Origin of the sequence: Acinetobacter lwoffii, assembly GCF_024129735.1 — a bacterium.
Taxonomy (GTDB): Bacteria; Pseudomonadota; Gammaproteobacteria; order Pseudomonadales; family Moraxellaceae; genus Acinetobacter; species Acinetobacter lwoffii_H.
The window spans coordinates 1-57,671 of sequence record NZ_JAMXXK010000008.1 but is presented as its reverse complement, the minus strand read 5'-3'; the positions used below and the strand labels follow the sequence as shown (position 1 = coordinate 57,671).

The following is a 57,671-nucleotide window of genomic DNA, read 5'->3' as shown; positions in this document are numbered from 1 at the left end:
GCTCTCCAATCCCACCTTTTAACAATTATTTAAACGGCCTGTTTTGGGATGAAGACCAAGAATTTGATTTAGATCATCATTTTCGTCATATTGCCCTGCCAAAACCGGGCCGTATCCGTGAATTGCTAACCTATATTTCTCAAGAACATAGTGCCCTGATTGATCGTGCCAAACCTTTATGGACCTGTCATATTATTGAAGGCATTGAAGGAAACCGTTTTGCCATGTATTTCAAAATTCACCATGCTATGGTGGATGGAATCGCTGGCATGCGTCTGGTAGAAAAGTCGCTTTCACATGATCCAAATGCCAAGAGTATTGTACCGCCATGGTGTGTGGAAGGCCCACGTGCCAAACGCCTTAAAGCACCTAAAGTGAACAGGTTTAAAAATGTCCTGCAGACCATTAAGGGGCAACTGGAATGTGCGCCACGAGTTGCTTATGAACTGTCGCAAACCGTCATGAAAGATATGGGACGCAATCCGGATTATGTATCCAGCTTTCAGGCGCCAAGCAGTATTCTGAATCAACGCGTCAGTGCTTCACGTCGCTTTGCAGCCCAGTCTTTCGAATTTTCACGTTTACGTCATATTTCTAAGGCATTGGGCGTGACCATTAATGATATCGTACTGGCCATTTGTTCAGGTGCATTACGTGAATATTTATTATCGCAAAATGCCTTACCGAAAAAACCGTTAATTGCCATGGTTCCAGCTTCGGTTCGCAGTGATGACTCGGATGTATCCAACCGTATTACCATGATTCTGGCCAATTTGGGCACACATGAAGAAGATCCGCTGGAACGTCTCAAGATCGTACGCCGCAGTGTACTGAGTGCCAAAGAACGCTTCAAACGTATGAATGCCAATCAAATCTTGAACTATAGTGCTTTTGTCTATGGTGCAGCGGGTCTGAACATTGCCTCCGGTTTAATGCCGACACGTCAGGCGTTTAACGTGATTATTTCCAATGTACCTGGACCACAAGAGCCCCTTTACTGGAATGGTGCACGTCTTGAAGCACTTTATCCGGCTTCTATCGTACTGGATGGTCAGGCTCTAAATATCACCATGACCAGCTATCTAGACAAACTGGAAGTCGGCTTGACCGCATGTCGTAATGCCCTGCCGAAAATGCAGAACTTGCTAACACATCTGGAAGAAGAAATTCAACGTTTTGAACTTATTGTAGATGGCGAACCTGTCCCAAAGTTACGGGCGGTAAGCTAGCCGCGGATAAGTAAATAAGATAGATGGACTGCCAAAGGTGCTGATCATTTTTGCCAGTCCTTGAACACAGAATAAAGGGACCGATCCGGTCCCTTTGCTTTATTTTTTGAAATCTTTTTAAATTATTTTAGAACTTTTGGAAGACTTCTCGATTTAAACATCTATCCAAATCATTTTTTGATAAGTTAGAAACAATACACAAATACAATCAGCTTTTAATGGTACGGCACTGTTGTAATAATTGATGACAGACGTTACGGATCATGGTTGCGGTAATCTGAACTTCATTACCGCGCTCATCGACGATATATCCCGCATGTACAGTCTTTGGTTCTAATACGTGTTTTAGGCCTTTATGGATTACTGCTTTACTCATACTCATCACACACTCCTTTTGCTAAGCCTGAAACTGGGAGAAACGGCTTTGGCTAATTCATGCATCTAGTATTGTAAATAAAGGCCCGATTGTAAAATTTCAGATGTAACAAGTGTTTAACGATATTCTGTTACAATTTCAGCTGAGAATGATATCGTATTGCTCTTGCGTATACAGATTTTCCACCTGGAACTTAATCACGCGATTAATGAAATGTTCTAGATCAGCGACTGCAGGCGCTTCTGCTGTTAATAAACGATCAATAACAGCCGGATGCGCAACGACAGTAAAGCCACTCTGTGACTCATAAGCACGAGCATAACGCAGAATCTCCCTGAATATTTCGTAACATACTGACTCGGCTGTTTTGACATAACCGCGTCCTTGACAGGTCGGACAAGACTCGCACAGCAGATGTTCCAGCGACTCACGGGTGCGTTTCCGGGTCATTTCCACCAAGCCCAGTTCTGATACCTGAGTAATCTTGGTCTTGGCGTGGTCACGTTCTAACATGCGCTCAAACTGTTTCATCACTTCTTCACGATGCTGCGCTTCCTGCATATCAATGAAGTCGATGATAATAATGCCGCCGAGATTACGCAGCCGTAACTGACGCGCGATAACATCCGTCGCTTCCATATTGGTTTTAAAAACCGTATCTTCCAGCGAACGTCCACCAACATAAGAACCGGTATTGACATCAATTGTGGCCATGGCTTCCGTCTGGTCAATCATCAGATAACCGCCAGACTTCAATGCGACTCGAGTTTGCAATGCCTTTTGCAGGTCTTCTTCGACATTATACAAGTCAAAAATTGGCCGCTCGCCCGGATAATGCAGCAAACGGTCTTTCATATTCGGGACAAATTCTTCGACAAATTCCTGCAGCTTGGCATGAATTTCACGTGAATCCACGTAAATTTTAGCAGTTTCTTCATTGGCCAGATCACGAATCACCCGTTGCGGCAAAGGCAATTCTTCAAAGATCAAAGACGGTACTGCAATAATCTTTTGCTTGCGCTGGATATATTCCCAAAGCTTGGCCAGATAAGCCATATCCTGTGCAATGGCTTCTTCTTCAATCCCTTCTGCCGCAGTACGTACAATCACTGAACCTGGCAGCTTATGTTCTGCCTGAATCCGCTCAATGATCGAACGCAAGCGATTGCGCTCTTCCTCGGATTCAATCCGTTGCGATACACCGATATGATTGCCATATGGCATCAGCACCAAATAACGCGAAGGAATAGAGAGATCGGTAGACAGGCGTGCGCCTTTGGTACCGAGCATATCCTTCATCACCTGAACCGTGAGGACTTGTCCCGGTTGAAGTAGCTCAAAGACATTCGGCGTCGGTTGATTGCGGGGCCAGACCATATCATTGATATGCAAAAATGCCGTTCTGGACAGGCCAATATCCACAAACGCAGCCTGCATACCCGGCAAGACCCGTACCACTTTGCCTTTATAGACATTACCGACCAAGCCACGCTTGGCCGTACGCTCAACAAACAGTTCATTGACCGTGCCGTTTTCAATCAACGCGACCCGACATTCCATCGGCGTGACGTTAATCAATAACTCGTCAGACATAATTACACTCAAAACATTATAAAAATTCTTTTTATCAGCAGTTAATTTAGTGCCTTAACTGTCTGTAATAACTGTACGGTTTCATAGAGCGGCAAGCCGACCACATTGGAATAGCTGCCTTGTATTTTTGGAATATAACGTGCTGCAATTCCTTGAATCGCATAAGCCCCGGCTTTCCCCAGCGGCTCACCTGTGGCCCAGTAACTTTCCATGTCTGCGGCACTCAGGATTTGAAATTCGACCTGCGTACGTACCACTATACTGTATTTTTCATCTTTTGTACGAACACAGACACCGCTATAGACATCATGCCACCGACCGGAGATTTTTGTCCACATTTCAATGGCATGTTGCTTGGATTCTGGTTTACCCAAAATCTCACTATCGACCCCCAGACTGGTATCCGCAGCAATGATGATCGCATCTGGATAACGCTCGGCCACTGCATCAGCCTTGGCTCGTGCCAGACGTTCAACATAAGCCGCGACGGATTCACCTTCACGCACAGATTCATCGATATCCGGACTGTAGATATCAAAGCTCAGTCCGAGCTGCTGTAATAACTCACAACGCCGAGGTGAGCTGGAAGCGAGAACTATATGCGCCATTTTTTCAACATATAATAGAGAACAGGCCAAACCAGAATACTGGTCAGCATTGGAATCCAGTGCCGGGCAAAAGAAAATTGCACGCCTGCCACAATCTGGGCAAAAAAGATCATCAACAAATGCGCAACAATTGCCAGCCCCGTAATCACCCAGAGATTATTAAAGGTCAGGATACGGCGTTCACGAGTCAGGAATCGGGCTAAAAAGGCAATAATAATAAAGCTGAGGGCATTCAGACCTAAAGGTGCGTCCAGCAGCAAATCAATAAAAATACCGGTACCAAAGGCAAACCATATCCCGCACCAGGTCGGCTGACACAACACCCAGAATAGCATCACCATCAGCATAAACAGCGGGCGCCAGCCCGAGAGGGTATAAGAAAGTGGATAGACCATCAAAATCGAAGCCACGATCACCGAAATGACGATGGCAAATAAGGGATCACGATGCTTTCTGGATTTCATCTTAGCGATTGACATGCGGTTGCTCCATCGCTAATGAATCGGAAAATAACACCACCACATGATGTCCACCGGCGAGTTGGGCTGCAGGCGTCACATCAATCTGGGCAAATTCACCGGAATTATGCCGTTGTACTTTGGACACCTGCCCTACCAGATAACCTGCCGGAAAATGTTGGCCCAAGCCCGAACTATAGACTTTTTCACCGACCTTGATATTGGCGCTGGTCGGTACATATTCCATTTTTAAACGTCCCAGATCACCCGTACCCGAGACAATGGCACGCATACCTGTATGTTCCAGACGTACTGACAATGAATGTTCTTTATCAGACAACAGCATGACCCGGCTACTATGCGGATAGACATTAATAATCTGTCCCATAATCCCCTTGTCATCCAGTACGGTTTGCCCGACTTTCAGCTCGTTATTTGAACCCCGGTTGATCACAATGATATGTCTTAAAGGATCGGCATCGGTGCCAATCACTTCGGCAATTTCAATACGCCCATCAATGATCAGCGGCGTGTCCAATAGACCGCGCAAACGGGTATTTTCAGCAGAAAGTTCAGAGATTTTTTGTAAGCGTACCTGTGCCTGTAACAGCTCGGCCTGCATCGCGGTATTTTCCCGACGCAATTGAGCTTCAGACTTGGTTTGTTGATTCAACCACTCTCGCGACAATACCGGATAGCTGGCCACCGCATAAATAGGATTATAAGCAGCGTACAGGACATCCCTTGCAGGTTGAACAACATGCGGCATGCGCCAATCAAAGAAAAGCACCACCAAGCATGTTACCAATGCAATGATAAAAGAGCGAAAAGATGGCGGTTGTCGAGAAAACAGATGTGCTTGCACCCGCCGGATCCTTTTCTTAGCCTACGAATAACATGTCATGATTTGGGTTGTCGAAAAATTCGAGTACCTTGCCGCCACCACGTGTCACGCATGATAGTGGATCTTCTGCCACCACCACCGGCAGGCCAGTTTCTTTGGCAAGCAGCTTGTCCAGGTTACGCAGTAATGCACCACCACCAGTTAACACGATACCACGTTCAGCGATGTCCGAAGAAAGCTCAGGAGGGGTATGTTCTAAAGCAGATTTCACCGCAGACACGATGTTTTGTAATGGATCAGAAATCGCTTGGGTGACTTCGTCAGAATTAACCACGATTGCGCGAGGCACACCTTCTGCGAGGTTACGGCCACGAACTTCAATTTCAAGCGGTTTAGCACCTTCATCTGGCAACGCCATACCCACTTCTTTTTTGATTACTTCAGCCGTGGTTTCGCCGATCACACAGCCATGCGCTTTACGCACATAGTTAATGATCTGCTCATCAAAGACATCACCGCCAATACGTAAAGAATCGGCATAAACACAACCCTGCAGCGAGATAATCGCAATTTCAGTAGTACCACCGCCCACATCGACCACCATCGAACCACAAGCCTGCTCAACTGGCATACCTGCACCAATCGCTGCTGCCATCGGCTCTTCGATTAAACGTACATCACGTGCGCCCGCATTAAACACGGCTTCACGAATGGCACGGCGCTCAACAAGGGTTGATTTACATGGTACACAGACAACGACACGCGGTGCCGGAGTAAATAAACGGTTTTCATGTACTTTGCGAATAAACTGATTCAGCATGGTCTCAGTGACTTCAAAATCCGCAATCACACCGTCTTTCATAGGACGGATCGCTGAGATATTGGCTGGGGTACGACCTAGCATTTGCTTCGCTTCAAGACCGACTGCCGCAACAATTTTATGTGAACCACTATGACGGATGGCTACAACCGTCGGTTCATTTAATATAATGCCTCGTCCTGGCGCATAAATAAGTGTATTTGCTGTACCTAAATCAATGGCAAGATCGGGCGAAAACAAGCCTATTAGTCGTTTTAGAATCACGGGGACGTTCTCAGTTAAACTTTATATGGACGCAAGGTGGCCACTTTAACTAAATGTGATGATTTGGACAAGTCAATCGCTTATCATAACGCATGATAATTTGAATTTTTTTAATACTGATTAGGTAATATTATGTCTACATCGGATGCACAGCATTCTGCAGATTTAAGTGCAGAAACAGTTTCAGCCATTGCCAACCTTGCAAGGTTATCTCTCAATGATACGCAATCTGCTGAATATGCTCAAAGTTTAAATAAAATTTTAGGCATGATGGAAACCCTGAAAGGCATCAATACCGACGGTATTGAACCCCTGAAAAGCCCTTTCGACCACCCTCAGCCGCTACGTGATGATGTGGTTACCGAAACCAATCATCGTGAGCAATACCAAGCAGTTGCACCAGCTGTTCAGGATGGCTTGTACCTCGTACCGCGCGTGATTGAGTAATTACTACCCAGTTCATTCTTTTTATTAAATTAAACGTAAAGAATTATTTCTCATGACAGATTTACATCGCTTATCCATTCGTGAACTTAGTGAAGGTCTGGCAAATGCCCAGTTTTCATCTCGCGAATTGACTGAACACTACTTAAAGCGCATCGCAAAAATTGATGTACAGGTGAAGGCTTATGTGACGGTAACTGCTGAACAGGCATTAGCTGAAGCTGATGCTGCCGATGCTGCAATCAAAGCTGGCAATGCCTCTGCCCTGACTGGTGTGCCAGTTGCCCACAAAGACATTTTCTGTACCCAAGGCATCAAGACCACTGCCGGTTCAAAAATGCTGGACAATTTTATCTCTCCTTACGATGCAACCGTAGTAGCGAAAGGCAAAGCTGCGGGCCTGGTCACTTTAGGTAAAGTGAACATGGACGAATTCGCGATGGGTTCAACCTCTGAGAACTCATATTACGGCGCAACGGCTAACCCTTGGAACCTGGGTCATGTCCCTGGCGGCTCTTCTGGTGGCTCTGCAGCAGCTGTGGCAGCGGATTTAGCACCATTTGCAACTGGTACTGATACCGGTGGTTCTATTCGCCAACCTGCGTCATTCTGTGGCCTCACCGGCCTTAAACCAACCTATGGCCGTGTATCGCGTTTCGGTATGATTGCTTATGCATCATCACTGGATCAAGGCGGTCCGATGGCGCGTTCGGCTGAAGACTGCGCTTACCTGATGAATGTGATGGCCGGCCATGATGCCAAAGATTCAACCTCAATGGACAAAGACGTTGATGACTATGTGGCAAATCTGAACGCTACATCGGTAAAAGGCTTGCGTATTGGTATTCCAAAGCAATACTTCAATGTGGAAGGTCTGGATGCAGACGTAAAAGCACGTGTTGAAGAATCCTTAAAAAAACTGGAGGACATGGGCGCAATTCTGGTTGAGGTTGATCTCGACATGACTGAAAGCTATGTGCCGACTTATTATCTGATCGCGCCTGCTGAAGCCTCTTCAAATCTGTCACGTTATGACGGCGTGCGTTATGGCTATCGCGCAGAAAACCCGGTGGACCTGATGGACCTGTACAAACGCTCACGTTCAGAAGGTTTTGGTGCAGAAGTGCAACGCCGTATCCTGATTGGTACGTATGCCCTGTCTGCAGGTTATTACGATGCTTACTATGTAAAAGCACAGAAAGTACGTCGTTTAATTCAGCAGGATTTCCTCAAAGCATTTGAATCGGTCGATGTCATCGCAGCACCTTCTGCGCCAACGACTGCCTATAAAATTGGTGCGGATTTAACCCCGGTTGAAATGTACCTGGGCGATATTTATACGCTTGCGGTAAACCTGGCAGGGCTTCCTGCGATTAACGCGCCTGTCGGTTTTGACCAGAACAACTTGCCAGTTGGCTTACAGCTGATTGGTAATTACTGGTCAGAATCTCAATTGTTGTCTGTGGTACACCAGTATCAACAAGCAACAGATTGGCACACCAAACGCGCTGCAATTGCTGAGGAGAACGCATAATGGCTCAAGCTCAAAAATCGGCTAAACCGAAGTCCAACCTGATTGATGGTTGGGAAGTCGTTATTGGTATCGAGATTCACACTCAGCTTGCCACCAATACCAAAATTTTCTCAGGTTCATCGACTGTTTTTGGTAATGATCCAAACACCCAAGCCAGCCTGGTTGATTTAGCTATGCCGGGCGTATTGCCGGTTTTGAACAAAGAAGTGGTTGATCTTGCGATTCGCTTTGGTTTAGGTATCGATGCGTATATCGATCAGGCTTCTGTATTTGCACGTAAGAACTACTTCTACCCCGATTCTCCAAAAGGCTATCAGATCAGCCAGATGGACAACCCGATTGTGGGCTTAGGTCATATCGATATCCAGCTTGAAGATGGCACGGTTAAACGCATTGGCGTAACGCGTGCGCACCTTGAGGAAGATGCAGGTAAATCGATTCATGACCAGTTCGAAGGTATGTCAGGTATCGACTTAAACCGTGCAGGTACACCGTTGCTTGAAATCGTATCTGAACCAGATATGCGTTCGGTTGAAGAAGCCGTTGCCTATATTAAAGCGATCCACACCCTTGTTCGCTGGTTAGGCATTTCTGACGGCAACATGGCGGAAGGTTCATTCCGCTGTGACTGTAACGTGTCTTTACGTCGTCCGGGTCAACCGTTCGGTACACGTTGTGAATTGAAAAACCTGAACTCATTCCGTTTCATTGAACAGGCGATCAATGTTGAAATTGAACGTCAAATGGAAATTCTAGACTGGGATGGCACCATCGATCAGGAAACGCGTCTGTTCGACCCTGTGAAGATGGAAACCCGTTCAATGCGTTCGAAAGAAGAAGCCAACGATTACCGCTATTTCCCTGACCCAGACTTGTTGCCTGTAGTGATTGCTGATGAGCAAATCGAAGCAATTAAAGCAACCATGCCTGAGCTTCCTGCGGCACGTCGTGCGCGTTTTGTAGCTGACTTTGGTGTGACTGAGTACGATGCACACGTGCTTACGCTTACACGTGAAATGTCAGAGTTTTATGAAGAAGTGGTTAAGGCTGCTGGCGGTGCTGCGCAAGGTAAGATTGCTGCAAACTGGGTGATGGGCGAATTCTCAGGGGCGCTCAACAAAGCAGGCTTAGATTTGGCGGACTCTCCTGTATCGGCTGAAAAACTTGGCGGCATGATCGCGCGTATTGTGGACAACACGATTAACGGTAAGATCGCGAAGCAAGTATTCGGCTTTATGTGGGACGAAGGCAAATCTGCGGACGAGATTATTGCGGAAAAAGGCTTGAAACAGGAAACTGATACAGGCGCGATTGAAGCAATTATTAAAGACGTGCTTGCTGCGAACGAGAAGATGGTTGAAGAGTATAAATCTGGTAAAGAGAAAGCTTTCAACGGTCTTGTGGGTCAAGTGATGAAAGCTGCAAAAGGGAAAGCCAACCCTGCGCAAGTGAATGAATTAATGAAGAAATTGATTGGTTAATCTGATTTTTTCTTAAAAGAAAACCCGCTTTAGAGCGGGTTTTCTTCTAGTAATCTAATGTTTTTTCGAATTTTTCAAAATGTAATCTTATCTGCTCAAAATCATGTTTATCCACTTCCTTAGCGTGAGCATCTACACGTAAGCCATTAATATCATTCATCATAATCGTAAATCTGTTTTTATCAAGATTTTCAAATATGTTAGAAAAACTCGCCCACTCTCTAGATATCAAATTCATTAACTCAAGAAAGAAAAGAGGTGACTTTGTAGGATGTAAAATAGATTCTAAAGTATGACTTTTTAGTACTTCTCTTCTTTTTTCAGGCAAAGCAGAGAAAATTTTCTCTAAACCTTTTTTACCATGTATGATTTTTAAAACATTACATGATATTTCTCGTAACTTTTTCTCCAACCGATTGCGACGCAAAGATATCTCTTGTTGTTTATCTTCATCAGATAACACAAGCTTTTTAAACTTATTTTTTTCTTTTAGATATTCATCTAAAGATTCTAGATTAAGAGAATACTCACCAAATTGACTTCTTTCAATCAAACCAAACTTAATTAAATGATCTACATATGATGGAATCTCTTGTGCATAAAAATCAAATGTATCTTTATCACCTAAAGCTAAAGAAATCAGCAACTCATATTCATCAGGATACCAAGTCCCTAAAACATTAAGCATCATATCAAAATATTCATACAAGGTACTTTTATAATCTGCAATAGCTTGATTATATGAAACTTTGTCTATGACAATCGGTCTTTTACCATTTAGTTTTTTGTGAATAAAACTACATATCTGTCGTATTAAGAATGGGTGTCCACCGCAATCATTTTTTAACTTTACACATATTTCTGCATCAAAATATAATCCCATTAAATTACCTAAAGTATTCACCATTTCCTTTACTTGCTCGAATGTAAAACTTGGTAAGTAATGAATCGAAATAGATGCATATATAGGGTTATCATGTTCAAAAAAATGCGATTTTTCTACACTATTTGGATTTGTACCAACAAGCATATATGTATACAAATAATTATGCTCTTGATAGACAGATCTTAGTGTTTGCCAAAATAATATGAAATCATTCCCATTTTTCCAATGTTCAGATGAAGCTGTATAAGGAGTAATACGCTCAATTTCATCAAAAACAATTAAGACTTTTTCGAGTTTTGTAGAGTTATAAATTTTCAAAAAGTCTTCTTTGAACTGTGTAGCGCACTCTAATCCATTATATTTTTCTTGATCAATTCTAAGGTTTGAATTTTTCAATTTTTTATATGCTGATATAATTTTTAATAATAAATGATTCCACCTCAAACCATGAATAGAAGGGCTTTCACAGTCTAGCGAAATATATTTTTTATTTTCTAAATCTAATTTCCGTTGAACTGCATAAACAACCGATGTTTTTCCACTTTTTCGTAATCCAAAAATACTGGTGTGTTCAGAAGCATTATGTTTTTGGATTAATTCAGTAACCAATTGAGAACGGCCAAAAAATTGTAAATCTTTCTTTAAAGGAGAGTTAAAAGCAAATAAATCTTTTGAATAGAATAATCTTCTTAATTTATCTTGGTATAAATCGTTACCCTCAGATTTATAAATTTCACTATATGAGAATGGTATAATTATTTTTTTATCAGGATCATTTCCATAAAATTTTTTCACCTTTTCTTCAATTTCATCATCTTTGCTGATTAGGATCAAACATATACTTTCTAAGCGTGATTTATTCCCTAAAGTGTCGGCTATATGATTAACTGCATCTAATGTTCTAGGTTCAAATTTTTCATAAGGACTGAATACGCAAACGATTTCTCTATCTAAATTAAATTGTTCAGTAAAAAAACTCGTAGGCTTTACCAAGAAATAATCATATACCGAAGCAGAAATTTTCGATCTATCTCCACTAGAAGTAAGATACCAATGATCTTTCATTCTATTTAAAATGGATTTTTCAGCAGCTTTAAATCTACTCAAATTAAATTTCGAATGCATCCCAGGTGTAATTTGATCTTTCACACGAACCCTCATTATAAATATTATTTAAATTTAAATACTTAAACTAAATATTGTATCAAAAAATTTATTTAATTTCTCAATTTTGACTAACTTCACAATCTAATCTAGTAAGTTAATTATGCCTTTCTATAATTAAAGAAAGCATAAAGTTCCTAACAACAACGTTCTTCTTAGATTCCTAAAAACCTAAACCACAGCCATTTACAGTTTTTCTCAAAACTCTGTGCATTTAACATTGGTTGGCATGAACAGCCTGCACGGGAAATTTATAGTTATATACAACCGAAAGGCTATTTACTGCGAGATGAAGCGGTGAATGAAGAGTTTGAGAAGTTTTATCCTGCTTTGTTGTAGTTTGCCCTCCCCCCAGCCCTCTCCCATAGGGAGAAGGAGCAATCATTACTGATCATATAACAGCAACAATTTAATATTGGAAATTCCCTCTCCTGAAAGGAGAGGGCTAGGGAGAGGTGATTAAAAAAACCAGTTCACAATCCCAACTTATTCATCAAATCTGGCGTTAAAAATGTTGTGACCAACCGATTTAGATCAATATAACGCAACACACCTTTGAGCTGATTATTGATTTCAGGATTCTTTAAAATTTCCTCGCCTGTGGTTTTACCCAAAGCCTGAAAACTATCGCCCACAGCCTGTAAACCTTCAGCTTGAATCACCGCCTTGGTCTGTGCTGAACATTGCTCCACTAAAATGCGCTGCAACACCGTCGCCAGATTCTTGTCTAATGCTTCCTTTTGAGTCGCAGTCACATTGCTAAAAGCCTTTAAGTCCGGATGATTGCCCAATGCCACAAATGTCCATTGCAACACTGTGGTTTTATCGGTCGCTGTCGTCGATTTCATTAAACAGTCACTCAGCTGATCGACCGTTGGGCCCGCCATCGTAACCTGTGCTGCTCCCAACAATGCTGCACCTAGAAAAAATGAACGAATACGAGAAGAACTTTTTAAACCCATCACCACTTCCTTTTAATATGACATCAGCATTTTGGCGCTGAAAATAGCTTCTTTGTATCATGTAAAAAGGAAATATACTGATAGAACTCTGTAAAACATGAACTGGATTTAAAATTAATTCAGATGAAAAATTTCATCCCATCATGCTATTCATTAGATGGTGATATTGATCGAGTAAACTTAGCGTTATTATTCAAATTCAAACAAAAAAATAATCATGATGACTGCAAACACCTTCAACAGCATCCTTCCTTGGAGACTGGTTGTGTTCTTTAGCTTGACCGTATTGTTATTGATCCATCCTGTTTTTCGAAGATGGATGTTCGAATCGCGCGACTTGCCCAGCAAACGCAGTCGGATCTCATCCTCTATATCCGACCTGATTGAACTGATTTTTTATCCCATCTTCTGGTGAATCAAAATCATCATACGGATTCTGGATTAAATGCGTTTAATGCAGTGCTTATTTGATCTGTCTCAACATATTCTTCGCACCACTATGATTATAGTTGTTAGACAGATTCTGTAGCACACGCTTGGCCTGAGCTTTAGCATTCGGGAAACGGTTGGCATAGGCCGGAATACTATTCAGACAGCGCGCGACCAGCATCCCTGATTCAGTATAAACACGTGTTCCCTCAGTCCCCTGCAATTTGCCATAATTATAGGCGCGCTGGGCATTATTACAGGCATTATTCAGGTTTTTCCCACTATTAATATCACGGCGTGCTGCCACATAGAGCTTCATCTGCTGCTGTTGGGGTGTTTCTACCACTGAAGCTCTCACGGGGACTACCGTCGTCGCGATCTGTTTTTTATCTAGCTCTTTTCTTTCTAATTCCTTTCTCTCTAATTCTTTCCTTTCCTGCTCTTTACGCGCTGATTCTTTAAGTTCATTCGTGCTCTTCGTTACAGGCGTTTTTATCGATGCAGCGGTCTTTTTCTGGGTAGCAACAGTGTTCTTATTTGCAGCAAGGTAAAAGTTTCTTGCCTCAGTCGCACCCATCAACTTGGTCAGCAATCGAACGCTACGGTTCTGGCTGGTTTTATCGACCTGTCGTTCAGAAACCGGCTCGATCGAGACGATCCAGCTTTCAGCCAGGCCATCCATACGACACTGATAGGCGCCGCTGCCCTGTATCACACCTCGGTTTGTACTCAGGCGTTTACGTTGGGCAAGATCTGCCACGGCATTAAAATTACTTCTATACAATAGGGAAAATTTACCGCCTTGTTCATGACAATATTGCGTTAGTATCGAACGCGGATACATGGCCTGAGTCGTATTATTTTTCTGGGCTTGTCCCCAAAGATAAATATAATCTTTTGCACTACCATCACGTTGATTCAAAGCCCGTTTGGCAATTAGTTCTTCCGGACTGGCAAAAGGATGTAACACCTCTGATTTCAACCGGTTCACGCTATTACATCCAGCTAAAGCTGCTGCCCCTATTATTAGAATTATTACTTTTAGCTTCACAGCAAATATCTCAACCCCAAAATCCCGTATAACATAGCTTAAATAGCACAAAACAACAAACACAAGATATTGATAACTATAATATTTAAATGGTAAAAAGGCACATATCAGCCTCAACTTTGCTGATTATGCCAAGCTTCATGTGATAAAAATTGACACAAGTATCATTTTTAAATCAGTTCAAATAATAAACAATTCCATTCAGGACTCAAGAAAAAGATAGAAAAAACACATAAAAAACCGAAGAAAGCGGTGAGTCCTTCTCCGGCGGCTTATTCAGGGAACGCTACAGGCCTTTATTATAATGGGTAATAAATTTACCTTTTATCCGCTGTAACATTGCCTGAACAAGATCAGCATAAGAATAATTTCCTCAACGTACACTTGTTATTTTTATACGTCAAACCACCGGAAATTAAACGCCATCTTGGCTGGCCCTTAGGATTCTAGACAAGAAAAAAATATCTGAATACCCCAATATTGGGAGGTTCTGACACGATTTACCCAAGTCATCTGACCAACGGTCAGATCGATATTTTCCATTGGATTTTGTAAACTAACTCGCCATAAAAAAAGCCAAACCTAAAACTGTTTGGCTAATAAAGCAGGATAATAATATGAGAAAAAATTAATCAATATGTGATTCAAATGCTTTCAACCGTTTATAGATCGACATCAGTTCAATAATCGTCGGCCAAGACAAAATCAGGTACTGGAAAGATTCTCGCACTTTGCCAAACACATTTAGGATTTGCATCATTAAACCGAGGGTAATTGCCCCTGCTGCAATACTTGGAAACAGAATAAATAATCCGTAAATATTGTCCAACTGCAAGTACCAGATCCGAACCATGTTGAAATAAGCATAGTGAAAATACAACCGGAAATAATTCCAGCGTACTCGGCTAAACAGTTCTTGTAATGTCAGCGGATGTGCGCGATCAGCATAGTCTTCGCCATAGACCAGCTCTTTACGATAGGCTGCCTCAACTTTCTGGTTATTAAACTCCAGTCCGGGCAGCTTCATTCCCACGACCATCAAAATGACCGTACCCAATACCGCCCAACCAATCGAGGCCCACATTAAAGCATGCGGTATTTCCCCTACAATTGGTAAAACTTTCACATGACTAGAGAGCTGATATAAGATCGGCAGGAATGCCATCAGCAACATCAGCGCTTCAATCAAGGAAACACTTAACTGCTCCGTGGTTTTGGCAAAGCGCATGGTATCTTCCTGGATACGTTGTGATGCACCTTCAATATGACGTAACTGCTCCCAATGTGCGGTGTAATAATCATTCATCGCGGTACGCCAGCGGAAGACATAATGACTGACAAAAAACAGGTTAAATACCGCTAAAGTGACATAAACCATCGCAATATAAATAAAGGTTAATGCGCCTTGATACAGCAATGAAACATCCCCACCACCCTTAGTGAGCATTTGTTGAATCTGATCATAAAACGGGCTATACCATTCATTTAATACGACATTGACCTGTACCCCGAACCAGATATTAAACAGAATAAATGCCGAGCCCCAGACCGACCAGCGCTGCCATCGGTGTCCGGCTTTCCATTGCCAGAACAGCGCAAATATCGTAGTTGCAATGAAATACCAGAGATAGAACCAGATGAATTGAGCTGACCAGAAACGCCCGATACCGATTGTAAGCTTTTCATCAAAATAACCTTCAGGAAAACCCAGATAGGTTCCCCATCCTGATCCACCACTATGCCAAAGTACAAGATTAATGATAAACCACAAAATCAGGCTGCTAAAAAACCAGACGGGTTGCGGGAAAAATGACTTAAACATGCCGACCCAGTTCTCCTTATGTCTCTTGGTCATCCAAATGACGCATAGTTTATTCTTATTTTAGATTTTTACTGTTATAAAGCATTAATTTTCAATTTAGTGTAAAAAAGGATAGAAAGATATCGAGTCTCTAGAAAATTATTTTTATCATTCAGCTCTGCGTTATGATTTTCCTTATATTCTCGATTTTTATCATTTAGCCGAGCGATATCAAAAAACAGAAAAATCATAATATTTTTGACCTTTCGTTATTTTGATAGACTTTTTTATGCCTGTTATCTGTCGGGTTTATGTAAAAGAACTTCATGCTTCTGAGCACTGCGAGAATAGGATGAAAATCAGACATACTGCATGTCTTCTAGGTATCTTTAATCTAAATAGAGCACTACTCCCTATTTGAATAAGTCATTGATCAAGTTCTCAGTTTTTGAAGAAACAGTTAAATTTTCAAAAATCATGCTATGATTTAATTATCGAAAAGTAATCTTATTTTGGAAAAAACTATGGAAAGTTCAGTAATTGAATTACTTAAACCGGTGACTCTACAAAAAGAAAACTGCGACCCTATTATTTTTGAAGCCGGTACTGTTTTGAAAGTGGTCATGCAGACTCCAACCAGTCTTCTGGTCAGTAATGATGATGACTTTAACTTTACCATTCCTTTAAAAGACGAAAATGAAGTGTGGCGAGAAATCTGAGTATTTTTCTCTCATGCAAATAGACGGGTTGTATCTGAGTTTGGTTTTTTAACTTACTTATATGATACGGCCCTTAGCTTCTCTTTACTTTAATTGTTCTTTTATTATTTTTCAAAAAATTATTTCTTTCCTCTTCTCTCATCATTTACTGCTTCTAAATTGATTCATCCATTTGAGTAAAAAAATTTCTTTTAATTGAAACATCACTTAGTTTTTTGATCTATATGAGATCACTGATGATCTGTTTTTTCGTGTTTTGTATCTGCTCTTTCATTACAACCATAGCTTTACATATCTTCTCTCTGTTTAGCTCAACTTCATCTAACACCTACCTTTCGATTCAAAAAAAGAATATTCAAGTTATTCTCAGAGTTTAGTAATAGAACTGGCGTTCGTCTTTCTTCGATTTTTTATCCTCCGATAAAATTTGCCAATAAGAATTAAAAAATTAATCTGAGATACTAAATTAAGAGGCTGTTTAAATTGTATAGCTCTCCAATTGGTCCCAAGAAAATTTGATGATACGAAATTTCCCTCTAGACAATTTTAGTACTTTTCCTTTTAAGCCAGCTTAGCCGATTATAAAAATTATTAATTTTCATAAACTTAAGCTAAATATTTTAATTACATATGCCTAATTTATAATTTTTTTTAGATTTTTATATTTAAAAGGATCTCAAAATTAAATCTCCCTATATATTTAAAAAATAAAATATAAATTAATAATAAATACTATATTCTGAAAAATTAATTACAAAATACATATTCAAAAATAACGATTAAATAATAAATCTTATTATCTAAAATCCTGAAAAACAATCAATCCAAGAAAACCTTAAAATATAAAATCCTCATAATTTATTTTAAAATTTATTAACAATACTGGATTTCTACCAAAATATTTCTAAATTTTACAAAGTAACTGTACTTGTTAAAAGTGTTTCGTTTCTGCACTTAAAGCCAGTCTGTTAAATGAAATATGTTATAAATTTAATCAGATCAATGACCATTCAGGTAGTTTTAACTTTTAAATCAATTTAATTTCAGAGGCTTAGGTAGTATTTATGTCGACTCTCAAAGAAGATCAAGACCTAGAAGATTCACTTGCTACATCTTCTTATATATTACCTCAAGTGATTTTAAATCAGCTCAAACCTATTATTTATTCTCACAAAATTGTTTTATTTCTTGATATTGATGGAACCATTTCTGAATTCCACCCAGATCCAGCAAAAAGTATAATTAAGAGCGAAACCTTAAATACCTTAAAAGAGTTACAACAATATATTCAGCTAGTATTAGTGACCGGCCGCTCAATTGCACAAGCCAAAAATCTTATTTATCCATTTGAATGGAATATTGCCGGTTCTCACGGTCTGGAATTAAGCTATCAATCGCGTTTAAGCAAGTTAATTGAGTTAAATCCTGAACCGTTTGAATTATTAAAAAATTATATTACAGATCATAGTAATAATATTCCTCAGACTCGAATAGAAATTAAAGACTATTCAGTCGCCCTGCATTTTCGCGAATATCCCCATTTAGAGCATCAAGTGCATGCATTTGCCTTAGATTGTCTCGCTCATTTTCAGGATTTTGAACTTAAGGCTGGAAAGTTTGTATTTGAACTGGTGCCCAAAGGTGCAAATAAAGGTTCAGCCATCCAACAAATCATTCAGCAATATCACTTAAGTGATCATTATCCCATTTTTATCGGAGATGACCTGACCGACGAAGCCGGTTTTCAAGTCATCAACACATTCAAAGGCTGCTCTATCAAAGTCGGTACAGGCAATACCGTGGCACAACATCGCCTCGAAAACGTGACTCAAGTACAGGCTTTTCTAGCGGAATTTTTAGAAATACTGAAAGCACAACAACAATTATTATTGGAGAAATTACATGTCAAAACTCATAGTGTTATCAAATCGTGTAAATCTACCTAAGTCAGACAATACCCAGGCAGGTGGATTAGCGGTGGCATTGCAGGATGCTTTGCAGGATATAGGCGGTATCTGGGTTGGCTGGAATGGATCCCGAGTTGAACAGACGAAAGAGCAGAAGTTTCAAATCCTGAAGCATCAAAATGTTGAATATCACACGAGTCCATTGACTGAATCCCAATATCAAGGTTTCTATTGTGGTTTTGCCAACAATGCATTATGGCCGCTGATGCACGACCAGCATCAGCTTGTAGACTATCAGCCGCAGGATTTCAAAATCTATCAGGATGTCAATTTGCGTTTTGCCAAGCACCTGAAACAAGTGGCATCTCCACATGACATTATCTGGATCCATGATTATCATTTTTTAAGCGTGGCGCATTATTGCCGTAAACTGGGCATGCGTAACCGTATTGGATTTTTCCTGCATATTCCCTTTCCTGAACTCAGGCTCTGGCAGACTTTACCCGCCCATCGTGATCTGGCACATCATTTGGCCAACTACGATGTACTGGGTTTACAGACCTCTCGCGATCAGGAAAACTGTTTAAATTTCCTTGAACAGACCTTAAAAGTGCAGCATCGTCACAATGAAATCCTGAATTATCAATCTCGAAAGATTCATGTGAAATGCTATCCGATTGGTGTGCATCCCGTGCAACTACAGAATCAGGCCTCAGATACTCATCTGGAAAAGCTTCCCTTTGACCTGGAGACCGTGCAGCCTTATAAAACCATCATTTCAGTTGACCGGATTGATTATAGTAAAGGTTTATTGGAGAAAATCGGATCTTTACAGAGCTTGCTGGAAGATCAGCCGGAGTTTAAAAATCAATTCCAGCAATTACAAATTGCCTGCCCATGCCGGCTGGATGTAAAGACCTATAAGAACCTGTATACGCAATTTAAATCTGCCGTGCATGAACTTAATAGCCAGCATGGCACAGCGGACTGGTTACCTTTCGATTGTAGCTATGACACCTTAGGTCATGAGGCCTTGATGCAACTGTATCGGAAGGCAGATATTTGCTGGGTAAATTCGATCCGGGATGGTATGAATCTGGTCGCCAAGGAATATATTGCAGCACAAGACCCTTTAGATCCGGGTGTCTTAATTCTATCTAAATATGCCGGTGCTGCTGAACAAATGAAAGAAGCCTTACTGGTCGATCCTTATGAACATGACAGTATGGCCAAAGCCTTGAAGAAAGCGCTACGCATGTCTAAATCAGAACGTTTAGAGCGCTATCGTTATTTAAGCCAAGGCTTGAAAAATTTCGATATTATTCGCTGGCGTGATCAGTTTATCACTGACCTGAAAAACTCACAAAGCCTGCGGATCTATCGTCCGGTGGCTGCAGGAGCTCCAAACCAGTTCAGTGTGCATGCCTAACTTTTTAAGTAAAAAAAACACCAGCATTAAGCTGGTGTTTCGTTTTGAAGAGGAGCCACAATCTCTTCGCTTTGTTGTACTTCGCTTGGGTCTGCAGTGAGATGATTTAAAATCACAATACTCAATAGACCAATCGCAATGACGCTAAATACTAGACTCAATCCGATGATTTCACTGCCGAAGCCGACCAATGCTGGCCCAATCAACGAACCTGTATAAGCAAATACCGATACATAAGACAATGCCACATGTGAAGCCAAAGTTTTTTGGCGTCCTGCACGGGAAAACATTAACGGTACAATATTGGCGCTACCTAAACCTAAAATCGCATAGCCGACCAACACCACTTGCCAGACTGGGGCAAATACTACGGTTAATAAACCGGTTGCAGCCAAGAGTGCGCTTAACAGAATCGTATTTTTTTCACCAAACTGCTGAATAATCAAGTGACCGCTAAAACGTCCCAATACCATCAAACCAGCAAAGAAACTATAAGCCAAACCGGTTTGCGCCGCAGGCAGGCTGAACTCAGTAGCAAGATAAATACCACTCCAGTCCATAGCTGCACCTTCTGACAGAAAAGCCACAAAACAGATCAGACCAATGCCTAAAATCGCCCAGGTCGGTGCTGCTTTTTTCACTGGCTGTTCTGATGATGTGTCTTCTACCGCTGTTTTTGGCTCAGCACCCAAACTTAAAGGAACAGCAAATAAGGCAATAAGCAGCAAAATCACACTGACAATCACCGCACCAGTTAAAGGCGCCAAGCCAAAACCCATTAACATGGTCATGCCCAGTACGCCTGCCAGACCACCTAAACTACACACCCCATGAAAACCCGACATTAAACTTTTACCGAGTTTTTTCTCAATCTGTGCAGCCTGAATATTGACAGTCACGCCCAAAGCACCGGCACTGGCACCAAAGAAAAACAGGCTGATTGCCATCATTAAATGATTCGGACTATAAGCCAGAGCAGGCAAAATAAATAAAAATGCACTGAGAATTACGGCCAAAACAGCACGGCAACCCAAGGCATTGGCCAGTCGACCGGCCAGCGGCATCGCCAGCATTGAACCGATTCCGGCACACAGCAATAACAGGCCAAAATCAGCATGATTTAATAACAGGCGCTGCTGTGCATATGGAATTAAGGGTGCCCAAGCCGCAGTACTAAAGCCCAAGCTAAAGAAGCATAACGCAGTCGCTATTTTCTGCCATAGATATGGTGATGGAGACTGAATTCGAGAAAGCAGTGTTTGATTGAACATTGTATTACCAAAAAAGAAGGCTCAGGCATCCATTACCGTTCATCCATAGAAAAACCCCACAGACTTATAGCTAGAATGTATAAGTTTGCGGGGCTGAATTTGCGTGAATTATAAACAGAATAAATTTAAATGGAATAGTTTTTAGACACGAATTTTAAGATTTTTTACAAGTATCTGATTGTATAAAATTTATAGTTTTATGCTTTTATTTGCACAGGCTGATCGGTTTTTTCGCGGCCTGCTTAAGCTCAAGTTTTTGCAGAAAATGGGCAAAACCTGCAGCAATTTTTGAGCTAAGACGACTGCTGGTAGTGACTCTCAGCTGATTCGACCAGACAATCTGCGCGTCAGCTTTTTCTAAACGACGGATGAAATCGACATCTTCATGACAGTCCAGTTGCTGAAACCCATTGACCTGTATATAAGCCGAAGCTTTAAAACACAGGTTTGCGCCATGAACATGCCGATGTCCCATGCTGTCCTGATAATGTCGGAGATAAGCCTGACGGGTTTTCCGGCTTAAATGATCCCATTGATCCAGCTCGACTACACCACAAATCGCATCGGTGGGTTGATGCTGTAACATGACCTGAAACCAGTCGCACTGTACAAAAGAATCCGCATCGGTGCAGCAAATCCAATCACAACCTTGCTCGATCATCTGCTGAATCCCCAAATGGCGTGCCTTACCGACATTTCGGAAGTTGCAACTGATAGCTGGAATGTTCATTTGCTGAACTTTAGCAGCGGTACTATCAGTACAATGGTCCAAGACCACGAGAATCTGGATTTCAGGAAGATTTTTTATTGTTTTAAAGTATTGAAAAAAATAAGTTTGTGCTGATTTTAACGCTAATAGGCAGCGTTCAATATAGGCTTCTTCATTACAGGCCGGAATCACCACACCGATTTTCTTCATCTCAAACCCTCCTGCTCTGCCACAGATTGCGCTGAATTCAGCCAGAGATCTACCAAAAAATCGGAGTCCTGCAAGCTTAAACAATGTTCATAGTTTAAATGCGCTTTGAGATACTGATGGACATCTTCACCATTTAGGCTAAATCCCGAGATTGGCGCGCGCCAATGACAACTCAAGATACATCCGCCCGGTTCCAGTGCAGTATGCAGCCATGTCAGCACCTGTTGCAGAGCAATCGGGTTCAAATAATATAAAATCTCACTGACGACAATGAGCTGAAATTTCTGTTCGGGCAAATCATCTGGCACGATCCGCTGTAACACCTGTACATGCGGATAAGCTTGTAAACGCTGCTGCGCCAAATGGATCGCAGTATTATTGGCATCCAGACACATTAAGCTATTTGTCCGCCGCGCCAGTTCCTGACTAAAGATGCCATTACTGCAACCAATCTCAATCGCGGAGTCAAACTGCAAGTGCGGCAAGATCGCCAGACAAATCTGCCGTTTGCGCTGTTCATACCAACGCTGTTCATATTGCCAGGGATCTCCCTGATTCAGTGCATATAAGGCATCGAAATATTCCTGATCATAGGCTGCTTTACTGTTCATACAGATACACCTCCCAGGGCTGTAAAATACGTTGTAATGCCTGCTCTGACAGAATCGGTGATTGATCTATCGTCGGATCAAGCTCGATCTGGCTCTTAAAACACCGCGCAGCTCGAGACTTATATTGTAATTCTTCCTCAGTTAATTTGAGTTGATGAGCGACGGTCCAGGGAATTCTGGTATCTCCAGGTGTTGCCCAATGCCATGCCCAAATCAAGACCTGAATACAGGGCAAATGAAGTTCAGTGGCCAGCTGCTGTGTGACCTGCCCCGTGATTTCATGATCTGGATGTCCATCATGAACAAATGTGCTAATTAACACATCATTCGGTTGCAGATAAGATTGCAGATGCTGTTGCAACACATCCCGCTGTTCGGCCACCTTGCCATCTTGAATATCTAAAGCGATCCGCAAGATATTCTGTTTTAAAGGTAACGCTTCTAAAGCTGCTCGCGTTTCAGCAGGACGAATCTGGTTCAACTCTTCGGGAGTATATAGACTAGAGCCGGGATGACTGGCTGTCCCATTGGTAACGGCAAAAAGTATGATCTGATAGCCAAGTTTGTCCAGACGCTGAATCAGGCCTCCACAGCCCAAAATTTCATCATCAGGATGAGGGGCAATGATGCAGACTCTGGCATCTAGAGGAATAATCTTAGGAATATCAAATTCCGGCATCTGTTGCAGGATCTGACAGGAACGCCATTCTTCAAGTCTTGTGCCTTCACCATGGATGACACGATCCCCTACAATCTCATGTCTTATAACGTCCATAATTGTTCCTCCTGTGCAGTCAGCTCGCCAATCCGCTCCAAGTCAAATGCAGCATGACTTTGACGAATAAATACCGGAAGATCTGCTGCAAGCCGAGCGAAATGCGGATGCTCACAATACGGCCCAGCACCAAGTGCCTTACCTACATGAGTTAGTACATTTAAGGCAGTCGCTTCCACCTGAGCACGTAGGCTACGAATCTTTAACTCATGTGCGTGTTGCGGTTGCTGATCAATCAATGCAGCAACTTGATAAAATAAGGACTGTGTCGCTAAAAGCTCCCGACTAATTTCACCGAGATACATGGCCTTATAGGCATGCGGTTTTAACAATACTGCCTGTCTTAAATATTCAGCCAAACGCACGGTTGCGCCATACCAGCACGCGGCCACACCTGCGGCGCCATGCCAGAATCCGGGCCGATCCAGATAGGCATTTGGAGCTGCGACTTTTTCCGCCTTAACCTGATCCAGTTCAAGCCGGGCAGTCAAGGTATGCTGCATGCCCACTGCCTGCCAGGCATCCTGATGATGCTGAATGCCTTCTTGTGACAAATCTAGAATCAGTAATTGGGATTGTTGCTGCTCATCACGGTAAGTCAGCAGACCGTGTTGCACCCAGACCGATGCAGAACACCAGGGCTTAATTCCGCTTAGCTTTCCTGCTTGCAATGTTAAAGGTTTGGGACCGCCTTCTGCCGCCCATACTGCCCATAAGCCTTTTTGTTCTACCGGAATATTCAGTTCATGCAGAATAGCTAAAGCATCTAAATGCGATTCATACAGTTTGCCCAGGCTCAGATTGCTTGCCGAAACCTGACTAAGCATCTGCCAGCGTTTTAAGGTCGCTCCGGAAGCGGGATAAGGCACCTGAGCGGAAATCTCTACCAGCTCCATTAAAGTGTGGTGAATTTTTTCTTGTAGCTCCAGAGGAGAAGTTTCAAATCTTTGTAATATTGAACCGAGGTTCATGCATGCGGTTCCTCATAAAATACGGATAATGTTGTTGTGTTTGTAAAGTCAGTTAATGAGAAAGCTTGCGCATTTGTTTTAAACGTGTGGTCAGCCCTAATACCTTACGGCGTGCATTAATCTCTTCTTCATTGAAACAAAGTTGCTGCATCAGTTCAGCTAAAGGCAAATGATTATGTTCAATCAGATAAATATCCTGCTCTCTGCTCCATTTGGCTTGCTGTGCTTGCGCTAACAACTTTTTGACGTCCGGTCTCACCATCTCTTCATCCATTTTAAAACCATGAGGATAGAAGCCGGAGCCTCTATCCTCTAAAACATAAATTGGATCGTTTAGGCAGGAATTGCTTCCGCAATCGCTTCACGCGCCCAGACACGATGGTTCAGGATCAAAGTCTTGAAGCTATCTTGTACTGCTTCAAACTGTCCGTTTGCCAGAGTTCCTTCATCGCTAACCAAGCGCAGATCCTCAATCAGCTTGCCTTTATCGCCCAGGAACACGATTGGTTTTAAATGCTTGTAAGCTTCCAGCAGATAATGAGTCGCCACACCATCTTTCATCACCACATCGTAATTGTCACCGTCAGCAATCACCACAGCATCATAGGCAATGGATGGTTCTGCTTTTTGCATACCATCGGAAGGAATCACCTCGCCTTGCTGACCCAGTACCGGGCCCGGTTTTGGGGTCAGTACATCGACCACAGCCCCTTCTGATTCTGCCCAAGCTTGAACAGCTTTGATACTGGCCTCATTGGCCTTGTCGTGCACCAATAGCGCAATTTTGCGTGCCTTAATATCTTCAGGTTTAAATGCCTCAAAAGATAAACGTGGTGAAACCTGCACATCTGGCAATGTTGCTGCCTTTTTCTCTGCCGGAATTTCAATACCCAATTGGTCAGCAACCTGCTGTGCCAAGTCCAGATCGATATTGCAGAGCACTTCAAGTACTTCACGTTCACGAATATATTTGCGCTCCACCTTGCTCAGCTCGAAGACATAGGCATCGACAATGTGCTTTTGCTCATGTGGTGCCTGGCTGCGGTAGAAAAGACGGGCCTGACTAAAGTGATCACTGAATGATTCGCTACGCTGACGGATCTTGTGTCCATCAATACGCTCCTGATAGCTTTCAAAACCACCACCTTGTGCTGCGGGCGGAGTTTCAGCCGGCCAGTTATTGTCAATCGAGTTCGGCTCATAACTGGCTTGACCGGTATGCACAATACGCTGATGTAGACCGTCACGCTGGTTATTGTGGAATGGACAAACTGGCTTGTTGATTGGAATCTGGTGGAAGTTCGGGCCACCTAAACGGCTGAGCTGAGTATCGGTATAGGAGAACAGACGTGCCTGCAATAACGGATCATTGGTAAAATCCAGTCCCGGTACGATATGTCCCGGACAGAATGCCACCTGCTCGGTTTCACCGAAGAAATAATCGACATTACGGTTCAGTACCATTCTGCCAATCGGTGTCACTGGCACCAGTTCTTCCGGAATAATTTTGGTTGGATCCAGCAAGTCGAAGTCGTACTTCATCTCATCTTCTTCTGGAACGACCTGTACACCCAGTTCCCATTCCGGATAGTTACCGGATGCAATCACTTCATATAAGTCACGACGATGGAAATCCGGATCCTTACCTGCCAGTTTTTGTGCTTCATCCCAGACCAGTTGGGCTAGACCCTGTTTTGGGGTCCAGTGGAATTTCACAAAAACCGCTTTATTCTCGGCATTGATAAAACGGAAAGTATGCACACCAAAGCCTTGAATGGCTCTTAAATTACGCGGAATACCCCGATCCGACATGGCCCACATCACCGCATGTGCAGATTCAGGGACTAAGGAAACAAAGTCCCAGAAAGTATCATGTGCAGATGCACCGGTAGGAATCTCGGTCTGAGGTTCAGGCTTGACTGCATGTACGAAATCCGGGAACTTGATCCCATCCTGAATAAAGAATACCGGCGCATCATTCGCTACCAGATCGAAGTTACCTTCATCAGTATAAAACTTGGTCGCAAAACCGCGAATATCACGTACCGTATCTGCTGAACCACGCGGGCCCTGTACGGTAGAAAAGCGCACAAATACTGGCGTTTGCACACTGGTGTTAGTCAAGAAGCCTGCCTTGGTCAGTTTTTCATTCCCCGGATAAGCCTCAAAATAGCCATGTGCGCCGACACCACGGGCATGCACAATACGTTCTGGAATTCGCTCATGGTCAAAATGGGTAATTTTTTCCCGAAGAATAAAATCTTCGATCAAGGTCGCCCCGCGAACGCCTGCCTTGAGACTGTTCTGGTTATCGGAAATTTTAACCCCTTGATTGGTGGTGAGTGCCTGCTCGGTCGCATCACTGCGATATGCGTCGAGCTGCTCACTTTTTTTATTGGTATTTTGTTTGTCTAAACCGTCTTTACCAGTCGCGGGGCTATTGGCCTTAATTTTCATGATGTATTCCTTGCTGAGCTTGAGTTTAGTTCAGATATTTTTGGTCTATCTCAAAGTCGCTTGAGCTTATATGTCGCATGGCTTAACCAACCAACGTCTCCCGTAAGTCAATCTGCTACAGCCGATCCTGTATCAGCCTCACATTTCTTCTGAATATGCTGACTCGAAGCATTTTTGCTTTTCTGGGATTATTGTTATTGGTTTCGCCTGTGTCCTAACATAACTGCATTTAAGAAAGAGATTTATTATTGTTTGTAGTGCCTTGTTTAATTAAGGCAGCATTGTGTTATTTTTTATAAATTTTGGGTTTATTGATGATTTAAATTTTTATCTAAGTTATTTATTTAAAATAAAATATTAAAGAGATATGTCTAAATAAAGATTTAGTGTAGTGATATGTGATCTTGCTCATAAATAAACGTTATGACGCAACACGATGTTTCGATCTTGAAATGATTAGGACTTTTTAGAAGTAGAATTTACCATAAGAAATTAACGTGCTACCGCTGAAGATGGCCAAAATTTGACAGATTTAAATAGTTACAATCCCGCGCCCTGCTTATACATAATGACTAAACTTCCTGCCCTCATATTGATCTAATATCTATAACTTATAACCACTTAAATCCATCAGCCTGTTCAGATCAAATACAAAGTCATAGAGATCATTTCATCTCTTGGCTCGGGCTTCGACTACATCCGACTTTATTTTAATACACCGTATCGCGTTAAGTTTGAAGGAGTAAGAGCATGGCCTCTTCTAAAAAAGAATCTAAAGCAATGAAAATTGATATCGGGATTTCGCATGATGATCGCGCCAAAATTGTCGAAGGTTTATCCAGACTTTTAGCAGACAGTTATACCCTGTATTTGATGACCCATAATTTTCACTGGAATGTCACCGGCCCCCAGTTCAACAGCCTGCACAACATGTTTATGACCCAATACACCGAGCAGTGGAATGCGCTGGACATCATTGCTGAACGTATTCGGGCTTTGGGCTTTGCAGCACCCGGTACTTATAAACAGTTTGTAAAACTCACCTCCATTAAAGAGGTCGAAGGTGTGCCTAAAGCCGAAGAAATGATACGTTTACTGGTAGATGCACATGAAACTGTGGCACGTACCGCCAGAAGTATTTTTTCGATCATTGAAGAAGCCAATGATCAGCCGACTGCTGACATTCTCACGCAAAGACTGGAAGTACACGAAAAAACTGCCTGGATGTTGAGAAGTAATCTGGAACAATAAAACCTGATGGATGAAATTTGAGATCAGGCTCATGCAAGGATGAAGCGCAAACTTGTGGTAGTGCCACTAAGTTCGGTTTCATCCTGATGCTTTCAATAGGTATGATTTACCGGCGCTCAATGATTAGATCAAGCTAAAAGACAGAATCATTAGCATTCAACCGTCAAAATTTAAGGATGTAGGCAATCGCGTACATCCTTTTTTCATGCCGCGTTTATTTAAATCTCAGGCATGGAAATAATTTAAGGGCAGTTTTAAATAAGAAATTCCATTTTCTTCCGCTTCAGGAAATTGACCGGCACGCATATTGATCTGAATCGCCGGTAAAATCAGTTTGGGCATGCCCAATTTGGCATCCCGCTGCTGGCGCATTTCAACAAAATCAGCTTTGGCCGTGCCAGTGTGAATATGGACATTATGCTGCTTCTGGGTCTGAATATCAGTTTCACAGACAAAGTAGTCGCGATGTTCCGGTAAATAGTCATGACATAAAAATACCCGGGTGGCGTCTGGCAACTGATACAGCTTTTGAACCGAATCAAATAAAGTCGCGGCACTGCCTTTAGGAAAATCACAGCGCGCTGTGCCGTAATCCGGCATGAACAATGTATCGCCGACAAAGACCGCATCCCCAATCACATAGCTGAGACAGGCCGGTGTGTGGCCCGGTGTCGGAATGTTATAGGCCTGCAATGAACCAATGCTGAATGCTTCATGATCAGCAAACAGATAATCAAATGGCTGAGCAAGATTAAACTGCTTGATGTCCAGATGATAGATCGCGCCAAAGGTCTCTTGAACCACAGAGATATGATGGCTCATGGCCATTTTGCCGCCCAACTGTGAATGCAGATATTGCGCTGCGGTCAAATGATCAGCATGCACATGAGTTTCAAGAATCCACTCAACTTCAAGTTCATGTTCTCGTACATAGGCGATGATGCGATCCGCATGCGTGGTCGAGGTGCTGGCTGAGGCAGCATCATAATCCAGTACGCTATCAATTACCGCACATTTTCCAGTGGCCGGATCACTCACGATATAACTAAATATATTGGTATCTTCATGAAAAAAATCCTGAACCACAGCGCTCTGACCCATGATGATGCTCCTGCCCATTGACGATGTAAGTAAATCCCTGCCAGCATGGCAAGAATAAAATAAACGGCCTGATAGTGACCTAAACCGATCAAGGTCAGACTGGATGCCGGACAAATACCGGCAATTCCCCAGCCGACACCAAATAAAAGACTGCCCGTCACCAGTCTAGAATCAATTTTCTGATTGGTCGGTAACTGGATCGGTTCATCAAATACAGTTTTCGTAGCCAGATTTCGACTGGCTTTTTGAAATGGAATAAAGGCAACCACTATCGCGCCCAACATCACAAAGGCCAGACTCGGATCCCAGTCGCCAAAAATATCCAGGAAATCCAGAACTTTTTCAGGATTGGCCATACCAGAAATCATCAAGCCTACCGAGTAACATTCAAATTTAACCCAGTCCGGAATGGTGACTGAACATGTCCATTCATTAGATCTCTTGCGAAAGTAAAAAATTGTTTATACTAGCCCCATGAAATATGAAAATTTAACTCGATTTAATGATGGGGAATTTAAACGACTCGTTGGAGTTCCTCGTCCATTATTCTTAAAAATGGTATCGGTGTTACAACACGCTGAACTTGCCAAGAAAAAATCTGGAAGACCTCATTCGTTGTGTTTAGAGGATCAATTGTTGTTAACTTTAAATTACTTACGCTGTTATAGAACTCAAATTGAGTTATCCGCTGACTATAACCTAGCTGAAAGCAATGTGAATCGTACTATTCATAAAGTTGAAAATGCTCTGATTCAATCACGGATTTTCGCATTGCCTAAAAGGAATCAAAAGTTTAGTGAGGGGGATTATGTGATCGTTGATGTCACTGAGTCACAGATTGAGCATCCCAAAAAAACAAAGAAAATTCTATAGTGGTAAAAAGAAGAAACATACGCTAAAAACACAGGTCATTTTTAACCCAAGACTAAAGCAAATTGTAAGTATACAGGTCGAAAGTGGCAGAAAACATGATCTGACGATTGCGCGTAAGTATTTTAAGGAGATGATCATTTATCCTTGTATTATGGCAGATTTAGCCTATAAAGGATTTCATCAGATTAAGAGTAAGTTACTCATTCCAATCAAGAAACCTAAGAATTTATCATTACCCAAAATAGCAAAACAGATCAACCAAGAAATCAGTCGGCGTAGGATCACAATTGAACATATCAACGGCAAACTTAAATATTTTCGGATATTAACAGAACGCTATAGAAATAGACGGAAACGATTTGGTCTAAGAATGAATTTAATTGCTGGAATGGTGAACTGGACGCTCTTAAATTAACTTTCGCAAGAGATCTATTCTTCAGCATTCATCTTTCAACTGATCCAGAATGAAATAATTAACAATATTCCGGTCAACACGGTGAATAAATTTAACAAAACAGGATGCTGGGTCTGATAGTCAGAAATAAATTCTGCCGGGGTCAAAGATCTGAGGCCAGCCCGATATTGCAGGATAGAACCGATATTGATCAACATACCGAATAGAATGACTGCAATTCCCAGCCAGTGACTATAAACAATTTTATTCTGATATTTTTCCGGATCGACCAGTTGCGCCAGTAAATTTGATTTTTCAATCACAAAGCCAAAAGCAATCAAGGTCAGCCCACTACGATTCCAGGCTAATGCAGTTCTTTCTAAGGCAAATAAAACTCTTGGATCCTGTAAGTTGGACATTCTGGTTCCTTATAGTTTGGATTAATCTTGATGCGAATTGCTCGAATCGCTTTCAATCCGGCCATCGACCAGATTGATGGTACGGTCACAAGTGGCAGACAAGCGCGGATCATGCGTGACCAAAAGTACGGCGCAGTCGCGTTCACGATGCACTTTACGAAACAGTTCAAACATATCAGCCGCGGTCTGGGTATCCAGATTACCTGTCGGTTCATCGGCCAATAATAATGCCGGCTCAGTAATCAAGGCCCGGGCAATGGCCACCCGCTGCTGCTGCCCTCCAGACAGTTCATTCGGTTTACGTTCAGCAAATTTTTCCAGCCCCACTGCAGCGAGTAAATCACGTGCGCGTTGCATTGCCTGCTGATTGGGTTTGCCATGCGCCATCATTAAAGGCATGAGAATATTATCCAGTGCACTAAAGGCCTGAATAAGATGGTGAAACTGAAATACAAACCCAATACTGTTGCCGCGCAGCGCCGTACGACCGGTGTCATCCATCGCACTGGTAGGTTGTCCCAACAAGTACAGCTCGCCGCTCGTTGGTTTATCTAGCAGTCCCAGAATATTCAATAAGGTACTTTTCCCAGAACCGGAAGGACCAATGAGGGCGGCAAAGTCGTTGCGATCAATGCGCAGGTCAATACCATGCAAGACCTCAACCTCATTGGGCTGGCCAATATTATAAGACTTGCGTAGCGCTTCCAGACGCAGAACTTCCTGAGATTGCTCAGACATGACGAATCGCCTCCACCGGATCGAGTGCCGCGGCCCGGCGTGATGGCACCGCTGCAGCCAGTACGCCTGTTAATGTCGCCAATAATAGCGCCAAAATCACCAGCTCAATCGAAATTGGAATATAGAATAATCCTGGCCCAAAATTATTAAATACCCACACCAGACCATAACTGACTATGCTGCCCAGCACCGAACCGAGCAAGCCAAAGATTGCGCCCTGAAACAGAAAAACTCTCAAGATTTGCGATTGGGTTGCACCTGTCGCCCGCAAAATACCAATTTCCCGGGTGCGCTGCACCACACTGACGGACATGACGCTGGCAATCCCGAAAGCCACTGAAATTGCGACAAATACAATAATCATATTGGTGGACAGGCTTTGTGCGGTAATGGCATTCATCAGTTGGGCATTGGTTTCAATCCAGCTTTCGGCTTTTAATGAGGTCAGGCGTCCGACTTGTGCGGCAACCTGGTCTGCCTCAAAAATATTGGCAATGGTCAGGTCAATCACCGTTACCCCGCCTGGCAGACCGAGTAAGGACTGCGCCTGCTTAAGATCCAGATAAACATAACGCGCATCCAGTTCGCGCACGCCCAGCTCAAAAATACCAGCAATATTCACCAAAGCACTATTTTGTTGGCCAGTATCTAGCCGCAACTTGCTACCGACCTGAACACCGAGGTCTTTGGCCAATTGACTGCCGATCAGTACCTCATCCGCGCCAACCCGCAACTGGCCACTGGTTAAATATTCTTTTAATGGAATGATCTGCTGATAACGCTCCAAATTCATTCCGACCAAGGCCACGGATTCAATCGCATCACCCCGTTGTACAAAGGCAGGGCCAGACACCACCGGCGAGACAGCAGTCAGTACAGGTAACTGATCCAGTGTTTCGGTAATCTGTTGCCAATTGTTGATTGAACGCAGGCGCTGCGCCCGTTTATCTTCCTGCAATAATTGCACGGTCCCGGCGGGAGGTGACACAATCCGGTTGACTTCATCCGGTGACAACAGACGAATATGTGCCTGTGTACCTAAGGTTCGTTCGACAATATTGGCTTGCAGCCCCTGAATCAAAGCGGTGATAAAGACGATCACCGCTACGCCCACGGCAACCCCGATGGTAATCATGATGGACTGCGCGCGACCCTCGCGCAAAAAACTGACCGCGATTTTCCATTCGATCCAGAGCCGCCCGAATAATTTTTTCAATCGAAGTTCACCGGTAATTCATTTTTGCTATTGGCCATATCAGCAGAATTCTGCAATGAACTCTGTTGTGGTTCTAAGCGAACTCTGGTGCCATCCTCCAATGAAGATTCGGCATCTGCCAGCACCTGATCACCCTCACTCAGTCCGGATTTCACTTCCGACATGACCAAGCCACGCAAGCCTAAAGTAATCTGCTGACGCTGTACTTTTCCATCACGTACCATTAACACCACGGCTTTATCTCCCTTGATACTGCTTAAAGCATCATTTGGAATAGCCAGTGCCCGGGCTCGTTTGGCCGTCTCGACATTCACCGATACCGTCATGTCCTGACGCAGAAAATCTGGTACGGGATTGACAGTTAACCTGACTTCTACCGTACCTCGCTGTGGATCGATACTTGGCGCAATAAAGTTAATCCGGGCCGGGAAAGACTGATCCGGATAGGCATCGCTAATCACAGTGGCATTTTGCTGCAAGGCCAGTTGCGGTAAATTCCGCTCATCTAGCGGTACCCGGATTTCTGTATTCCCTGTTAACGCAATGGTAAATAAAGTTTGTCCCGGCTGAACCAGATCACCCGGCTCGACATCGCGTGTCAATACTGTGCCGGCGACTGCAGCCCGAATCTTGGTTTTGGCCAGTTGAGCCTGTGCCACTGCAAGCTGTTCCCGAAGCGACGCTTCTTCGACTTGACCCGCGGCCAATGCGGATGCTTTTACCCGAGCTATCTCATAATTATTGCGCGCGACTCTTTCTGCTTCCACAGCCTGTTCGACTTCTTCCCTCGACAGGATACCGGCTTCTGCATTACGTCGACGTGTAGCTTCTCGGCTGGCTTGCTCCAGCTGGGCTTTGGCACTGGCCAGTTCTGCTGCAGCCTGTGGCCGTCGGCTGCTTGCCAATTCGGTCAATGCCAGCTCGGCCTGTCTGACTTGGGCCAGCAATTCATCCGATTTCAATACCACCAGCAGATCACCCAGTTTAACCTGATCGCCTTCCTGCACCAGACGTTGCAGAACCACACCACTAATTTCACTGCCTACCTGGGCACGTGAAACTGTCGCAACACGTCCGGTCGCAACAACATTTTGTACCAGCGGCATGGCACTCAGCGTATAACTAGGCACCACTGGCCCCTGCCACCAACGAAATAGAGCAAACCCTACTGCCAGTAGCAATACGATAATGAGCAAAATTTTATAGCGGGCAGCGCGCAATGAGAATCTCCGGTTGATTCGTCTAATTTAAAATAAGAAAGTCAACACTGTATTTGTTTTTTTCCTAAGGTTTAATTTACAACAAGTTTCTAATTGGAATTATAGGTATTTTGTTGAGTTTGAAAAGAATGTTGAATTCCTGTCCGCTTTTTTTTAGCTAGCCCTGTTTGATATCAGACTAGTCCATCTTTGGCAGATTCAGACGCGGGATCAGGTACCAGAAAATTGTATTGAGTTTAAGGAAATGAAGATGTGATCAAAAAAACAGGCTTGATCGTGATGGATCTAGCCTGTTCAATCGTTTGGGTGTTAATTGGATATTAGTTAAATGTTAAACAGTACGACGCAATGGCTGATCACGTTGCGCCAGACTTTCGCCCATCGGCACGAGTCGTCTATCAGGATCAATCTTTTGCCAAGGCAGGTCATTCGGGTCTGCTTTCATGGCACCAGGCGCTTTCGCGACCAAAATGGCAGCAGCCATGTCCTGAAAATCTGCACGAAAATGTACCGAGCTTTTCACTACAATAATTGATTTATCTTCAGGCACAACACCAAAAATTCTAAACATATTACGATCGAGCAACTGGGCTTTGTAGGAACTGACTGCAATTTCAATACCGTCTATTTCCAGCAATATACTCGGGCCGATATCCGCCTCAACGCCATGCATCATGGGCCCGCCATAGCTGAATTTCCCATCGCTATAGGCTTTGATTTTAAATTCAGCGCTAAATAGAGCATCCCCCGCAATACCTGATGTTCCGCCCAATTTCGCATAAAAATGCTGACCAAGCTCAAGCTGATAGGCTTGTTGCACCACCGCAGGATCAACAATAAGCCCAATCAGTGCATTTTTAACCTGATGCCGATGTAGCGCCGATAGCATCCCGGTCGTATTCGAATCACCACCGGCTCCCGGATTATCCTGAGTATCTGCAATCACCACGGGTCTGGTCGAATGATGCTGTTGATAAAGTTGAAGTGCCTGCAGCACGGCATGATCGGGTGATAAAAAACCCATATTCCAATGCGTTTCTTGTTGCAGCACATGGGCGATATAGCGTTGCATGGCCTGATCTAACTGCACAGCATTTTCACTATAGCCCCAGATACAACCACCACATTCGGCAAAATCTGCCGCCGGAAAACCCGGCGTGAAATTCATCTGGACAGGATTATTTTGTTCTAGCTGTTCGAGTAAATTCATACAAGACTGGGTAGGTTCCAGCTCGGTACATTGTGCATTCAGCGCAATCAAAAACGGCAGCTTATACATTTGCTTATGCAGCTTTTTACCCCGGAATATTTGATCCAACACTTGAGCGCAACGTTGTCCGGTTTGGGCCATATCTACATGCGGATAGGTTCGATAGCAAATCAGCACATCACTATGGGCAAACATCGCTTGCGTGACATTGGCATGGAAATCCAGACTGGCAATTACCGGAATATCCGGCCCAACTGCTTCACGAACCCGTCTTAACAATTCGCCTTCACCATCATCCACCTGTTCACTGACCATAGCACCATGCAGATCCAGATACACCGCATCTGCCGGATGCTGCTGGATGCTTGCAATAATTTCATCACAAATCCGCTGGTAAGTGTCCTGCTCTACATGCGCTGAAGGTGAAGTGCCCGCCCAGATCACCGGTAAAAGTTGATACCCGAATTGTTCCGCTTGTTGAATAAAACCGCCAATCGGAATGTTCTGTTCCCGAAATTTCAGGATATCTGCGCCGCGGCTAAGCGGCGGAAATCCCCCACCCTGGACAAAATCCGCGTAGCTTGCTTTGGTCGGGGCAAAGGTATTGGTTTCATGTTGAAAGCCCGCAATGATGATTTTCTTCATATCCTGAATCCTTCCTATGCTACGTATTGATTATTTATCGACAATTAAGGCAGCGCGTGTTACTTGCTCGGGAACAACTTGCTTTTTCAGTCTGAAGGCATAAATCAGGAAAGCGCCACCGAGCATCATGATCACAGCAATCGTGAACCAGCCTGCCAGCATGGAACCGGTCATTGACTGTGCCATGCCCATAATATTTGGACTGACAAAACCACCGAGTAATCCGATATTGTTAATCAGGGCAATTCCGCCTGCTGCCGCACTACCGCTTAAGTATTTCGATGGAATTGACCAGAAAATGGTATAGGCACTAAACATAAAGGCCGTTGCGGTACAGATCGCAATAAAGGACAGCAGGAAATTCGCACTGATCACCGACAACATCAAGCTGACTCAGGCCAATACCGTCGGCACTACACAATGCCATTTCCGTTCCTGCCATTTGTCCGAGCTGCGGGCAAAAATGATCATGAAAATTGCACCGCATAAATATGGAATCGCCACCAGCCAACCAATCATCTGCAAATTTTGGATACCGCCCGACTTCAGTAAAGATGGTAGCCAAAAGCCAATCGCATAGATGCCACAGATAATGGTGAAATAGGCCAAGGCCATGAAATAAATCCAGGGATCCTTTAATACTGCTTTAAAATTGCTATGACCGCTTGCAGACTGATGCTGTGAAATTTCTTTCACCAATAAGGCTTTATCCTCTTGGGACAGCCATTTTGCTTGTGAAGGATGATCGGTTAAATAAAAGTACGCTACGCAACCCAATAGCACGGTTGGCACAGCTTCTAATAAAAATAACCATTGCCAGCCAGAAAGATTATAAATCTGATGGAAAGTACTCATAATTTGCGTCGATAACGGCGCACCTAACATGCCAGCGAGCGGCCCAGCCAGCATAACAATCGCCATCACACGTGCCATGCGTGCACCGGAATACCAATAGGTCAGATAGAAAATCATGCCTGGGGCAAAACCGGCTTCGAATACACCTAGTAAAAAGCGCAAGACATAGAACATCTGCGGGGTGGTGACAAATAGCATCGACATGGAGGTCAGGCCCCACAAAATCATGATGCGGGTAATAGTTTTTCTGGCGCCGACTTTTTCAAAATACAGGTTGGTTGGCACTTCAAACAGTACATAACCTAAAAAGAATATGCCGGCTGCCATCCCATAAATTGCATCGTTAAAGCCCAGCTCCTGCTGCATTTGTAACTTGGCAAATCCGATATTGATCCGGTCCAGATAAGCAAAGAAATAACACAGCAATAAAAATGGCAGTAGCCGCCAGCTTACTTTCTTGTAAATCTGGTCTAACCGTTGTTGACGGGAGATCATTAAATCCATCTAAAACTCCTTTTTATCTAGATCTTCTTATTGTTCAAAATCCATGTAAGCATGCTCCTGACTTGATAACAATGTAATTTATTCGGCATACTGATGCTTTTAAGGCATCAGAGTTTTTATGGACAGAAACTTGCAATTCCTTGCGCCACTGAACGGAATCAATGAAAAGCGTTTGCGTTATTTCTATACGGTGATGATGTTCGGTTCGATGCGCAAAGCGGCAGATATCCTGAATATTGAACAGTCCGCCATGAGCCGACAAATTCAACTCTTTGAATCTGAACTAAAAATAAACCTGTTCAAACGTAAGGGGCGGCATATTATTCCGACTGAAGCCGCCTATCTGGTACTTGAGTATTTTAAGGAAAATAAGAATCGTGAAAATGAATTATTTGACAGTTTATTTCAGCTGCAATCTTCTCAACTTGGCAAAGTGAACATTGTTTCAAGTGAAAGTTATATGCAACACATGATTTATGATGTACTTCGACATGTGCATCATAAATATCCAAATCTTGAAATCCAGTTAGAATTAATGAGTGCCCAGCATGTGGTACGACATATCGTGGACAGCCTGGCGCATATTGGATTGGCGTATAATCCTCCATTTCATACAGACATCAGCACCATTGCTCATAAAACAGAACCTTTTATTCTGGCTGTTCCTGCCGGTCATCCTCTTGCCAAGCTCAAGCATCGTATTTATCTCTCTGAAATTTCAGCCTATAAATTTGCCTTAATGCCCGTAGGGCATGGTTTTCGTCAGCTACTCGACAGTGAAATGGTACGCTTACAAGTGAACCTGAATATTGGCCTGACCACCAATTCTATTTATGCCTTAAAAAATTATGTGGTGGCTGGACATGGGATTTCCGCCATGCGCTATGCAGATATCGCAGATGCAGTTAAAGAAGGTCAGGCCGTTGCCTTAACTATTGATTCCGAACTGTGCAACACGGCTCAAACCCAATTGATGGTACGTAAAAATACCCATTTGTCAGAGTCGAAGCATTTATTGATTGAGCGTATTCGCTCTAGTTTTGATTTGATTTTTTAAATCGCTTATAAAATTTAGGCAATAAAAAAGCCACTTAAATAAGCGGCTGATTTATAACAAGAATTTTGGTGGAGGTGGCGTCAATTGAACTCAAAACCTAACTCATTCATTTTAAAGCTCTTTTGTTGAATAAAAAAATTCATTGACCCAATTTTGACCCAAATTAGATTTAGTGCATTGAATCACTTTAAAATCTTGTTCAAATCCGAATTCAGGATTTGAAGTGGCGTACTGACATTATAGCAGAAAATTACACCTAAAAATAAATGAAATGTTATAACATTACAATTAGCTCATTATGATATTAATAATCACATCCACCTCAGTATAGTTCAATTTTTTAATTTGTACTTTTGCTTAGGACTCTTAGGCTTATCAGGAAAGGTGCGTTCAATCACACCGGCTTCTAATGCTGGAGTTAAATAATTTTTTTGGAATGTTGCTCGATGGGACAAGTCTAATAGAGCCATAAGCTCAGCTAAGCTATATTCCTTCTGCTCCATCTTCTGGACGAGACGTTTAACTTGATCGCTAACTTGTACGCTATCTTGAGCGGTATCTTGATCGCTGGCATCAGAACTGAGTATTGCATCTAAAATCATCTGCAAAATAAACTCAATAAAAGGTGCTGAATCTGAGCGATCTGTGCTCGCTTGCAATGCATCGTAATAAGCTTTTTGGTTTTGATAAATCAAGCTTTCTACAGGGATATTGAGAAAAATTGGATTCCACTGGCTTAAGATTAAAGTTTGCCATAAACGTCCCATACGCCCATTGCCATCAGCAAATGGATGTATAAACTCAAACTCATAATGAAATACTGAACTCTGAATCAATGGGTGCTCATTGCCTTCAGCCAACCACTGCAATAATTCTCCCATTAAGCGATGCACTTGATTTGCAGGCGGAGCCATATGCACGACTCGATCCCCTGACATCACACCAACACCGCCATGGCGATACTGTCCAACCTCATCAATCAGTCCTGTCATCAGTATTTGATGTGCTTTCAGCAAATGTGTTTCTTGATCAGGGTTCCAATTTTGAATTTCTTCATATGCTTTTAGGGCATTACGGACTTCTTGAACTTCTTTAGGTGGCGCGATAATGGTCTTGCCATTCAGGATCGCTGTGATTTGCTCTGTACTCAAGGTATTCCCTTCGATCGCTAAAGACCCTTGAATCGTTCGGATACGATTTGCTTTTCGCAATTTAAGGCTATCTTGAATTTGGGTTAATGCAGTCAAACGCCCTATTGATTCACTAATTTGTGCAATCAAGTGAATAATTCTAGAGGTGATCGTATAAGGCGGTTGATATCTCATGCCATTCCTCATTGATGTAAAAACAAAGCACAGTTGATTAAACTCTAAAATATTAATATTGCATAGCTTAATGAGTAATATCTGCTATTAACCTGCTTATCTTTTCTGAAACAGTGAGATAACTCATCGCTATTTCTTTTAAAATAAACCTATGCATTCTCGTTAAAATACGTAGGTTTTTTCATTACAGGACAGCATTATGTTTATTCATGCCGACTTCTCACAGCCCGTCATCATCAAGCCAGAGGATTACCATTGGGTGAAATCTCCAGGAGGTGAAGTCGATAGAATGATGCTTGATCGTATTGGCAATGAGAAAGCACGTGCAACTAGTCTTGTGAAATACGCGCCAGAATCTGCCTTTCCTGAACATCAGCATCCTTTGGGTGAAGAAGTCCTTATCTTGTCAGGCATTTTTACAGAGAATGCTGAAGATGATTATCCGGCAGGCTGGTATTTACGTAATCCCCATCATTCAACTCATCAGGTTTCCAGTAAAGCTGGTTGTTTAATCTTTGTGAAACTGATGCAAATGACCGAAAATGAGATAGAGCCCACCCGAATTAATACCAATGATCCAGCGAATTGGAAGCTTACTAAACATCGGATGAGATGCCCGTTATTTCAATCGGAACATGAACAGACCTATTTAGAAAAGCTAAAACCTGCTCAGATTTTCGAAGAGAAATCAGAACAAGGGATTGAAGTGCTAATTATCAAAGGTCAATTATTTTGCGGCACTGAAATATATCCCGCAGGTTCATGGGTCCGTCTTCCCATCAATAGTGCGGCTAAATTTCAGGCAGGTCTATCAGGCGCAACGCTTTATGTCAAAACTGGTCATCTACAGCATGCAATGGGCGTATGGGGAAATGAACAATAATGGGTTTTCAAAATGAGGCTGTCTCGTGTCTAGAATATTGAAAGCCATCCAATTACTACTTTTATAATCAATACAAAATGTAATGATATATCACTACATTTCTGATATTTCTTTTTTCATGTATGATCGACTAAGATAAATTCAGGGATAAGGTTATGTTTGAAACTATTGATGATTTAAAGAAAAAATTAGATCAACATCGCCCTCTTTCTCCATCAATTGTTAAAAATTTACAAGAAGATCTTATTGTCCGCTGGACCTATCATTCGAATGCAATTGAAGGCAATACACTCACCCTGCTAGAAACTAAAGTAGTACTCGAAGGTATTACTGTTGGCGGAAAGGCATTAAGAGAACACTTCGAAGCGATCAACCATAGAAATGCAATTTACTATGTTGAGGATATCATTCAGAAAGAGGAACCATTTTCTGAATGGCAAATTCGCAATATCCATCAACTCATTTTAAAAAATATTGATGATGATAATGCTGGCCGCTATCGCCAACAAAATGTCTTAATCTCTGGTGCAACGTCTACCCCGCCTGATTACACGTTATTAAATGACAAGATGGCTCAATTCGTAGACTGGTATAATAGTGAAGCACATAAGCTGCATCCAATTGAACGTGCAGCCAAAGTACATGCTGATTTTGTAGGTATCCATCCATTCATTGATGGCAATGGCCGTACATCACGTCTATTGATGAACCTCGAATTGATTAAAGCTGGTTATCCACCTTGTGTCATCACAGTTGAAAATCGTTTGGCTTATTATGAAGCTCTTGATCAGTGGATAGCTTACGGAAAAACTGAAGCTTTTATTCAATTGGTTTCGGATGCTGTACTTGAAGGATTTAAACCATATCAAGTGGTTTTAGGTCTTTAACTTACAATTTTATAAATAAAATTTAGATATTAATTTTCATATATCCATTGAGCATTCGGCCATTTTTTCTCATCAATAGATTGCTCAACACAACCAATAATTTCGCGTGAAATGATCCTAATATGCTTGGGAATATTTCTCGTAGAGTGCGTTGCTAAAGTAATCACACGAGAAAATGAGGGGTCTAAAATTGGAGTAACTTTAATTAATTCGTAAGCGTCCGCTGAACCCCATACCTATTTTTTAATTTTGGTCGGGTTGCCACCGGTGTGGCAGTAATTCTTCTATTTGGGTCACTTTATGTGTCGGTAACCTTTTCAGCACATCACTTAAATAGGCATACGGATCCAAGCCATTCAGCTTTGCTGACTGGATTAAAGTCATGATATTCGCCGCTCGCTGACCACTGCGCAGCGAGCCAGCAAACAGCCAGTTCTTGCGTCCTAAGGCCCAAGGTCGCATTTGATTCTCTACCCAATTATTGCAAATCGGTAGATTGCCATCATCCAAATAGCGGCTTAAAGCTGGCCAACGCTTCAGAGTGTAATTGATCGCCTTGGCGGTGGGAGAACTCGATGGCACCGTCAGATGATGTTGGTTGAGCCATTCATACAGTTGTTGCATCACCGGTTGACTATGCTGTTGCCGGTATTCGCGGCGGTCTTCCGCTGTACTATCGGTCTTTTTCCTGAGTTCTGCTTCTATCCCATACAGTTTCTGAATCAGCACTAATGCCTGTTCAGCGACCTGACTTTTCCCGGTCACATGCAGTTCATGGAATTTACGACGTGCATGGGCCATGCAGCCCACCTCAATGACCTGGCCTGATTTAAAGCGTGCTTTATAACCACTGTAATCATCACAGACCAGATAGCCCTGCCAGTCTTTCAGGAACTCTTCAGCATGCTGGCCAGAACGGCTATCCTGAAAGTCATAGATCACTGCCTGAACTGGATTGTACTGTGTGGTGGCATAGGCCCAGACATAACCTTTCTTCGGTTTTTTCTCATTCTCACCCATCCGCATGATGGTGACCGGTGTTTCATCTGCATGCAGCACCTGCTGTTGCAGCACTACCTCTTTTAAGGCATTAGCCAGAGGTTCCAGTTCCACACCGCAGCGACCAATCCAGTCAGATAAAGTGGATCTGGACAGATCAATGCCAGCCCGCTGATAGATCAGGCGCTGACGGTACAGCGGTAAATGATCGGCATACTTCGATACCAGCACATGGCTGAGCAGTTCAGGTGAAGCAATGCCTTTATCAATTACATAGGCGGGCATCGCTTGCTGAGTCAGTGTGTCACACTGATCACAGACCCATTTGCCACGCACATGCTGTTCCTTATAGAACTGTGCCGGTCTGAAATGCAGTTTTTCACTGACATCTTCGCCGATACGACGGAGTTGGCATCCACAAGCGCATTGGGTTGATGCAGGTTCATGCTCAATACGGATGGTGTGTAGATGATCTGGCAGCAGTCGACGTTTAGGTTTGTTGACTGTGGCTTTGTGTGTCACTGCATCGGTTTTATCTGCATTCAGCCGCTCCAGTTCTAGATCAACCGCAGCAATATCTTCTTCAACCGCTTCATCCCACAGGTGGATTTGTTTTGCAGTGAGATGTTCGTTTTTACTGCCGAATTTGTGCTGTTTAAATAGTGCGAGTTCATGCTCGTATTTTTGATTGAGAATAGAAAGATGCTGAACTTTGGCATCCAATTGCTGGTTTGATTTTTCTAATTCTTGATTTGATTGTGCCAGAGACTGATGCTGCATCGCCAACTGCCGGGTAAATTCCAGCAGTTGTTCATGGGTCAGTTGGCTTAAATCAGGCAGCATTTTCATGACCGCAGTATGCCTGAGGTCATGACGCAGAGGAAATAGAACGTTTGGAGAATAGCAGAATGGAACAGCCTAGTTTAGAGCATTGTTACCACTTGCTGTCGTCCAATGCGCTGCCAGGGCAAACCCTGAATTAGTGCCTGTAACTGTTCTGGACTGAGAGCTACATTTTCACCCTGGTGAACTTGAGCCCAGTGAAATTTGCCCTGTTCCAGCCGCCGGGCACACAGCCAGATGCCCAGTCCATCATGCACCAGTACTTTCATACGATGACCACGTTTATTACAGAACAGGTAAGCACAGTGCGGCTTGATCGAGCCAAAGGTTCTCACCACCTGAGCCATGGCAGTATCCATTCCTGCACGCATATCCATGGGCTGAGTAGACAACCAGATTTCATCGATACTGATCATGTTGCCAGCACCTTGAGTAATTCTCCTAAAGCAGATATTTCTGATACTTGCCATTTCAAGCCAATTTCTGATTTTGAGTGGGGTAAAGTAATTTGAACCGTTAACATGTCAGTAGGAGTAGGATCTAATGGTGCAGAGCAAGATAAGGCAATAAATGCAGGTTTATTCGGTAGTGGTGAGCGATCACTCCCTGGCTTAGCATCAATTAAGCGAATCCATTTGGATACAAGATTTGTATTCAATCCATGTTGCAAAGCGACTGAAGCAATTGAAACGTCCGGTGCTTTACAAGCCTGAACGATCTGCTGTTTAAATTCAGCACTGTATGTTCTTCGTTTTTTCGCAAGAGATGCGATGGATGTCTGATTATTTGTAGTCATAAATTTAGTCCCCACTTGTTTCTAAGTGGGGACTAAATTAAGGCTTATAGGATGAATTCAGAAGGTGTGTTCAGCGGACGCTTACATTAATTCTGCCCTAAACTCATTTATTACAGAAACTAGGGGTAAGATTGTATAACCAAAGTCCTGGATAACTAGCTGTTTTTGTATATTCAAATCATCCAACGCTAAAAAAGCCCCATCGAACCTTTACGGCTGAATTTAAACATCAACTTATTCAGCAATGCCAGCAGCGGGACGAAAGAACTGGCTATTTGCAGGTTCACTGCGCAGTGGTCAACGAGCTGCAAACATCATGACCCTGATCCAGTCAGCAAAGCTGAATTGCTTGGACCCGTATGCCTATTTAAGTGATGTTCTGAAAAGGCTGCCGACACATAAAGTGACCCAGATTGAAGAATTATTGCCACACCGCTGGAAATCCGACCAAAATTAAAAAATAGGCATGGGATTCAGCGGACGCTTACCAGTGAAATCAGCTTATTAAAAAAATTAAAGGTATAGGTTTTCCCCAAGTTACCCGAACATCTATCCAAAAAAAATTCTGCAGATTTTTTTGAACATATAGAAATATATATACTTTCTGAACAGATCAATCACTAAAGTCATCATACTGTTTTAAATTAAGTTTATACAATTTATCCCAATCCATTTCTTGAGTTGGTAAAGGCTTTACTTGAAACGAGTTATAGCCTTTATGATGGGTAGCTTTATAGTTTTTAACAATATCGCGTTGGCTATTATAGTCCAAATGAATGTGCCCATTTTTTATGTTGTTCTTCGGTGTCGTAGAGTGAGGTAAAAGAGATGAGTAACACTCCCAACAATTACTAAAGCCCAAAATTTCCTGATTAATCTCATTAAGATGGATACGTTGATTTTCATCAAAGTCAACTAATTGAATGGTCAAGCGCTTGGTTTCAGGCTCCCTAGCTATCCAGATAGACATATTTGAAATATCAAAATGTTGATGCTTGCCTATATCAATATAAGAGTCACTAGGCAATCTGTTTAAACGTTTGATAAGAATGTTGCCCTGATCACGAATCATCAGATTTGAATATCGTTCAATTCGTGTAATGCCGTCATGACCTTGCTGTAGGTGTTCATAATCAATTTGAAAATGTTCAGCAGCGCGCGCGAAAGGTTTGGGAATGCATAGAATAATCAATACTAAACCGAATACGAACTGGCATTTATTATTCATGGTCAGTAAACCCTACCGCCTTGATTATTTGTTGAAAGACCCAGATATTATCTTGAGTGCCTTTGAATAAATGAGCATTTTTCCCTTCAGCAAATAACATTACATCTCCACCACCATGTGTTTCAGAACGGTCGAGTTGTACCCCAACAGCTTGTTGGTAATTATCATCAAATACCTGAGATTCAGTTACACTTTGCTGAATATTTTCTCTCTGCCTCTTACCATTACCAAAAACTAAGACGGTGTTGGTATTACCATTTACATCAAGTGAGGGAGCATGTAGTTTGCCATCTGCCATTTTTTTAGCTAAAGCATCTGGTTGTGTTGTTATTTGATAGTGATAATTTAAACCTAAAATACCTGGCTGATTTGGCGTAGTCTTTCCTGTTAGCGCATTGTAACCATTAAAAGTCATGACATGATCATGATCTGCAGTGACCACGATTAAGGTATTGCTAAGATCTACCTGCTGTATAGCTGCATGAATGGCATCATCAAAAGCTTTAGTTTCATGTAATGCGCGTTTGGCATTATTGGCATGTAAAGCATGATCAATACGTCCCGATTCCACCATTAAAAACCATCCACGTCCCTTAGACTGTGCTTCAAGCATTTGAATAGATTTTAAAGTCATTTCTGACAAACTAGGTTGTTCCACAATATTTTTATTGATTCGATCTAGGTCATAATGCAGATGAGACGTCGCTGAGAATAGCCCCAGAATTTTTTGATTCGGATTAGCGTGCTGAAGGGCGGATGCTGTTTCTACATATTGATACTTTTGAGTTTGCATTTCCTGAATTAAATGTCGTTGATCAGCACGGCCCTGTGGATTGTTGATAGCATGGTAAGGTGTCCAATGGTTACGACCACCCCCCATGAGTACATGAATCCCCTCTTTAAGTTTTGGGTTATACCCCAATCCATTTGGTACTGCCTGTACTGCAATATCAAACTTTGCATCACGATGACAAATATGAGCATAGGTTGCCGCAGGCGTTGCATGGGTTAACTCTGCAGTGGTCACCACACCAACCGCTTTACCTCGTTGTATTGCTAACTCTAAAAGAGATGGAACTGTTTGTTCAGGTATTCGAGGTTGGCATAAATTAATGGCGTTATGAATACTCTGACCATTCGCAAGTTTTAAATCTTTGGGTTCTTTTGCGAGAGTGCCTGTAGGCATGGAAATCACATCATTTTTGTTTTTTAAGCCCGTCATATAGGCACCCATAGATGGAGCACTATCTGTAGTTTGTGCATCTTCAGAATAAGTTTTAATGCGAGCACTATGTTTTAGGCGATCTATTGTAAGCTTACCAGCCTCACCAACTGCGTAAATCCGACTTGCGGTTACTGTCGTAGGTCCCATCCCATCGCCAAGAAAAAAGATAATATTTTTTGCAGGAGTATTAGATGGTGGATCAGCCATTACAGATGTACAGCCACATAATGAAATCAACAACATACTGAATTTAGATTTCATTTCTCAAATCCCATAATCTGATTAAGTCGATAAAAGACGTCAATATTTTCCAAACTACCTGAAAATTGATCTGAACCTTGACCTATTGCCCCTAGAAAAACATCTGTGCCACCATGGGTCTCAGAATCCTTAAAACCAGTTTGGATAACGGCCTCCTGCTGAAAATCATCTGCAGCTGCACCTGTACACCATCCCTGATAGGAGGGTGTATAACTAAATGTATAGGATGAGGTATTCATCACAGGACGACATTCATCATCATCACGTAATTGAGTTACCGAATCATCATTTCGATTTAGAGTTGGACGCTTTTTCCCATTGCCAAAACTAATGACTGGATAGGGATTACCATTAATGTCTCGTGTTAATCCATTTTGGTTTTTTACAAGTCCGAGTACACTAGTTTGCTGTCCTGGCAGATAAGGGCCAGTACGCTCTACATAGCCATTCAACATGAGCGTGTGATCATGGTCGGCAGTGATGATAATTAAACTATTTTCGAGCAGAGGATCTTTAATTTTCAGAAAATCAATGGTTGCCTGTAGTGTGTCATCTAGCGCAATCACATCCTGAAGTGCTCGTTTTGCATTGGTATCATGCAATGCATGGTCAATCCTCCCTCCTTCAACCATCAGAAAAAAACCCTTGGTATTAGATGAAAGCTTCTGTAAAGCTATTAAGGTCATTTCCTTCAGGCTAGGTTCATTTATCTGTTTGTTCTGACGGTCTAGATCGTAATTTAAGTGGGAGTCATTGAAGAGGCCTATGATTTTGCGCTGATCTGCAGGATCTAAACTGTTCAGTTGACTACGATTTTCAACAACTTGATAGCCCTGTTTTTTAAGTTCTTTTAAGAAATTACGACCATCTTGGCGTTTCCCTCCAGACTCTGTTGGCAGGAAGTGGCGTTTCCCTCCCCCAAGAATGACATCAATTCCATTTTTTAAACGCGTGTTGTAATTGCTATATCGATCTGCTTTTATCTTACTCGGTACCAATTGTGCAGCGATTTCATTTTCTGCATCACGGTGACAGATATGAGCATAAGTCGATGCAGGGGTTGCATGCGTCACTCGAGTTGTGGTCACAATTCCTGTTGCGTATTGGGCGGAAATTGCCTTTTCAAGCAAGGTTTCACTAAAAGCTTTGTTACGGTTTACTGGATCTGTATCACATTGCTGCTGTCCATTTTTTAGTTCAACGGCATTAGTTCCTGTTTGCATTGAAATGACTTCATTTTTCATTTTTACGCCGGTCATATAGGCTCCCATAGAGGGGGCACTATCAGTGACTTGAGCATTTTCTGAAAATGTTCGGACAAATGCTGTTTCTGGCAATTGATCAATGCTTAAACTTCCTGATTCACCGACCTTATAAATTCTTGCTGCAGTCAATGTCGTGATGCCCATTCCATCACCAATAAAAAACACTACTTGTTTAGGAGCTTTCACAGACATTTGACGACTAGAAACCTGTGTATCAGGAATGCCTTGGCAACCTATAAGCATACTGGTGCAGAATGAAACTCCTAGAAGTTTAAACGAGGACAGGTAATGCAAGGAGGTGAGCATATTTAGTGGCCTTTATTCAATTCGATATTCAAAGGTATTTCTAATTTTAGGTACTTCAACAGCCTGACCATTAACAATATGTGGCTGGTATTTGAACTGACGAGCCGCATTGAGTGAAGGGCGAATGAACACAGGATCACAGTCAGATAAGGCCTTAGGGTTAATAACGTGCCCTTGGGTATTCACGCTATATTCGATAGTACAGTTCCCTTCAAGTTCATTTTCCAAAGCACGCATTGGATAATCAGGTTTAAGCTTTGAAATCGGTTTATAGTTTTTCTCATCAAAGGTTGGAGGCGTTTTAACCTTTTCAGTCGCTGCAGGCTTATTTACAGGTGTAGCGGTGTTTGTTGAGACATCAGACTGGATGGGTGTAGGGGTAATATTTTTAGGCTCTTCAGCAGTGGAAGATATTATAGAAGCTGAATCATTAGTTGATGTTTTTTTAACAACTGCTTTGTCTAGGTTACTTGGTGAAGGTTTGTTTTGAGGTTGTGGCTTTGATGTCTGATTTGTTTTGACAGGTTCAGCCTGTTGAGGCGGTAAGGGCTGAACAGGGGTTGCTAAGGGTTGAGTCACTTTTGGTTCAGGTTGAGCGTGTTCAACTTGAGGTGAAGATACTGTAGTTTTGGGAAGCTGTACAAATTTAACCTGTACAGTTTTTGGCTCTACCTCTTTGATAGGACTATCAAAGTTCTGATTCAATAAACTGTAAATCACAGTTGCATGCAGTAGCGCAGTGATAGATAGAGCGACAGCAGAGCTAGAGTTGATCTGTGAGATACTGTTCACTGATCTTGCTCCTCAGTCACTAAGCCTAATTGCTCAACACCACTTTGTTGCAAAATACCAATCGTCTGAGCAACAAGTTCATAATTGGCAGTACTGTCAGCACGAATGAAAACTTGCAGGTCCTGAGGATTCTGTAACAATGGAGATAACTTCTCTTTCATTTCTGCCAAGTTGGTTGCCCGATCTGTCACTTGTTTTGTATCGACAGTTTCCCCAACATTCCAGTAGTATTGCCCTTCTTCCTGAATAGAAATAGTGATTACTTTCTGATCTTTAGGGGTGACCAATGTTTCTGCTTCTAGATTTGGTAAGTTCACTTTAATCCCCTGGGTGAGCATGGGTGCAGTGACCATAAAAATTACAAGCAGCACTAACATCACGTCGATATAAGGAACGACGTTCATTTCTGCGTTGAGCACACGCTTTTTCTGACGTTTCTGCATCTGTTGTTAATTTCCTGCTTGTAAAAAACGTAGCATTCGAGTTTGTAACGCATTTCCGAAACTGTAGTAGCTATTAGAAATTTTTTCTGCACGTGCGCTTAGGCGGTTATAGGCAATCACAGCAGGAATAGCTGCAAATAAACCAATGGCTGTAGCAATCAAAGCTTCTGCAATACCAGGAGCTACAGCAGAAAGTGTTGCTTGCTCAAGTTGTGATAGACCAATAAAAGAATTCATGATGCCCCATACAGTTCCAAATAAACCGATATATGGGCTGACTGAACCAACTGTCGCAAGAAAGCTCAAGTGCTTTTCCAGTTTTTCTTCCTGTTCCGTGACACTGCTTAAAAGACGACGCTCAACTTGATCCGTTACCTCGACTGATGAAACCGAAGTTGTGGCATTTCTGAGGGCATTAAACTCATCTAGTCCAGCTTGGTAGATTTGTTCTAAACCACACATTTTTTGTTCAGATTCTTCTACCATGCTAAGAGGAAATTGTTGTTGGTGGAAATGCCCTAAGAAAACTTTATTTGCTAATGCTTCCTGACGCAGTTTGATCCCCTGCTTAATAATGACATACCAACTAATGACCGATGCGCACAATAATATCAGCATGACCATTTGAACAAGTAAACTGGCATGGCTAATCAGTTCCCATACTGAAAGCTGTGCCGTAGTTGGATTTGACATAAAAACCTCAATAAAATCATAATTTAATTCGAATATAGGTACAGCACGGTGCACTGTACCTGATGAAAAGTGTTATTCCAGGCCTAAGGCTTGAGCAATCTTTTCCCATGCTACATACTTATAGTTCTGATTCCCTTCTGGCATCCGCTTACGACCATCTTGAACAACCAACATACCTTGCTTCCAGACCCCACCCAGATTTGCTGAAGTCACTTCCAGCCCATCTGTTTCAGATACAGCATCAATCTCTGAGTTCAAATTGGCTGAAATTTTAAATTTTCCACGTATTTGATATGGTGCTTTAGCGTCGACTACAACGTAACTATCATCTCCTTGACTAGAAATAACCAAATAATCGCGTACTTTCCCTTTATAGATTGCAAGTCCTTCAACATCTGCCTTTACATGTTCTCCAACGCTAATAACGTTTTGCAGATTGATATGCTGAGGATCATTGAGTTTTGTGGTCCAAACAGCTTTATCCTCTTCTCCTACATAAATACGATCATTTTCATCATCGACCACACAACCTTCTGGCTGTGATGTGACTTTGAATCTGAGCACCTCATGTGCAGTTAGACCTTTAGCGTTATTTTGAATTTTGTACTGTACAAAGGTTCCATTTTTATCATTTGGAATGGCAAAGGTTTCACCTTGTCGATTCTGATACATACAGAATCCGTATATATCCTGTAGGTCTGTAGGAAGTTTTCCTAAATCCTTAACTTGTCCCGTTTTTTGATGAATACTAAACAGATGCAAGCTGTTTTGATCACGATTAGTAGCAATCGCTAGATCTACTTTCTGTTGCCCAAGTTTGAAATTAGGTCGAATATCAACATTATTCAGACGTCCTACTTTCAAGTATTGCAACTGTTTACCTTGCAAATCATAGACTGCAAGCCCACCCTGCTTATCTGTGCCCAATACACGTGATAGATTAGGGTTTGTTGGATTAATCCAGATTGCAGGATCATCTGCTGCATCTCCACTGTTAGGCACCAAATCAGTTTCGACATCTGCTGGTAGGGCTAATACAGTCTGCGTAGAAGGCAGTTTCTGAGTGGTCCAATCAAGATCCAACATTTTGATTTCACCGTCTACAAGCAGGAGTTGTTTTTGATCTTGATTACCTTTTAGGTGAATACGTTCTGCCTCATCCACATTTTGTAAAGTGACTGGCGGAAGCTTTTCCCAAGATGTTCCTTTTATGCTGTAGCGGTAAAGGATCGCTTTTGACTCATCTATTGCTGCTAGTGCATTATCTATTAAACTCAGTCCACTGATATTCCCAAGAATAGAGCCATGTGGATCGTTTAAATCAACGGGATATCGGATGAGGTCTGCTTCAGGGTCTGCCTCATAAGACCAAATTCCTACGTTTTCTTCATTAATATAGAGCTTGGCATTATGGTCATCTACGACACAAAAACTACTATTAGGTGGCAAGCTCATTTTACGGATAAAACGAGGAGTAATTTGCGCTGAATCTTTGGACTGAATCATCCATTGCTCCCCAACCCCTTCTTCACCGATAAAGAAGCTATAAAGAGACTGATCAGAAGTAAGATATAGACAATTATCTTCAGTTTTAAACTTACGTACAGGGAGATAGGTAGGTTTTGCCCAGGTGCCTGCTTTAATATTAAAATTAAAAATTACAGGCTGCTGTATAGAGAGATCTGTAGTCTGAATAATGAGCTGATTATTAATTATTCGATAATCAATTTTACTAAAAGAACCAGGAATATGCTGTACACGTTGACGGTCTTTATTCCACAGGCTTAAACCTTCAATTTTACTAGAAGTAATCACCTGAGCATCTGAACCTATGATCTCGACCCAATGAGCATCCTCTACTTTAATAGGTAATTTAAAAACTTGATCAACTTGAAGAGCGGGCTGATCTAGTTCTGAAAGGATATGCTCAGATTGCAGAGAGCTGCTGATATGTTTTTGCTGAGTTGGACTAGTGGATACACAGCCAGATAAAGTCAAAAATGCTGCACAAAAAGCGCTCAATTTAAAAAGTGTTGTCATGAATTTTCTCGAAATAAAAAGCACCCAAAGCCAATCTGGCTTTGGGTGAGCTAAAGGCTTAGAAGTGTGTGAATTTCAGACCAACTTTATAGCTTGGACCGTATTCTTCATATTGAGCGTTATAATTACGGTTGCTGTTATAGTTGTAATACACTTCATCAGTAAGATTCTGAGCATTAAAGAACAGTTGCATATTTTTGTTAAAATTCACATGTCCACTAAAATCAAGAAATACTTGATCATCGGTATATAAATCTTTCTCAGGATCATCGACATCCGAAACTTCATTGAGATAACGTGATTTATAGTTGGCCGCAAGACGTAGGCCGAACAGATCATTTTCCCAACCAATCATGGCATTGCCTACAACTTTGGATTGGTGTGGAAAGTTAATGGTTCTGGTCATTAGTTCACCATCTACCATGCCATCAATATCTGCTTTAGCACGGCTGAAAGTACTATTTAAGCCAAAGATAAAGTTGTTCCATTTTTGGCTATAACCCAGTTCTACACCATAAATTTTAGCAGATGAGCCGTTTTTGAAAGTTAGTGCCTCATCAAAATTAGCCCAGTCCCCTGTACCTGCTACATTGGAGTTATAAATAAAGTGCTCAATATCTTTATAAAATGCATTCATGGAAATAATGCTGGCATCACCCAAGTATTTCTCTACACCTAAATCAAAATTTGAGGCTTCAAGTGGCTTGAGATTTGGATCACCAAACTCAGCTTCATCGCCATCAATGTAAATACCTGGTCGTGACTGTTCGAAGTTCGGACGTACCACGGTATTGGTCCATGCTGCTCTTAGAATGGCATCTGCACTTAACTGATATTTAAAATGTAAACTTGGTAACCAATGATCATAATCATTTTTGGTAGAAATATTGGTGGTTTCCCCATCTAAGATTCGATAGCCTTGAGTTTCAAAAGCAGTATCTTCATAGCGTAAACCCGCAATGACGCGTAAACGATCAAAATCAATTGTATTCATGAAATATGCCGCATGAATATCTTCGGAGCTTTTATAGTCATTAATTACGGATTCTTCATCATCAACCCAATCTTCTAGGTTCAATTGAGCCAGTTGATTATGGATTGGAGCACTAGACAACGTTGGGCCGAACTGTGCAAGTTCATAGTGACTATTTTGTCCAAAATGTGCAGGTAAAGTTTGTAAATCCTCTACTTTCCAGATATCTGTATTATTCGTTTTAGTTCGCTGACTGACTTTTGCACCAAATTTAAAAACAGAAGCATAATCTTTGATCAAATAGTCTCGGCTAAGATCAAACTTGGCATTTTTCTCTTTATCTTTGGCAGTACTTTTTTCCCATTCTACTTCATCAAGCTCATACTGTGCCGGATCATACAAGCTAGCATTACCTTTAACCACGGGGATACGTGTACTTGTGTACTCTACATCCTCAAACTCACCTGCAAACCCTGCTTCAGCAATCCCACCAGGATTCTTTTCTGATGCTTCACTGTAGCCCACTTGTGTTTCTAGTGTCCATTGGTCAAAACGATTTTTGCCACCTAGTACAAAAGATTTGATTTCCTGAGTTTCCTCACGTTCTTTTAAACTGCGAACTACCTCTGCATCACTTGGAGTATGCATTGCCAATGGGTCTGAAAACTCAACACCCATACCTTGACGCGTTTCATTGTCTTTAAAGCGGCTATACAATGTCCGTAAATAGTATTCACTGTTCTTATTTGGACGATAGTCAAAATTTAGTCCGGCACCAAGTCTCTCACGTTCAATATCATATTGACGCAGTTCAGTTTCTTCTAACAGGTGATCGTCCCATGCTCCACCTGTTTCAACGTTATCTGAGCCAAAAGTGCGCTCTTGCCAACTTAGTGCTGCCGCAATACCAAGATTGTCAGTACCCGAACCTAGACTAAACTTTTGACTGACCGCGCCTGAAACTTTAGGACTATACTCTTCACGTTTATCATCATAACCACCTTCAACCGCAGCAGTATAGAACAGACCGTCATGATCAAAAGCAGATAAACTCTCTACCTCAATTGTTCCACCAAGTGAATTTGCATCCATATCTGGGGTCAAAGTTTTAACAACAGTTAATGACTGTACAAGTTCTGCTGGCAATACATCTAGCGCAACTCCACGACGTCCTGCTTCTGGTGCTGGGACTAAGGTGCCGTTAATAGTGACGGTATTCAGATCAGCTCCTAAACCTCGCACAGTCACAAAACGACCTTCACCTTGGTCACGTTCTGTAGAAACACCAGGAATACGTTGTAGTGCTTCAGCAGCGTTGTCATCTGGCAGCTTCGCAATAGCATCGGCATGTACTACACTAGCTATAGAGTTTGATTTTCGTTGTTCTTTCAAGGCTTCATTAATACTTGCTGCTTGACCTACAACACGAACATATTCAGTTTTTGTTTCTGCAGCCATACTTTGACCAATAGCTGTTATACATAAAACTAAGGTAGTGACTTTAAAAGTGAAAGGTGTTTTTTTCTTACTGCGATGAGTGCTCATTTGTTATTTCCCCAAATAGCGCAACGGCTGTTTGTTGAGCACCTTAAATATGCATAATGACTGAATGATGACAGGAAAAAAATCTAAAAATCAGAGAATTAACTTTTTAGATCATTTTGAGCTAATTTGATGGGACTATATCTTTCATTGCTCAAGTAGACTGAACTAAGTGAATGTGAATTATAGAATTAAAAGGGAGTTAAGTAGATTTTTGATATTTATAGTGAGCTAATTTGAAAAGTGGAAGAAAATATATTTGCAATGAAACTGTCATAGAATGCTGATTAGCTTTATCAAAACAATAACCACACCCCTGCTATGTTAAAACCCTTTCTACACTATCCACGACACTTTTTATTGATTATCACTGTTGCTCTGATCTGCTTAGCTTCATTTATTTTTTTTGGTAGTTTCAAAACTCAAAATGAAATTCAGGTCATTGATATTCTTGGAGAGGGGCTGGCCTGTATACTCGTTTTATTATGGATTTATCTCATTCTTAAAAGTCGCCCGAGAGGATATGTGACGAGCTATTTTTACTGGGGTCTGGTATGTGTATTTTTAGCTTTATGGATGGATGTATTGGATGAATTTATATCAATACCCAAAACACTGATTTGGGATGATTTATTAGAATCTTTTACTACACCGATAGGCTTTGTTGTACTTACTGCAGCTATGATTAACTGGCACAAAGAACAATTGGTATTGTCCAAAAAGCTACAAACTAAAGAGCATGTATTTCGGGATCATCGTTTATTTGATGCAATTACCCCCTTGGCAGATGCTCAATACTTTAAACAACAATTACAATATGAAATAAGTCAGCAAAATAATTCAGAAAAAAGCATACATCTGATGATGATCAATCTAAAGAATTTAACTTTGATCAATAGACAATTTGGTTTTGAATCAGGTAATCAAGTGCTATCTATGATTGCTCAGACGATAAGTATGAACATAAGACCTTGTGACTTAGTTTGTCGTTTAGCAGGAGATAAGTTTATTTTGATGTTAATTGATTTGACAGAACTACAAGTCGAAATGATGGCTAGAGAATTACAAAAATGTATTCAGTCACAAATATTTTATACATCTGAAGATTTTCATAAATTTAAAATAGATTGCAGCTATAGCATTAGTCAAGTACATCAAGAAAATCCAGCTGTAGAAATTCAAAAACTATATAAACAAATCAAAAGTCAGCAGCATCGAAAGCTAAAAAATGTAAAGGTTTCGGTATGAGCTATCAAAACGATCAATTGATTTTACCCACATATCTGGCCCCTGCATTATTGATTGATTTGGCTGAGCAATACGGTGTAAATCCCAATATTATTTTAAAGGGAACGCCCGTTTTTCTTGAGAGTTTGATCACAGAGAATCATGCTGTAAGTTTAGAACAACTGATACAAATGATACGAAATATGCATGAGAGTATTACCCATCCGGAAGTTCAATTTCTGTTTGGGCAACGTTATATTGAAACTTTAACTCACCCTGCCTTAAATGCAATTGCCTACAGTCAGAATATAAAAGAAGCCGTACAACGCTATGTTGAATTTCATATATTCCTAACCCCATGGTGCATTCCCGTTGCATTTTATTCGGAAAAAAAGATCATTCTATTTTGGTTAAATAATCAGGAGATCCATGCTAATTATTTAGCAATTAGTGCTATGACCGCCCTTAGGGCTATTTTGATGAATAGCATGCAAGAGGAATTGAATATTACTTATAGTTTTGTAGGTGACGAGCCAAAATTTATCGAACAATTTTGGGAACATCTTGGAGATGACATTAAGTTTAACACCCTTGTCAATGCCATGCATATCGATATTTGTGAGAGCCAACAAAAACAGAGTTATCAAACTAGTGCAATGCGTCAAGCTTATTATCGACAAGCTAATTTGGTACAACAACAGTTAGGATTAGAACAGAGTTTTCTTCAAAAAGTTTATAATTTTCTTATTCGTAATATTCATCAAGTACCGAATCTTGAGGAATGTGCTGAATATTTTCAAATGAGTATTGCTAGTTTTAAAAGAAGATTACATAAACATCATACTAGTTATCAGCAACTATTAGACCAAGCTAGATTATTCACATCAATACAATTAAAAGAATTACATCATTATAGTGATGAGCAAATAGCAAACTATTTAAATATTAATGACATACATAATTTTAAAAGAGCATTTAAGCGTTGGAGTAGCCTAGTTACATTCTAAGTGAGCTACCTCTAGTGGGCTGGACTATCACCACCTTCCTAAAAAAACACCAAAATATCTCTCTTGTGATCATGGTCCCTTAATTATGGGTATTGATCTAAATGCCAAGGTTGAGCAGAGTCTAGAGCAAGGTAAATCAAGAGATGGCCGTTTGGGGTTATAGTCACTTCTACTACAGCCCCTTAAATAATTATATTTCTCTTTAAATGATGAACATAACTTTGAAATATAAAACTATTTATTTTGCTATAAAAAAACCACCAATAATGGCGGTTTTTTATCAATGACAACTTATGCGTCATGTGACGGTCACTTATCGTATTTTATAAGTTTGGTACTTCTTACTTTATTTTAAAATGACGCGGATTCAAATCCCAAGTGCGACACATTTGTAGTTAGTTGAAAAAGTTAGGTGTATTAGAATCATTAGACTTTTTCAACTCGCAATTG

General features: G+C 41.8%; 51 protein-coding genes and 2 pseudogenes (1 of these 53 running past the window's edge). 15 read left to right on the top strand and 38 right to left on the bottom strand.

Going from position 1 to position 57,671, the window contains the following annotated elements:
* On the top strand, positions 1 to 1,229 hold the 3' portion of the coding sequence (locus NI469_RS03930; RefSeq protein ID WP_253174460.1) for a WS/DGAT/MGAT family O-acyltransferase. Its footprint begins 154 nt before the window's first position; the window shows 1,229 of its 1,383 coding nt (coding positions 155–1,383); the start codon falls outside the window, past its left edge; it ends in the stop codon at positions 1,227 to 1,229.
* 208 nt (positions 1,230 to 1,437) lie between these two features.
* On the opposite strand, the gene NI469_RS03925 is transcribed toward NI469_RS03930, so the two are convergent.
* The 6 genes from NI469_RS03925 to NI469_RS03900 form a co-directional block, all read right to left on the bottom strand.
* The gene (locus NI469_RS03925; RefSeq protein WP_005262425.1) at positions 1,438 to 1,611 is read right to left on the bottom strand and encodes a PA1571 family protein; all 174 of its coding nucleotides are present in this window, start codon (positions 1,609 to 1,611) and stop codon (positions 1,438 to 1,440) included.
* Positions 1,612 to 1,743: 132 nt separating this feature from the next.
* Positions 1,744 to 3,198 carry a ribonuclease G gene (gene rng / locus NI469_RS03920; protein WP_004646221.1) on the bottom strand — a complete coding sequence of 485 codons (1,455 nt, stop codon included), beginning with the start codon at positions 3,196 to 3,198 and terminating at the stop codon, positions 1,744 to 1,746.
* Between the two features lie 41 nt (positions 3,199 to 3,239).
* A complete protein-coding gene (locus tag NI469_RS03915) occupies positions 3,240 to 3,806 on the bottom strand; it encodes a Maf-like protein (RefSeq protein ID WP_005262426.1) in 567 nt (188 codons plus the stop codon).
* Entirely contained in the window at positions 3,794 to 4,285 is a 492-nt protein-coding gene (gene mreD, locus NI469_RS03910; RefSeq protein WP_005096176.1) for a rod shape-determining protein MreD, read from the bottom strand. Before mreD ends, NI469_RS03915 begins: the two co-directional genes overlap by 13 nt.
* Positions 4,272 to 5,129 carry a rod shape-determining protein MreC gene (mreC, locus tag NI469_RS03905; RefSeq protein WP_004279362.1) on the bottom strand — a complete coding sequence of 286 codons (858 nt, stop codon included), beginning with the start codon at positions 5,127 to 5,129 and terminating at the stop codon, positions 4,272 to 4,274. Before mreC ends, mreD begins: the two co-directional genes overlap by 14 nt.
* Before the next feature lie 16 nt (positions 5,130 to 5,145).
* The gene (locus NI469_RS03900; protein WP_004279360.1) at positions 5,146 to 6,192 is read right to left on the bottom strand and encodes a rod shape-determining protein; all 1,047 of its coding nucleotides are present in this window, start codon (positions 6,190 to 6,192) and stop codon (positions 5,146 to 5,148) included.
* Between the two features lie 132 nt (positions 6,193 to 6,324).
* Here NI469_RS03900 and gatC point away from each other — a divergent pair, with 132 nt between their 5' ends.
* The 3 genes from gatC to gatB are packed head-to-tail and all read left to right on the top strand — an operon-like array spanning position 6,325 to position 9,651.
* Positions 6,325 to 6,639 carry an Asp-tRNA(Asn)/Glu-tRNA(Gln) amidotransferase subunit GatC gene (gene gatC / locus NI469_RS03895; protein ID WP_005262428.1) on the top strand — a complete coding sequence of 105 codons (315 nt, stop codon included), beginning with the start codon at positions 6,325 to 6,327 and terminating at the stop codon, positions 6,637 to 6,639.
* Between the two features lie 52 nt (positions 6,640 to 6,691).
* Positions 6,692 to 8,170 carry an Asp-tRNA(Asn)/Glu-tRNA(Gln) amidotransferase subunit GatA gene (gene gatA, locus NI469_RS03890; protein WP_005262437.1) on the top strand — a complete coding sequence of 493 codons (1,479 nt, stop codon included), beginning with the start codon at positions 6,692 to 6,694 and terminating at the stop codon, positions 8,168 to 8,170.
* The gene (gatB, locus tag NI469_RS03885) at positions 8,170 to 9,651 is read left to right on the top strand and encodes an Asp-tRNA(Asn)/Glu-tRNA(Gln) amidotransferase subunit GatB (protein ID WP_005262438.1); all 1,482 of its coding nucleotides are present in this window, start codon (positions 8,170 to 8,172) and stop codon (positions 9,649 to 9,651) included. Before gatA ends, gatB begins: the two co-directional genes overlap by 1 nt.
* Positions 9,652 to 9,697: 46 nt before the next feature.
* On the opposite strand, the gene NI469_RS03880 is transcribed toward gatB, so the two are convergent.
* The 4 genes from NI469_RS03880 to sbmA form a co-directional block, all read right to left on the bottom strand.
* Positions 9,698 to 11,686: an ATP-binding protein gene (locus NI469_RS03880; RefSeq protein ID WP_005262440.1), complete on the bottom strand. Its 1,989-nt coding sequence runs from the start codon at positions 11,684 to 11,686 to the stop codon at positions 9,698 to 9,700.
* A 488-nt stretch (positions 11,687 to 12,174) separates the two neighbouring features.
* The gene (locus NI469_RS03875; protein ID WP_005262441.1) at positions 12,175 to 12,663 is read right to left on the bottom strand and encodes a hypothetical protein; all 489 of its coding nucleotides are present in this window, start codon (positions 12,661 to 12,663) and stop codon (positions 12,175 to 12,177) included.
* A gap of 463 nt (positions 12,664 to 13,126) precedes the next feature.
* Complete coding sequence (locus tag NI469_RS03870; protein WP_005262443.1) at positions 13,127 to 14,083, bottom strand: hypothetical protein; 957 nt, start codon at positions 14,081 to 14,083, stop codon at positions 13,127 to 13,129.
* Between the two features lie 688 nt (positions 14,084 to 14,771).
* The gene (sbmA, locus tag NI469_RS03865; protein WP_005262445.1) at positions 14,772 to 15,965 is read right to left on the bottom strand and encodes a peptide antibiotic transporter SbmA; all 1,194 of its coding nucleotides are present in this window, start codon (positions 15,963 to 15,965) and stop codon (positions 14,772 to 14,774) included.
* 503 nt (positions 15,966 to 16,468) lie between these two features.
* On the opposite strand from sbmA, the gene NI469_RS03860 reads away from it, so the two are divergent.
* The 3 genes from NI469_RS03860 (at position 16,469) to NI469_RS03850 (ending at position 19,999) form a co-directional block, all read left to right on the top strand.
* The gene (locus NI469_RS03860) at positions 16,469 to 16,663 is read left to right on the top strand and encodes a hypothetical protein (protein ID WP_004730396.1); all 195 of its coding nucleotides are present in this window, start codon (positions 16,469 to 16,471) and stop codon (positions 16,661 to 16,663) included.
* 1,064 nt (positions 16,664 to 17,727) lie between these two features.
* Positions 17,728 to 18,609 carry a trehalose-phosphatase gene (gene otsB, locus NI469_RS03855; RefSeq protein WP_253174459.1) on the top strand — a complete coding sequence of 294 codons (882 nt, stop codon included), beginning with the start codon at positions 17,728 to 17,730 and terminating at the stop codon, positions 18,607 to 18,609.
* Complete coding sequence (locus NI469_RS03850) at positions 18,566 to 19,999, top strand: trehalose-6-phosphate synthase (protein ID WP_253174458.1); 1,434 nt, start codon at positions 18,566 to 18,568, stop codon at positions 19,997 to 19,999. The genes otsB and NI469_RS03850 overlap by 44 nt, the downstream gene beginning before the upstream one ends.
* A 26-nt stretch (positions 20,000 to 20,025) precedes the next feature.
* On the opposite strand, the gene NI469_RS03845 is transcribed toward NI469_RS03850, so the two are convergent.
* The 7 genes from NI469_RS03845 to katE form a co-directional block, all read right to left on the bottom strand.
* Positions 20,026 to 21,270, bottom strand: a complete 1,245-nt coding sequence (locus NI469_RS03845; RefSeq protein ID WP_253174457.1) for an MFS transporter — start codon at positions 21,268 to 21,270, stop codon at positions 20,026 to 20,028.
* 205 nt (positions 21,271 to 21,475) lie between these two features.
* On the bottom strand, positions 21,476 to 22,189 hold the full coding sequence (locus NI469_RS03840) for a glycosyltransferase family 2 protein (protein ID WP_253174456.1): 714 nt from the start codon (positions 22,187 to 22,189) through the stop codon (positions 21,476 to 21,478).
* Positions 22,186 to 22,800, bottom strand: a complete 615-nt coding sequence (locus NI469_RS03835) for a class I SAM-dependent DNA methyltransferase (RefSeq protein ID WP_004730404.1) — start codon at positions 22,798 to 22,800, stop codon at positions 22,186 to 22,188. Before NI469_RS03835 ends, NI469_RS03840 begins: the two co-directional genes overlap by 4 nt.
* On the bottom strand, positions 22,790 to 23,575 hold the full coding sequence (locus NI469_RS03830) for a PIG-L deacetylase family protein (protein ID WP_004730407.1): 786 nt from the start codon (positions 23,573 to 23,575) through the stop codon (positions 22,790 to 22,792). The genes NI469_RS03835 and NI469_RS03830 overlap by 11 nt, the downstream gene beginning before the upstream one ends.
* Positions 23,563 to 24,546, bottom strand: coding sequence for a hypothetical protein (locus NI469_RS03825; RefSeq protein ID WP_004279337.1), 984 nt, complete (start codon positions 24,544 to 24,546; stop codon positions 23,563 to 23,565). Before NI469_RS03825 ends, NI469_RS03830 begins: the two co-directional genes overlap by 13 nt.
* Positions 24,547 to 24,598: 52 nt before the next feature.
* Positions 24,599 to 24,808 (bottom strand): hypothetical protein, encoded by a 210-nt coding sequence (locus tag NI469_RS03820; RefSeq protein WP_004730408.1) that lies wholly within the window; start codon positions 24,806 to 24,808, stop codon positions 24,599 to 24,601.
* A gap of 71 nt (positions 24,809 to 24,879) precedes the next feature.
* On the bottom strand, positions 24,880 to 27,003 hold the full coding sequence (gene katE, locus NI469_RS03815; RefSeq protein WP_253174455.1) for a catalase HPII: 2,124 nt from the start codon (positions 27,001 to 27,003) through the stop codon (positions 24,880 to 24,882).
* Between the two features lie 750 nt (positions 27,004 to 27,753).
* On the opposite strand from katE, the gene NI469_RS03810 reads away from it, so the two are divergent.
* A complete protein-coding gene (locus NI469_RS03810) occupies positions 27,754 to 28,254 on the top strand; it encodes a Dps family protein (RefSeq protein WP_253174454.1) in 501 nt (166 codons plus the stop codon).
* Between the two features lie 225 nt (positions 28,255 to 28,479).
* Here the strand turns inward: NI469_RS03810 and NI469_RS03805 are convergent, their stop codons facing one another.
* Positions 28,480 to 29,355 carry an MBL fold metallo-hydrolase gene (locus NI469_RS03805; RefSeq protein ID WP_253174453.1) on the bottom strand — a complete coding sequence of 292 codons (876 nt, stop codon included), beginning with the start codon at positions 29,353 to 29,355 and terminating at the stop codon, positions 28,480 to 28,482.
* Positions 29,356 to 29,360: 5 nt separating this feature from the next.
* A pseudogene (locus NI469_RS03800) lies at positions 29,361 to 29,765 on the bottom strand (DUF6691 family protein); the annotation flags it as partial.
* Between the two features lie 64 nt (positions 29,766 to 29,829).
* On the opposite strand from NI469_RS03800, the gene NI469_RS03795 reads away from it, so the two are divergent.
* Positions 29,830 to 30,643 (top strand): IS5 family transposase gene (locus tag NI469_RS03795; RefSeq protein ID WP_100222412.1). Its coding sequence is split into 2 segments (ribosomal slippage): positions 29,830 to 30,216 and positions 30,218 to 30,643, totalling 813 coding nucleotides; the frame shifts between segments, so codons are not numbered across the junction.
* A 35-nt stretch (positions 30,644 to 30,678) separates the two neighbouring features.
* On the opposite strand, the gene NI469_RS03790 is transcribed toward NI469_RS03795, so the two are convergent.
* The 7 genes from NI469_RS03790 to NI469_RS03760 all read right to left on the bottom strand — a co-directional run bounded on the left by NI469_RS03790 (position 30,679) and on the right by NI469_RS03760 (position 37,429).
* Positions 30,679 to 31,041, bottom strand: coding sequence for a YidH family protein (locus NI469_RS03790; protein WP_253174452.1), 363 nt, complete (start codon positions 31,039 to 31,041; stop codon positions 30,679 to 30,681).
* Between the two features lie 21 nt (positions 31,042 to 31,062).
* Positions 31,063 to 31,779 (bottom strand): ABC transporter ATP-binding protein, encoded by a 717-nt coding sequence (locus tag NI469_RS03785; protein ID WP_253174451.1) that lies wholly within the window; start codon positions 31,777 to 31,779, stop codon positions 31,063 to 31,065.
* Positions 31,772 to 32,995 carry an ABC transporter permease gene (locus NI469_RS03780; protein ID WP_253174450.1) on the bottom strand — a complete coding sequence of 408 codons (1,224 nt, stop codon included), beginning with the start codon at positions 32,993 to 32,995 and terminating at the stop codon, positions 31,772 to 31,774. Before NI469_RS03780 ends, NI469_RS03785 begins: the two co-directional genes overlap by 8 nt.
* Entirely contained in the window at positions 32,992 to 34,215 is a 1,224-nt protein-coding gene (locus NI469_RS03775) for an efflux RND transporter periplasmic adaptor subunit (RefSeq protein WP_253174449.1), read from the bottom strand. The genes NI469_RS03780 and NI469_RS03775 overlap by 4 nt, the downstream gene beginning before the upstream one ends.
* Before the next feature lie 331 nt (positions 34,216 to 34,546).
* Positions 34,547 to 36,070, bottom strand: coding sequence for a M81 family metallopeptidase (locus NI469_RS03770; protein ID WP_253174448.1), 1,524 nt, complete (start codon positions 36,068 to 36,070; stop codon positions 34,547 to 34,549).
* Between the two features lie 30 nt (positions 36,071 to 36,100).
* A complete protein-coding gene (locus NI469_RS03765; RefSeq protein ID WP_253174447.1) occupies positions 36,101 to 36,454 on the bottom strand; it encodes an MFS transporter in 354 nt (117 codons plus the stop codon).
* Positions 36,455 to 36,463: 9 nt separating this feature from the next.
* A complete protein-coding gene (locus tag NI469_RS03760; RefSeq protein ID WP_253174446.1) occupies positions 36,464 to 37,429 on the bottom strand; it encodes an MFS transporter in 966 nt (321 codons plus the stop codon).
* Positions 37,430 to 37,547: 118 nt separating this feature from the next.
* On the opposite strand from NI469_RS03760, the gene NI469_RS03755 reads away from it, so the two are divergent.
* Entirely contained in the window at positions 37,548 to 38,486 is a 939-nt protein-coding gene (locus NI469_RS03755; RefSeq protein WP_253174445.1) for a LysR family transcriptional regulator, read from the top strand.
* A 332-nt stretch (positions 38,487 to 38,818) separates the two neighbouring features.
* Here the strand turns inward: NI469_RS03755 and NI469_RS03750 are convergent, their stop codons facing one another.
* Entirely contained in the window at positions 38,819 to 39,811 is a 993-nt protein-coding gene (locus NI469_RS03750; protein WP_004646191.1) for a Fic family protein, read from the bottom strand.
* Between the two features lie 199 nt (positions 39,812 to 40,010).
* On the opposite strand from NI469_RS03750, the gene NI469_RS03745 reads away from it, so the two are divergent.
* Together NI469_RS03745 and NI469_RS03740 are read left to right on the top strand one after the other, a co-directional pair.
* Positions 40,011 to 40,694, top strand: coding sequence for a cupin domain-containing protein (locus NI469_RS03745; protein WP_004646190.1), 684 nt, complete (start codon positions 40,011 to 40,013; stop codon positions 40,692 to 40,694).
* A 155-nt stretch (positions 40,695 to 40,849) separates the two neighbouring features.
* Complete coding sequence (locus NI469_RS03740; RefSeq protein WP_004646189.1) at positions 40,850 to 41,581, top strand: Fic family protein; 732 nt, start codon at positions 40,850 to 40,852, stop codon at positions 41,579 to 41,581.
* Between the two features lie 243 nt (positions 41,582 to 41,824).
* Here NI469_RS03740 and tnpC read toward each other — a convergent pair whose 3' ends face one another.
* The 3 genes from tnpC to tnpA form a co-directional block, all read right to left on the bottom strand.
* Positions 41,825 to 43,429 (bottom strand): IS66 family transposase, encoded by a 1,605-nt coding sequence (gene tnpC, locus NI469_RS03735; RefSeq protein ID WP_253174444.1) that lies wholly within the window; start codon positions 43,427 to 43,429, stop codon positions 41,825 to 41,827.
* Between the two features lie 74 nt (positions 43,430 to 43,503).
* Complete coding sequence (tnpB, locus tag NI469_RS03730; protein ID WP_168386658.1) at positions 43,504 to 43,839, bottom strand: IS66 family insertion sequence element accessory protein TnpB; 336 nt, start codon at positions 43,837 to 43,839, stop codon at positions 43,504 to 43,506.
* Positions 43,836 to 44,219, bottom strand: a complete 384-nt coding sequence (gene tnpA, locus NI469_RS03725) for an IS66-like element accessory protein TnpA (protein WP_168386657.1) — start codon at positions 44,217 to 44,219, stop codon at positions 43,836 to 43,838. The genes tnpB and tnpA overlap by 4 nt, the downstream gene beginning before the upstream one ends.
* A 250-nt stretch (positions 44,220 to 44,469) precedes the next feature.
* On the opposite strand from tnpA, the pseudogene NI469_RS03720 reads away from it, so the two are divergent.
* Positions 44,470 to 44,676 (top strand): annotated as a pseudogene (locus tag NI469_RS03720) (transposase domain-containing protein); the annotation flags it as partial.
* 156 nt (positions 44,677 to 44,832) lie between these two features.
* Here the strand turns inward: NI469_RS03720 and NI469_RS03715 are convergent.
* The 8 genes from NI469_RS03715 to NI469_RS03680 form a co-directional block, all read right to left on the bottom strand.
* Entirely contained in the window at positions 44,833 to 45,447 is a 615-nt protein-coding gene (locus tag NI469_RS03715) for a hypothetical protein (RefSeq protein WP_004646188.1), read from the bottom strand.
* On the bottom strand, positions 45,440 to 46,933 hold the full coding sequence (locus NI469_RS03710; protein ID WP_004646187.1) for an alkaline phosphatase: 1,494 nt from the start codon (positions 46,931 to 46,933) through the stop codon (positions 45,440 to 45,442). The genes NI469_RS03715 and NI469_RS03710 overlap by 8 nt, the downstream gene beginning before the upstream one ends.
* Entirely contained in the window at positions 46,930 to 48,504 is a 1,575-nt protein-coding gene (locus NI469_RS03705; protein WP_004646186.1) for an alkaline phosphatase, read from the bottom strand. Before NI469_RS03705 ends, NI469_RS03710 begins: the two co-directional genes overlap by 4 nt.
* A gap of 12 nt (positions 48,505 to 48,516) precedes the next feature.
* Positions 48,517 to 49,296: an energy transducer TonB gene (locus tag NI469_RS03700; RefSeq protein ID WP_004646185.1), complete on the bottom strand. Its 780-nt coding sequence runs from the start codon at positions 49,294 to 49,296 to the stop codon at positions 48,517 to 48,519.
* Complete coding sequence (gene tolR, locus NI469_RS03695; RefSeq protein WP_004646184.1) at positions 49,293 to 49,739, bottom strand: protein TolR; 447 nt, start codon at positions 49,737 to 49,739, stop codon at positions 49,293 to 49,295. Before tolR ends, NI469_RS03700 begins: the two co-directional genes overlap by 4 nt.
* A 6-nt stretch (positions 49,740 to 49,745) precedes the next feature.
* A complete protein-coding gene (gene tolQ / locus NI469_RS03690; protein ID WP_004646183.1) occupies positions 49,746 to 50,432 on the bottom strand; it encodes a protein TolQ in 687 nt (228 codons plus the stop codon).
* Positions 50,433 to 50,504: 72 nt separating this feature from the next.
* Positions 50,505 to 52,472, bottom strand: a complete 1,968-nt coding sequence (locus NI469_RS03685) for a phytase (RefSeq protein WP_004646182.1) — start codon at positions 52,470 to 52,472, stop codon at positions 50,505 to 50,507.
* Between the two features lie 58 nt (positions 52,473 to 52,530).
* Positions 52,531 to 54,903 carry a TonB-dependent receptor gene (locus tag NI469_RS03680; RefSeq protein WP_016807088.1) on the bottom strand — a complete coding sequence of 791 codons (2,373 nt, stop codon included), beginning with the start codon at positions 54,901 to 54,903 and terminating at the stop codon, positions 52,531 to 52,533.
* A gap of 444 nt (positions 54,904 to 55,347) precedes the next feature.
* On the opposite strand from NI469_RS03680, the gene NI469_RS03675 reads away from it, so the two are divergent.
* The gene (locus NI469_RS03675; protein ID WP_228127475.1) at positions 55,348 to 56,235 is read left to right on the top strand and encodes a GGDEF domain-containing protein; all 888 of its coding nucleotides are present in this window, start codon (positions 55,348 to 55,350) and stop codon (positions 56,233 to 56,235) included.
* Positions 56,232 to 57,221: a helix-turn-helix transcriptional regulator gene (locus tag NI469_RS03670; RefSeq protein WP_004646179.1), complete on the top strand. Its 990-nt coding sequence runs from the start codon at positions 56,232 to 56,234 to the stop codon at positions 57,219 to 57,221. The genes NI469_RS03675 and NI469_RS03670 overlap by 4 nt, the downstream gene beginning before the upstream one ends.
* Positions 57,222 to 57,671 lie beyond the last annotated feature (450 nt).

Excerpts from the sequence above, each read along its gene's own strand:
- katE (WP_253174455.1), bottom strand. The coding sequence starts at position 27,003 with ATGAAAATTAAGGCCAATAGCCCCGCGACTGGTAAAGACGGTTTAGAC.
- NI469_RS03790 (WP_253174452.1), bottom strand. The coding sequence starts at position 31,041 with ATGTCCAACTTACAGGATCCAAGAGTTTTATTTGCCTTAGAAAGAACT.
- NI469_RS03765 (WP_253174447.1), bottom strand. The coding sequence starts at position 36,454 with ATGTTGTCGGTGATCAGTGCGAATTTCCTGCTGTCCTTTATTGCGATC.
- NI469_RS03715 (WP_004646188.1), bottom strand. The coding sequence starts at position 45,447 with ATGAATAATAAATGCCAGTTCGTATTCGGTTTAGTATTGATTATTCTA.
- NI469_RS03830 (WP_004730407.1), bottom strand. The coding sequence starts at position 23,575 with ATGGACGTTATAAGACATGAGATTGTAGGGGATCGTGTCATCCATGGT.
- NI469_RS03875 (WP_005262441.1), bottom strand. The coding sequence starts at position 12,663 with ATGGGTTTAAAAAGTTCTTCTCGTATTCGTTCATTTTTTCTAGGTGCA.
- NI469_RS03850 (WP_253174458.1), top strand. The coding sequence starts at position 18,566 with ATGTCAAAACTCATAGTGTTATCAAATCGTGTAAATCTACCTAAGTCA.
- tnpC (WP_253174444.1), bottom strand. The coding sequence starts at position 43,429 with ATGAAAATGCTGCCTGATTTAAGCCAACTGACCCATGAACAACTGCTG.
- NI469_RS03705 (WP_004646186.1), bottom strand. The coding sequence starts at position 48,504 with ATGCTCACCTCCTTGCATTACCTGTCCTCGTTTAAACTTCTAGGAGTT.
- NI469_RS03750 (WP_004646191.1), bottom strand. The coding sequence starts at position 39,811 with ATGAGATATCAACCGCCTTATACGATCACCTCTAGAATTATTCACTTG.
- tolQ (WP_004646183.1), bottom strand. The coding sequence starts at position 50,432 with ATGTCAAATCCAACTACGGCACAGCTTTCAGTATGGGAACTGATTAGC.
- NI469_RS03755 (WP_253174445.1), top strand. The coding sequence starts at position 37,548 with ATGGACAGAAACTTGCAATTCCTTGCGCCACTGAACGGAATCAATGAA.
- NI469_RS03670 (WP_004646179.1), top strand. The coding sequence starts at position 56,232 with ATGAGCTATCAAAACGATCAATTGATTTTACCCACATATCTGGCCCCT.
- gatA (WP_005262437.1), top strand. The coding sequence starts at position 6,692 with ATGACAGATTTACATCGCTTATCCATTCGTGAACTTAGTGAAGGTCTG.
- gatB (WP_005262438.1), top strand. The coding sequence starts at position 8,170 with ATGGCTCAAGCTCAAAAATCGGCTAAACCGAAGTCCAACCTGATTGAT.
- NI469_RS03770 (WP_253174448.1), bottom strand. The coding sequence starts at position 36,070 with ATGAAGAAAATCATCATTGCGGGCTTTCAACATGAAACCAATACCTTT.
- NI469_RS03805 (WP_253174453.1), bottom strand. The coding sequence starts at position 29,355 with ATGGGTCAGAGCGCTGTGGTTCAGGATTTTTTTCATGAAGATACCAAT.
- tolR (WP_004646184.1), bottom strand. The coding sequence starts at position 49,739 with ATGCAGAAACGTCAGAAAAAGCGTGTGCTCAACGCAGAAATGAACGTC.
- NI469_RS03745 (WP_004646190.1), top strand. The coding sequence starts at position 40,011 with ATGTTTATTCATGCCGACTTCTCACAGCCCGTCATCATCAAGCCAGAG.
- NI469_RS03860 (WP_004730396.1), top strand. The coding sequence starts at position 16,469 with ATGGAAAGTTCAGTAATTGAATTACTTAAACCGGTGACTCTACAAAAA.
- NI469_RS03785 (WP_253174451.1), bottom strand. The coding sequence starts at position 31,779 with ATGTCTGAGCAATCTCAGGAAGTTCTGCGTCTGGAAGCGCTACGCAAG.
- NI469_RS03740 (WP_004646189.1), top strand. The coding sequence starts at position 40,850 with ATGTTTGAAACTATTGATGATTTAAAGAAAAAATTAGATCAACATCGC.
- NI469_RS03840 (WP_253174456.1), bottom strand. The coding sequence starts at position 22,189 with ATGAAGAAAATCGGTGTGGTGATTCCGGCCTGTAATGAAGAAGCCTAT.
- NI469_RS03820 (WP_004730408.1), bottom strand. The coding sequence starts at position 24,808 with ATGGTGAGACCGGACGTCAAAAAGTTGTTAGCGCAAGCACAGCAAGCC.
- tnpA (WP_168386657.1), bottom strand. The coding sequence starts at position 44,219 with ATGACTACAAATAATCAGACATCCATCGCATCTCTTGCGAAAAAACGA.
- NI469_RS03760 (WP_253174446.1), bottom strand. The coding sequence starts at position 37,429 with ATGGATTTAATGATCTCCCGTCAACAACGGTTAGACCAGATTTACAAG.
- NI469_RS03685 (WP_004646182.1), bottom strand. The coding sequence starts at position 52,472 with ATGACAACACTTTTTAAATTGAGCGCTTTTTGTGCAGCATTTTTGACT.
- sbmA (WP_005262445.1), bottom strand. The coding sequence starts at position 15,965 with ATGTTTAAGTCATTTTTCCCGCAACCCGTCTGGTTTTTTAGCAGCCTG.
- NI469_RS03680 (WP_016807088.1), bottom strand. The coding sequence starts at position 54,903 with ATGGCTGCAGAAACAAAAACTGAATATGTTCGTGTTGTAGGTCAAGCA.
- NI469_RS03925 (WP_005262425.1), bottom strand. The coding sequence starts at position 1,611 with ATGAGTATGAGTAAAGCAGTAATCCATAAAGGCCTAAAACACGTATTA.
- tnpB (WP_168386658.1), bottom strand. The coding sequence starts at position 43,839 with ATGATCAGTATCGATGAAATCTGGTTGTCTACTCAGCCCATGGATATG.
- NI469_RS03710 (WP_004646187.1), bottom strand. The coding sequence starts at position 46,933 with ATGAAATCTAAATTCAGTATGTTGTTGATTTCATTATGTGGCTGTACA.
- NI469_RS03825 (WP_004279337.1), bottom strand. The coding sequence starts at position 24,546 with ATGAACCTCGGTTCAATATTACAAAGATTTGAAACTTCTCCTCTGGAG.
- otsB (WP_253174459.1), top strand. The coding sequence starts at position 17,728 with ATGTCGACTCTCAAAGAAGATCAAGACCTAGAAGATTCACTTGCTACA.
- NI469_RS03915 (WP_005262426.1), bottom strand. The coding sequence starts at position 3,806 with ATGGCGCATATAGTTCTCGCTTCCAGCTCACCTCGGCGTTGTGAGTTA.
- NI469_RS03810 (WP_253174454.1), top strand. The coding sequence starts at position 27,754 with ATGGCCTCTTCTAAAAAAGAATCTAAAGCAATGAAAATTGATATCGGG.
- NI469_RS03835 (WP_004730404.1), bottom strand. The coding sequence starts at position 22,800 with ATGAACAGTAAAGCAGCCTATGATCAGGAATATTTCGATGCCTTATAT.
- gatC (WP_005262428.1), top strand. The coding sequence starts at position 6,325 with ATGTCTACATCGGATGCACAGCATTCTGCAGATTTAAGTGCAGAAACA.
- rng (WP_004646221.1), bottom strand. The coding sequence starts at position 3,198 with ATGTCTGACGAGTTATTGATTAACGTCACGCCGATGGAATGTCGGGTC.
- mreD (WP_005096176.1), bottom strand. The coding sequence starts at position 4,285 with ATGTCAATCGCTAAGATGAAATCCAGAAAGCATCGTGATCCCTTATTT.
- NI469_RS03845 (WP_253174457.1), bottom strand. The coding sequence starts at position 21,270 with ATGTTCAATCAAACACTGCTTTCTCGAATTCAGTCTCCATCACCATAT.